Source organism: Micromonospora sp. WMMD730 (assembly GCF_049178955.1).
GTDB lineage: Bacteria > Actinomycetota > Actinomycetes > Mycobacteriales > Micromonosporaceae > Micromonospora > Micromonospora wenchangensis.
On sequence record NZ_JBMHML010000002.1, the window covers coordinates 172,755 to 228,921 of the forward strand.

Consider the following 56,167-nt stretch of genomic DNA (forward strand, 5'->3'; position numbering starts at 1 on the left):
CCAGCCGGCGGGGACCTCCTCCTTGAGCCCGCCGACCCGGTTGAACATGTAGTGGATCCGGCCGCCGGAGACCTCCTCCATGACCGCCTGGATGGTCTCCCGTTCCCGGAACGCGTAGAAGACCGGGGTGATCGCGCCGATCTCCAGCGGGTAGGAGCCGAGGAACATCAGGTGGTTGAGCACCCGGTTCAGCTCGGCCAGCGCCATCCGCAGCCAGGTGGCCCGCTCGGGCACCTCCATGCCCATCAGCCGTTCGACGGCGAGCACCACGCCCAGCTCGTTGGAGAACGCCGACAGCCAGTCGTGCCGGTTGGCCAGCACGATGATCTGCCGGTAGTCGCGGACCTCGAACAGTTTCTCCGCGCCACGGTGCATGTACCCGACGATCGGTTCGGCGGCGACCACCCGTTCCCCGTCGAGCACCAGTTTCAGCCGCAGCACGCCGTGCGTCGAGGGATGCTGCGGGCCGATGTTGAGCACCATGTCGGTGCCGAGCTGTTCCCCGCCGGCCCCGGTGCCGACGGTCAGCTCGCGCAGTTCACCGGTGTCCGTGGTCATGCCGGTCATCGTGCCATGAGCGCATCGACGGCGACGCCGACCGGCTGGAGCAGCCAGTGGTGTCCGCCGAGCCCGGCCGGGTCGGTCAGCTCGGCCACCGCCGAGGCGGCGGCGAGCGCCCGTACGTAGCCGGCCGGGTCGGTGCCGGCCAGGCTCAGCGCCGGTCGCCCACCGTCGGCCCCGAGCGCGAGCAGCGCCTCCCGCTGCGACACCAGCGTGTACGCACACCCGGCGACCTGTGCACCGGCGGCCGCGACGGAGTCCATGGCGACGTGTGCGGTGATGTCGCACGACCCGTCCGGCACCGGCGGCACCTGCCGTCCGTTCCGGTACCCGGTCAGCGTCCCGTCCACCGGCCGCCGCTCCCGCAGGTGCCCGTAGTCCACGGCCAACGCCACCCCCCGCCGCACCCGCCCGACGGCCCGCCCCCACGCCTCGTCCCGACTCCGCCCCACCTCCACCCGCCCCCCTCGCCCTCCTCGCTCCCCCCGCCCGGTGATCAAGAGGTTTGCGTCAGGTTCGGGCCCCTCCGTTGACGCAAACCTCTTGATCACTGGGGCGGTGGTGGGGGGCGGGGCCGGGGTGGGGGTTGGGGTGGGGTGCCAGGTGGTCAGCCAGGTGAGGTCTTGCGGGGTCAGTGGGGGGCCTGGGGTTTCCTCTCCGGTGCTCGGGTCCACCAGGTGGTAGCGCCAGCCGGTGTCGGTGGGGACGGCCACGTCCAGGGGGACGTTGTCCAGCCATTCGGTGGCGGTCAGCAGGCCGGTGATCCCCGCCGGGGGCTCGGTCGTCCAGACGATGGCGGGCGGCAGGTCAGCCGGGCGGGGGGCCAGTTCCACGGCCGTGAGGCGCAGGCGGTGGGCCAGCGGCGTCGCAGCCGTGTCGGGCGCCGCCGACCCGTGGGCCAGAGCGGCCAGGGCACGCAGCAGTTCACCCCGGCCGGCACCCACGTCCACAACGTCGAACGGGGTGGGGAAACCGAGGGCGGCGTCGAGGCGGGACACGAGCCGGAACACCGCCGCCGCGAACGCCGGGGAGGCGTGCACACTGGTCCGGAAGTGGTCGGCGGGGCCGGACCCGGAGACGAAGAAGCCGTGCGGCCCGTAGAGGGCGGTGCCCATGGCGTCCCGCCAGCGAATCGCGTTCATCCCGTGTTCAGGGTCCGTCACCGTGCCGACCCTACGGTCTGCGGGCATGAGACGAATCGTGATCCCCGCGCTGGCGGTCGTACCGCTGTTGGTGACGACCACCGGTGCCGCCGCCGCGCCCGCCCGGGACGGCGTGCCGCGTGCGGTCCGGGCGGTGGTCGAGACTCCCGCCCTGTTCGACGACGCCGCCGGTGGCGACGCCGACGCCGACGATCCGGCGATCTGGGTGCACCCGACCGACCGGGCCGGCAGCCTGGTGATCGTCACCGCCAAGAACGGCGGCCTGCGGGTGTACGACCTGCGGGCCCGGGAGCGGCAGGCGGTCGCCACCCCACCGGCACCCGGTCCGGACGACGAGGCGGGCCGGTTCAACAACGTCGACCTGGTCGGCGGCTTCCGGCTGGCGGGCCGGCCGGTCGACCTGGCGGTGGTCACCGACCGGGGGCGTGACCAGCTCCGGTTCTACCGGATCGACCCGGTGTCGCGGCGGCTGGTCGACGTGACCGCGCCGCAGCCGCCGTTCGCGTTCAGTCGGGACCAGGCGGAGGTGAACACCCAACGCACCGCGTACGGGTTGGGCACGTTCACCGACCGGGACGGGGCCGCGTACGCGGTGGTGAGTCGGCGCAGCACCCCGGAGGTGGGGGTGTTCCGGCTGGTGGAGCGGGCCGGGAAGGTCAGCTACCGGCCGGTGGGGCGGCTGGTGCTGCCATCGACGTTCACCCTGCCGGACGGCTCCGCCTGGTCGCCGTGCACCGACCCGGGGGACGGCCCGCAGGTGGAGGGGACGGTGGTGGACCCGGCCACCGGTGTGGTGTACCTGGCGCAGGAGAAGGTCGGCCTGTGGCGGACCCGGCTGGTCGGTGGCCGGTTCGTGGGCGTACCCCGGTCGGTGGAGCGGGTCCGCGAGTACGGCGTCCCGGCGGTCTTCGACCCGGCGGCCGACGACTGCGTCACCGACCACACCGCCGACCCGGGCTTCGGCGGGCGGATCGCCCAGGACGTGGAGGGCCTGACGATCCTGCCCACCGGCCGGTACGCGGGCACCCTCGTCGTGTCCAGCCAGGGCGACGACACGTTCTTCACCTACGACCGGGTCAGCAACCGGCCGACCGGGCGGTTCGCGGTGGTCGACGGCCGGGTCGACGGCGTGCAGGAGTGCGACGGGGCGGCGGTGACGGCGACGCCGCTGCCGGGCTTCCCCGACGGACTGCTGGTGGTGCAGGACGGCCGCAACACCCCGGCGACGCCGGACGGGGACGACGGGGTACGCCCGGACACCAACGTCAAGTTCGTCGACGCCGGGTTCCTGGCCGGTCGGCGGTGAGCTGCCGCACCCGGTGAGCTGCCGCACCTGGTGAACTGCCGCACCGGGTGGGCCGCCGCCATCTGGCCACCCGGTGCCCGGGGTCGGTGAAGGTTTTCACACATCCTTGTTCGGGTTCCCTGCCCCCGGCGCATACTTGCCATCGACCGGTACCCCCTTCGAGGACTGGATCGTCGTCATGAGCGCACCGCTGCGCCCGCGTCCGGCCGCCGTACCCGGCGTCGCCGCACCGCAGGGCCCCGTCGTACCCGATGCCCCGTTCGCCCTTCCGACCCGCCTCACCGTGGGCGTGGTCGGTGCCGGCCGGGTGGGTGCCGTGCTCGGAGCGGCGCTGGTCTACGCCGGGCACCGCGTGGTCGCCGCCTCCGGCGTCTCCGGGGCTACCCGGGCCCGGATCGCGTTGCTCCTGCCGGACGCGGTGAACCGGTCCGCCACCTCGGTCGCCCGGGACGCCGCCGACCTGCTGCTGATCGCCGTGCCCGACGACGCGTTGGCCGGTGTGGTCGCCGGGCTGGCCGACACCGGCGCGCTGCACCCGGGCCAGGTGGTCGCGCACACCTCCGGGGCCCACGGCCTGGGCGTGCTGGCCCCGGCCGCCGCCGTGGGCGCCCGGCCGCTGGCCCTGCACCCCGCGATGACCTTCACCGGTACGCCTGACGACCTGTCCCGGCTGGCCGGCATCTCCTTCGGGGTGACCGCCCTGGCGGAGCTGCGGGCGGCGGCGGCCCGGCTCGTCGCCGACCTCGGCGGGGTGCCGGAGTGGGTGGGGGAGACCGACCGGGTGCTCTACCACGCGGCGCTGGCGCACGGCGCGAACCACCTGGTGACCCTGGTCAACGAGGCGGCCGACCGGCTGCGGGACGCCGGGGTGAGCCAGCCGGAGAAGGTGCTGGCCCCGCTGCTGCGGGCGGCGTTGGAGAATGCTCTGCGCCTCGGCGACGACGCGCTCACCGGCCCGGTGTCGCGTGGCGACGCGGGCACCGTACGCCGGCATCTGGACCGGCTGGCGCAGACCGCGCCGGAATCCGTCGCCCCCTACCTGGCGTTGGCCCGACGGAGTGCCGACCGGGCGATCGCGGCGGGCCGGCTGCGTCCGGTCGACGCCGAGTCCCTGCTCGACGTGCTGGCGGGCGTCCACCGGGAAGTGGCGGCGTGAGCGGGCCCCGCAGCCGCGAGCGAAGGGTAGTCCGGTGAGCGTGAGGAGTGAGCCGGGTTTGCGGGCCCCGCAGCGGCGAGCGAAGGGTAGTCCGGTGAGCGTGAGGAGTGAGCCGGGTTTGCGGGCCCCGCAGCGGCGAGCGAAGGGGAGTCCGGTGAGCGTGAGGAGTGAGCCGGTTTTGCGAGCCCCGCAGCGCGAACGAAGGGTAGTTCAGTGACGGAACTGGTGCACACCCGGGCGGAGCTGGCGAAGGCGCGGGCCGGGCTGGCCGGCACGGTCGGCGTCGTGATGACGATGGGTGCGCTGCACCCGGGGCACGAGACGCTGATCCGGGCCGCCCGGGAGCGGGCCGACCACGTGCTGGTGACGATCTTCGTGAACCCGTTGCAGTTCGGCCCGAACGAGGACTTCGACAGGTACCCGCGCACCCTCGACACCGACCTGGAGGTGTGCCGGCGGGCCGGTGCGGACCTGGTGTTCGCCCCGGCCGCGGCGGACATGTACCCGGACGGGCAGCCCACGGTCCGGGTGAACCCGGGCCGGCTCGGTGAGGAGTTGGAGGGGCAGAGCCGGCCCGGCTTCTTCGACGGGGTGCTGACCGTGGTGTTGAAGCTGCTCCAGCTCACCCGGCCCGATCTCACCTTCTTCGGGGAGAAGGACTACCAGCAGCTCACCCTGGTCCGCCGGATGGCGCGGGACCTGGACGTGCCGGTCGAGGTGGTCGGCGTGCCGACCGTCCGGGAGCCGGACGGGCTGGCCCTGTCCAGCCGTAACCGTTACCTGTCGGCGGACGAGCGGCAGGTGGCGCTGGGCCTGTCCGCCGCCCTGCGGGCCGGTGCGGCCGCCGCCGAGCGGGGTGCGGACGCCGGTGACGTGCTGACCGCCGCCCACCGGGCGCTGGGCGCGACGCCGGGCGCGCGGCTGGACTACCTGGCGCTCACCGACCCGGAGTTGGAGCCGGGGCCGGTCGCCGGGCCGGCCCGGCTGCTGATCGCGGCCTGGGTGGGCGGCACCCGGCTGATCGACAACCTGGACATCCGGCTCGCTCCCCGCAGCTGACCTTGTACCTGACTCGGAAAGGCACCACGATGCTCCGGACCATGCTCAAGTCGAAGATCCACCGGGCGACGGTGACCCAGGCCGACCTGCACTACGTCGGTTCGGTGACGGTGGACCAGGATCTGCTCGACGCCGCCGACCTGCTCCCGGGCGAGCAGGTGGCGATCGTGGACGTGACCAACGGGGCCCGGCTGGAGACGTACGTGATCCCCGGCGAGCGGGGCAGCGGCGTGATCGGCATCAACGGCGCGGCGGCGCACCTGGTGCACCCGCAGGACCTGGTGATCCTGATCTCGTACGGTCAGATGGACGACGCGGAGGCCCGCGCGTACCGCCCCCGGGTGGTCCACGTGGACGCCGACAACAGGGTGGTTGAGCTGGGCGGTGACCCGGCAGCGGCGGCCGTCGGCACGGCCGGTGACCCGGTGCCGAGTCCGCTCGCCGTCGTCGGCTGACCAGAATTCCGGTCTGTTACCGGAAGGTCATTTTTGGTTACCCTGGGCTGACCGTCGGATTGACGGTCGTCGGCTGGGGGAGGCCGCGTTGCGCCGTGCGATGAGGGTCCGCCGAGCGGTGACGCTCGTCGTCGCCGCCGTGGCGGCGGGAGCGGTCCTGGCGGCCTGCGGTGCCCCGGGCGGCCTCGACGGCGATCTCACCGACGACTGGGCGGCCCTGCCGCCGGCCGGGCCCTTCACCCCGGCGGCGGGCGTGTGCCAGGTCGCCGACTTCACCGACACGGTCTCCCTGGCGGCGTACGCGCCGGTGGACTGCGCGGTGCCGCACCGGGTGGAGACGGTGCACGTGGGCGCGTTGCCGGGGGAACGGGCCACCGCGCCGGCCACCGGCTCGACGGAGCTGCGGGGCGCGTTCGCCGAGTGCGACACCCGGGCCACCGGATACGTGGGCGACGACTGGCGGGCGGGCCGGCTGCGACTGGCGGTGGCGCTGCCGACCGCGCCGGGTTGGGCGGCCGGGGCGCGCTGGTTCCGGTGCGACCTGAGCGAGCTGAACACCGTCGAGGCGGCGGCCACCGTGGTCACCCGCACGGGCAGCCTACGGGACGTACTGAAGGGGCCCTCTCCGCTGCGGCTGGGCTGCCAGCGGGCCAGGAGCGGTCGGGGTGCCGGGGTGCAGGTGCTGGTTCCGGTGGAGTGCCCGGCGGTGCACGAGGCGGAGTTCGTGGGCGCCTGGAAGGCCCCCGACCGGCCGTACCCGACCAAAGATGTCGACTGGCTGCCGTTGTACGCCGGCTGCCGCAGTCTGCTGGCCCGGTACGTGGGGGTGCCGGACGACACCAGGCTGCGCTTCCGCAGCGGGGTGGTGGTGCGTCCGCCCGGTCCGGGCCGGTGGCGGGTCGGTGACCGGGGGGTCCGCTGCTACCTGTGGTTGAGCGACCGGACGGTGACGGCCTCGTTGAAGGGCGGCGGTCCGGCCGCCCTGCCGGTGCGGACGAAGTAGCGGACGGGGTAGCCGAAACCACTCGTCCCGCCCCCCGCCCCCCGTCGCGAGGATCGTTCGGGTTGACTGTGGTCATGGAACTTCGTCCGACCGTCGACCTGCCGGCCCTGCCCAGCCTGCTGGCTGCTCCCGCGCCCGGCTGGGTGGAGACCACCGACGTGATCGTGGTCGGCTCCGGGGTGGCCGGGCTCACCGCCGCGCTGCACCTGCGCGAGGCGGGCCTGCACGTCACCGTGGTCACCAAGGTCAACATCGACGACGGTTCGACCCGCTGGGCGCAGGGCGGGATCGCCGCCGTACTCGACCCGGCGGACTCGCCCGCCGCGCACGCCCGGGACACCGAGATCGCCGGGGTCGGACTCTGCGACCCGGCGGCGGTCCGGCTGCTGGTGGAGGAGGGGCCGCTGCGGCTGCGGGAGCTGATGCGCATCGGCGCGGAGTTCGACCGCAACCCGGACGGTTCGCTGATGCTCACCCGGGAGGGCGGGCACCGGGCCGACCGGATCGTGCACGCCGGTGGTGACGCGACCGGGGCGGAGGTGCAGCGGGCCCTGCACGCGGCGGTCCGCCGCGACCCGTGGATCAGGCTGGTCGAGAACGCCCTGGTGCTGGACCTGCTGCGCGCCCCCGGCGACGGCCCGGACTCTCCCGGCCCGGCCTGCGGGATCACCCTGCACGTGCTCGGCGAGGGCAGCGAGGACGGCGTGGGCGCCCTGCTCGCCCGCGCGGTGGTGCTGGCCACCGGCGGGATGGGGCAGGTCTTCTCGGCCACCACCAACCCGGCGGTCTCCACCGGGGACGGCGTGGCGTTGGCGCTGCGGGCCGGCGCGGCGGTCACCGACGTCGAGTTCGTGCAGTTCCACCCGACCGCGTTGATCGTGCCCGAGCAGGCCCGGGTGCCCGGGGCCGGCCTGGCCCAGCAGCCGCTGGTCTCCGAGGCGCTGCGGGGCGAGGGCGCGTACCTGGTCGACGCCGACGGCAAGCGGTTCATGCTCGGCCAGCACGAGCTGGCCGAGCTGGCCCCCCGCGACGTGGTGGCCAAGGGCATCCACCGGGTGCTGCTGGCCACCGGCGCCGACCACGTCCATCTCGACGCCCGGCACCTCGGCGGGGACTTCCTCGCCGGCCGGTTCCCGACCATCGTCGCGTCCTGCCTGGCCATCGGGGTCGACCCGGCGACGGATCTGATCCCGGTCGCCCCGGCCGCCCACTACGCGTCCGGCGGCGTCCGCACCGACCTGCGCGGCCGGACCTCCATCCCCGGCCTGTACGCCTGCGGCGAGGTCGCCTGCACGGGCGTGCACGGCGCGAACCGGCTGGCCAGCAACTCGCTGCTGGAGGGGCTGGTCTTCTCCCGCCGGATCGCCGAGGACATCGCCACCGGCCTGCCCGAGCAGGCGCAGCCGGCGTCGACCGGCGCGTGGGTGGGCGGCGGGGGCGGGGTGCTGTCCGCCGAGGGCGTGCCGGCGCTGCAACGGTCGATGACCCGGGGTGCCGGGGTGCTGCGGTCGGCGGCCAGCCTCGCCGGGACCGCCGCCACCCTGACCGAGCTGGCCGGGGACGCCGGCCGGGCGGGCACCGCCGGTTGGGAGGCGACGAACCTGGTCACCGTGGCGGCGACCCTGGTGGCCGCCGCGTACGCCCGGCAGGAGACCCGGGGCTGCCACTGGCGGGAGGACTTCCCGACGGCCGACGAGCGGTGGCGCGGCCACCTGGTCGCGGCGATCGACGCCCGGGGCGGGCTGACCGAACGCTGGGAGCCCCTGCCCTGACCACCCGGAGCGGGCCGGGTTTGCGAGCCCCGCAGTGGCGAACGGAGGGGGGCGTGTGAGTCCGAGGAGCGGGCCGGGTTTGCGAGCCCCGCAGTGGCGAACGGAGGGGGGCGTGTGAGTCCGAGGAGTGAGCCGGGTTTGCGAGCCCCGCAGTGGCGAACGGAGGGGGCGTGTGAGTCCGAGGAGTGAGCCGGGTTTGCGAGCCCCGCAGTGGCGAACAGAGGAGACACAGTGCGGGAACCGACGCGGCAGGCGTTGACGAGCGGTGGGCTGGACCCGGAGCGGGTGCGGCGGGTGATCGTCGACGCGCTCACCGAGGACCTGGGGGCGGACTTCCGCGACGTCACCAGCGTCGCCACCATCGCGGCCGGGCAGACCGACACCGCCGACCTGGTGGCCCGGGAGGACGGGGTGGTGGCCGGGCTGGCGGTGGCCGCTGCGGTGTTCGAGCTGGTCGGGGAGGTGACCGCTGCGGAGCGTACCGTCGAGGTGGTCGTGGTGGCCCACGACGGCGCGCGGGTGGCCCGGGGTGACGTGCTGGCGACGGTGACCGGCCCGACCCGGCTGCTGCTCACCGCCGAGCGCACCGCGCTGAACCTGCTCTCCCGGATGTCCGGGGTGGCCACCCACACGCGGGCCTGGGCGGACGCCCTGGCCGGCACCAAGGCGACCGTGCTGGACACCCGCAAGACCACGCCCGGCCTGCGGATGCTGGAGAAGTACGCGGTCCGCGCCGGTGGCGGCACCAACAAGCGGATGGGCCTGTACGACGTCGCCATGATCAAGGACAACCACAAGCTGGCCGCCGGTGGTGTCGGGGCGGCCTACCGGCGGGTCCGGCAGACCTTCCCCGAGGTGCCGGTGCAGGTGGAGGTGGACACCCCGGCCGAGGCGGTGGAGGCGGTCGAGGCGGGTGCCGACTTCCTGCTGCTGGACAACATGTCCCCGGCGATGCTGCGCGAGGTGGTCGCGGCCGTCGGCGACCGGGCGGAGCTGGAGGCGACCGGCGGGCTGACCCTGGAGGTGGCCGCCGAGTACGGGGCGACCGGGGTGGACTATCTCTCGGTGGGTGCGCTGACGCACTCGTCGCCGATCCTGGACATCGCCCTGGACCTGCGTGAGCGGTGAGCCGGCACGGGCGGCCGGGCCCGGCGCACTCCTCGCGCCCGACGGCCCGGCCGGCGTCTAGGCTGCGTGCGTGCTGCTCTGCATCGACATCGGAAACACCAACACCGTGCTGGCGACCTTCGACGGCGACCGCCTGGTGCACTCGTGGCGGATCAAGACCGACGCCCGTTCGACAGCGGACGAGCTGGGGCTGATGTTCCGGGGGCTGCTGGCCGGTGACGCCGTGGAGATCACCGGGGTGGCCGCCTGCTCGACGGTGCCGGCGGCGCTGCGCTCGCTGCGGACCATGCTGGCCCGCTACTACGCCGACCTGCCGAGCGTCGTCGTCGAGCCGGGGGTACGCACCGGCGTGCAGCTCGCCATCGACAACCCGAAGGAGGTCGGCGCGGACCGGGTGGTCAACACGCTGGCCGCGTACACCCTCTACGGTGGCCCGTCGATCGTGGTGGACTTCGGTACCACCACCAACTTCGACGTGATCAGCGGTCGGGGGGAGTTCCTCGGCGGGGCGTTCGCCCCCGGCATCGAGATCTCCTTCGACGCGCTCGCCGCCCGCGCCGCCCAGCTGCGCAAGGTGGAGGCGAACAAGCCCCGCTCGGTGATCGGCAAGAACACCGTGGAGTGCCTCCAGTCCGGCCTCTACTTCGGCTTCGCCGGGCAGGTCGACCGGATCGTCGAGCGGATGGCCGAGGAGTTGGGCGAGGTCCGGGCGGTGATCGCCACCGGAGGGCTGGCCTCGGTGGTGATCGGCGAGTGCCGGACCATCACCCACCACGAGCCGATGATCACTCTGATCGGCCTGCGCATGGTCTACGAGCGCAACACCTGATCACGACGGCCGGGCCGGTCGCGGCGGTTCAGCGCCGCCGGGCCCGGAAGACCAGCGTCTGGTACGGCAGCTCGACGGTCGCCCGGCCGGCCAGGTCGGGGTGGGTGGCGAACAGCTCGCGCAGTTCCCGGTCCATCCGTTGCCGCTGCTGCGGGGCGGCGACCAACCAGTGTGAGCGGGTACGCATCAGCCCGAGGACCTCGTCTGCGGTGACTGTCGTGCGGTGGGTGAACCGGCCCAGCTCGACCGGGCCGAAGGCCGCACCGAAGGTGGTCACCTTCACGGTCAGGTCGCTGATGCTCTCGCCCATCTGGGCGATCCGCCCCAGCTCGGCCACCCAGCCGACCGTTTCATCGCGGATGTTCCAGATCGCAGCGAAGATGCCGTCCGGCCGGAGCACCCGGGCGATCTCGACGTGCGCGCGTTCCCGGTCGAACCAGTGGTACGCCTGCCCGACCAGCACCGCGTCGGCGCTCGCGTCGGGCAGCGGGACCGCCTCGGCGGAGCCGGCGAGGGCGGTGGTCCCGGGGACGGCCGTGTCGAGCCGGGCCCGCATCGCCGGGTCGGGTTCCACCGGGGTCACCTGGTGGCCGAGGGCCCGCAGGCCACGGGTGAGCAGGCCGGTGCCGGCGGCCAGGTCGACCACGTCGGCGACCGCACCCGCGCCGGCCAGCGCCCAGCGCAGCGCCTCGGCCGGATAGCCGGGTCGGAACCGGTCGTAGTCGACGGCGACCGTACCGAAGGACCGTGCCCTGGTGTCCTCGACCATGACGGGCAGGTTATCCCGTAACGGCCGCCCGGGGGCATGAGTACGCTCATGGGCTGACCCAGTCGAAACTCCCTTAGCCGAGGAAGCGTGCCGTGACCGAGCAGAACGCCGTGCCAGTGGACCCCGCCGACGACCTTCCCGAGCAGATGAAGGTCCGCCGGGAGAAGCGGGACCGGATGCTCGCCGAGGGCGTCGAGCCGTACCCCGTCGGTTTTCCCCGGACCAGCACCCTGGCCGAGGTGCGTGAGCGGTACGCCGAGCTGCCCACCGACACCGCGACCGGGGACCGGGTCGCGGTCACCGGCCGGGTGATCTTCGTACGGAACACCGGCAAGCTCTGTTTCGCGACCCTGCGCGACGGCGACGGCACCGAGTTGCAGGCGATGCTCTCCCTGGACCGGGTCGGCGCGGAGCGGCTGGAGGACTGGAAGCGCCTGGTCGACCTGGGTGACCACGTCGGTGTCACCGGCGAGGTGATCACCAGCCGGCGTGGTGAGCTGTCGGTGCTCGCCGACGAGTGGGCGGTGACCGCCAAGGCGTTGCGTCCGCTGCCGGTGGCCCACAAGCCGCTGAGCGAGGAGGCCCGGGTCCGCCAGCGTTACGTGGACCTGATCGTCCGCCCGCAGGCGCGCCAGATGGTCCGGACCCGGGCCGCGGCGGTGCGCAGCCTGCGCGACTCGTTGCACGGCCAGGGATTCATCGAGGTCGAGACGCCGATGCTCCAGTTGCTGCACGGGGGCGCGGCGGCCCGCCCATTCGTGACCCACAGCAATGCGCTCGGTACGGATCTGTATCTGCGAATCGCGCCGGAACTGTTTCTCAAGCGCGCCGTGGTCGGCGGGGTCGACCGGGTGTTCGAGATCAACCGCAACTTCCGCAATGAGGGAGTCGACTCGTCGCACTCGCCGGAGTTCGCGATGCTGGAGACCTACCAGGCGTACGGCGACTACGACACGATGGCCGAGTTGACCCGTAATCTCGTGCAGCAGGCGGCGGTGGCGGTCAGCGGCTCGACGACGGTGACCCACGCCGACGGGCGCGAGTTCGACCTCGGCGGGCAGTGGCGCTCGGTGACCCTCTTCGGGGTGCTTTCCGAGGCCCTCGGCGAGGAGGTCACGGTCCGCACCGACCGGGCCCGCCTGGTGGAGTACGCCGACAAGGTGGGGCTGGCGGTCGACCCGAAGTGGGGTCCGGGCAAGCTGGCCGAGGAGCTGTTCGAGGAACTGGTGGTGCCGAGCCTCCAGGCGCCGACCTTCGTGCGGGACTACCCGGAGGAGACCAGCCCGCTCACCCGGGCGCACCGCAGCGAGCCGGGCCTGGCCGAGAAGTGGGACCTCTACGTGCTCGGCTTCGAGCTGGGCACCGCCTACTCGGAGCTGGTCGACCCGGTGGTGCAGCGCGAACGCCTGGTCGCGCAGGCGCAGCTGGCCGCCCGGGGCGACGACGAGGCCATGCGGCTGGACGAGGACTTTCTCCGGGCCATGGAGTACGGAATGCCGCCGGCCGGGGGTATGGGAATGGGAATCGACCGGCTCTTGATGGCGCTGACCGGCCTGGGAATTCGGGAAACCATCCTCTTCCCGTTGGTCCGTGCCGAGTAGCCCCGCAGGGGGACCTTTGCCGGGTCGTTACAGCGACCTATTGACGTGGCAAGCATCGGGCGGGTTATCGTGCTCCTATTGCAGGAGCACCCTGCTCGAAAGGAATGTGGGACGTGGCCAAGCAGATCATTCACAAGCTGGTCGATGACCTGGACGGCGGGGACGCGGACGAGACCGTCAAGTTCGCCCTCGACGGCGTTCAGTACGAGATCGACCTGTCGAACTCCAACGCCGACAAATTGCGGGATGTTTTCGCGCCGTACGTGGCCGCCGGTACCCGGGTCGGTCGGGGCGGCGTGGTCGTGGGTGGCCGGGCCGCCCGGGGCCGGGGCGGGGCGACCGCCGACCGCGAGCAGAACAAGGCGATCCGGTCCTGGGCCAAGAAGAACGGCAAGGACATCTCCGACCGGGGGCGCATCCCGCAGGAGATCGTCGACGAGTACCACGCGACCCGCTGAGCGTCAGTGGCGAACCGACGCCGGGCCGGAGCACGCCTCCGGGCCGGCGTCGCCGTCTGGGGCCGGTCCGGAGGCGTCTCTGGGCGGTCCGCGGTGCCTCCGGGCGGTCGGCGGCACCCTGCCCGGGAGGGAAGTTCTCCGGCTCCGGCGGCGTTGTCCACAGCCGGTGGAGACTTCGTCCACAGCCTGTGGATGACCCACGGGGCCCCGGGAGGGCGTCGTGCACCCCGGGCGAATTTCGCTCTGCGCGTACAGGCTGGGGTGCCGGAACACCTCCTGAGCGCGGATGGTTGGTCAAAACGACGTCGGAACGGCTCGGTACGAGGAGACACGACCTCAGCGGAGTCGGTCAGCGGCGATAGAGTAAGGAGGCACGGACGCCCGTCCCGGACGTCCGAGCACCGGCCCCGCCAAGATCTCGCAGTCGAGGCGCACGGCACGTGAGGAGCACGAGGGCATGTTCGAGCGGTTCACCGACCGAGCGCGACGGGTTGTCGTCCTGGCCCAAGAAGAGGCCCGGATGCTCAACCACAACTACATCGGTACGGAGCACATCCTGCTGGGCCTGATCCACGAGGGTGAGGGTGTGGCGGCCAAGGCCCTGGAGAGCCTCGGCATCTCCCTGGAGGGCGTCCGTCAGCAGGTCGAGGAGATCATCGGCCAGGGCCAGCAGGCGCCGAGCGGGCACATCCCGTTCACGCCCCGGGCCAAGAAGGTGCTGGAGCTGTCCCTGCGCGAGGCGCTGCAGCTCGGCCACAACTACATCGGCACCGAGCACATCCTGCTCGGGCTGATCCGCGAGGGCGAGGGCGTCGCCGCCCAGGTGCTGGTGAAGCTGGGCGCCGACCTCAACCGGGTCCGCCAGCAGGTGATCCAGCTCCTCTCCGGCTACCAGGGCAAGGAGCCGGCCGCCGCCGGCACCGCGCCGGGTGAGGCCGCGCCGTCGACCAGCCTCGTGCTGGACCAGTTCGGTCGCAACCTGACTCAGGCTGCCCGCGAGGGCAAGCTCGACCCGGTGATCGGGCGCGAGAAGGAGATCGAGCGGGTCATGCAGGTGCTGTCCCGCCGCACCAAGAACAACCCGGTCCTGATCGGTGAGCCCGGCGTCGGTAAGACCGCCGTGGTGGAGGGCCTGTCCCAGAAGATCATCAAGGGCGAGGTGCCCGAGACGCTGAAGGACAAGCAGCTCTACACCCTCGATCTCGGTGCCCTGGTCGCCGGCTCCCGCTACCGGGGTGACTTCGAGGAGCGCCTCAAGAAGGTGCTCAAGGAGATCCGCACCCGGGGCGACATCATCCTGTTCATCGACGAGATCCACACCCTGGTCGGTGCGGGTGCCGCCGAGGGCGCGATCGACGCGGCGAGCATCCTCAAGCCGATGCTGGCCCGGGGCGAGCTCCAGACCATCGGCGCGACCACCCTCGACGAATACCGCAAGCACCTGGAGAAGGACGCCGCGCTGGAGCGTCGTTTCCAGCCGATCCAGGTGGGTGAGCCGTCGCTGGCCCACACCATCGAGATCCTCAAGGGCCTGCGGGACCGCTACGAGGCGCACCACCGGGTGAGCATCACCGACGCGGCCCTCGTGGCCGCCGCGACGCTTGCCGACCGGTACATCTCCGACCGCTTCCTGCCGGACAAGGCGATCGACCTGATCGACGAGGCCGGGGCCCGGATGCGCATCCGCCGGATGACCGCGCCGCCAGACCTGCGTGACTTCGACGAGCGGATCGCCCAGGTGCGCCGCGACAAGGAGTCCGCGATCGACGCGCAGGACTTCGAGCGGGCCGCCCAGCTGCGCGACAAGGAGAAGCAGCTCCTCGGGCAGAAGGCGCAGCGGGAGAAGGAGTGGAAGGCCGGTGACCTGGACGTCGTCAGCGAGGTCGACGACGAGCAGATCGCCGAGGTGCTCGGCAACTGGACCGGTATCCCCGTCTACAAGCTGACCGAGGAGGAGACCTCCCGGCTGCTGCGGATGGAGGACGAGCTGCACAAGCGCGTCATCGGCCAGGAGGACGCGGTCAAGGCGGTGTCGAAGGCGATCCGGCGTACCCGGGCCGGCCTGAAGGACCCGAAGCGGCCGTCCGGCTCGTTCATCTTCGCCGGCCCGTCCGGTGTCGGTAAGACCGAGCTGTCCAAGGCGCTCGCCGAGTTCCTGTTCGGCAGCGAGGACGCGCTGATCCAGCTGGACATGTCCGAGTTCCACGACCGCTACACGGTGTCCCGCCTGGTCGGTGCCCCTCCCGGCTACGTCGGTTACGACGAGGGCGGCCAGCTGACCGAGAAGGTGCGTCGTCGCCCGTTCTCGGTGGTGCTCTTCGACGAGATCGAAAAGGCCCACCCGGACGTGTTCAACACGCTGCTCCAGATCCTGGAGGACGGTCGGCTCACCGACGGTCAGGGCCGGATCGTGGACTTCAAGAACACGGTCATCATCCTGACCACCAACCTGGGCACCCGGGACGTCGCCAAGGCCGTCTCGCTGGGCTTCCAGCAGTCGGAGGACTCCGAGTCCACCTACGACCGGATGAAGCAGAAGGTCAACGACGAGCTCAAGCAGCACTTCCGGCCCGAGTTCCTCAACCGGATCGACGACACCATCGTCTTCCACCAGCTGCGTCAGAACGAGATCCTCTCGATCGTGGACATCATGATCCAGCGGATCGAGGGCCAGCTCCGCAACAAGGACATGGGCCTGGAACTGACCGACAGCGCCAAGAAGTACCTGTCCAAGAAGGGCTTCGACCCGGTGCTGGGTGCCCGTCCGCTGCGTCGGACGATCCAGCGCGACATCGAGGACAACCTCTCCGAGCGGATCCTGTTCAACGAGCTGACCCCCGGTCAGATCGTGGTGGTGGACTGCGAGGGAGACCCGGAGGACATCGACAAGTCGAAGCTGGTCTTCCACGGCTCCGACCGTCCGGCCGAAGTGCCGGACGCCGTCCCGGCCGACCTGGGTGGCGCCGCCACCACGGGCGAGTAGGCCCCGACGGGGTCGGTAGGACATCGAGCACGAGGGCGGCGGCCCGGTGGCGTGAGCCACCGGGCCGCCGCCCTGTCTGTCCGGTGGGTCGGGCGCGGCCGGGGCCGGCCGGATGCGGTCCCGGTCAGCCGGGAAGCGGTTGGGTGACCGGCCCGTCCCCGATGAGCCGGAAGTGCTGCTCGCCGACCGGCTCCACCATGCCGTCCCTGACCAGCGCGGCGAGTGCCCGGGCCCGCTGCACGTCGTCGTGCCACACCTGGTCGAGCCGCTGGTGCGGCACCGGGCCGGTGGCCTCCCGGAGCACCCCGAGCAGCAGCCCGCGTACCTGACGGTCGGTGCCCGCGTACCGCTGGATCTTGCGGGTCGGACCCGTGGGTGCCTCCTGGCCGGACGCCCGCCAGGCGCAGATCGACTCGACCGGACAACTCGTGCAGCGTGGCGAGCGGGCGGTGCAGACGATCGCCCCGAGTTCCATGAAGGCGGCGCTGGCGAGCGCGGCGGCGGCCGGCTCCACCGGCAGCAGCTCCGCGCAGGCGACCAGGTCGGCCGGGGTGGTGGCCGGGCCGGCATCCGGCGCACCGGCGACGGCCCGGGAGACGACCCGCCGGACGTTCGTGTCGACCACCGGGTGCCGCTGGCCGTAGGCGAACGCGGCGACCGCCCGCGCCGTGTACGTGCCGATGCCGGGCAGCGCCAACAACTGGTCCAGCTGGTCGGGCACCCGGCCGCCGTGCCGCTCCACGATCGCCACCGCGCACTCGCGCAGCCGTACCGCGCGACGGGGGTAGCCGAGCCGACCCCACATCCGAATCGCCTCGGCCGGGGTGTCGGCGGCGAGGGCGGCGGGATCGGGCCAGCGGGCGAGCCAGGCGTGCCAGGCGGGCAGGACACGTACCACCGGGGTCTGCTGGAGCATGACCTCGCTGACCAGGATCGGCCAGGCCCCGATGCCGGGCACCCGCCAGGGCAGGTCGCGGGCGTTCTGCTCGTACCACCGGCTGACCAAGGTGGTGAAGGTGGGTTCAGTCATCGCGCCGACGATGATGTCACGCGATGGCTTCCCGCTGGTTGGGCGGGCCGGGCGGGGCGTCGCCGCGCCGCCGTGCGGATCGGGCAGAATGCCCGGATGAGCGAGCTCGCGATCACCGTCATCGGTCGGGACCGGCCCGGCATCGTGGCCGACGTCGCCGAGGTGCTCGCCGGGCTCGGCGCGAACCTCACCGACTCCACGATGACCCGGCTGCGCGGTCACTTCGCCATGACCCTGATCTGCGTCGGCCCCGCCGTCGCCGAGGTCGAGGCCGCCCTGACCCCACTGGCCGCCGACGGCCAACTCCTGGCCACCGTACGCGCGGTCACCCCGGACGGTGCGGCGACGCCGGCGGGTGAGCCGTACGTGCTGTCGGTGCACGGTGCGGACCGGATGGGCATCGTGGCCGCGATGACCCGGGTGATCGCCGAGGCGGGTGGCAACGTGACGGATCTGAGCACCCGCCTGGCCGGCACGCTCTACGTGGTGGTGGCCGAGGTGGACCTGCCCACGGGCCGCGCCGACGAGTTGGCCGGCCGACTCTCCCGAACGGCCGCCGACCTGGGGGTCGGGGTCTCCCTGCGCCCCGCCGACCCGGACCTCCTGTGAGCGCGAGGAGTGAGCGGGGTGTGCGAGCCCCGCAGTCGCGAACCGAGGTGAACCCGTGAGCGCGGAACCGTACCTCGGGCTCGGTGGCTGGACCCCGGCGGACCTGGGCCTGCCGGGGGAGGTGCGTCGGGTGGTCTGCGCCCCCGAGCCGGTGCTGAGCCGGCCGGGCCCGGAGGTGGACCCGACCGCCGAGGAGACGGTCCGGCTCGCCGCCGACCTGGTGGCCACGATGCGGGTGTCGCCCGGCTGTGTGGGGTTGGCGGCGCCGCAGGTCGGGGTGGGGGCGCAGGTGTTCGCCGTGGATGTGACCGGGCATCCCAAGGCGGTGACGGTGCACGGCACCTTCGTGCTCTGCAACGCCCGGGTGGTGGAGGCGAGCCGGTGGAAGCCGGGTCGGGAGGGCTGCATGTCGGTGCCCGACCTGACCGGCGACGTGAAACGGGCCAGCCGGCTGGTGGTCGAGGGGGCGCTGCCCGGCAGCGGCACGGCGGTCCGGCTGGTAACCGACGGGTTCGAGGCGCGTGCCCTGCAACACGAGATCGACCACTGTGCCGGGCTGCTCTTCCTCGACCGGGTGGCGGGCGCGCACGCGGTCTACCAACGCAAGGTCTACCTGTGACCCGGCCGGTCACCACGGTGGCGACGCGGGTTCCCGGCGGGGCGGGCCGGCCGACTGTCGTCAGTGGAACGTCGTTCGTCGACCGGTGGCTGATGCCCGGCGAGTCGTGGCCGGTCCACGTGCGCAGCGCCGCTACGGTGGGGGCATCATGCGTCTGACGGTCGGTCCCCTGCCTTCCGCCGTGTACTGGCGGCGTCGCGCCGTCGTACTCGGAGCGGGGCTTCTGCTCCTGGTTGTTCTGCTCTACTCGTGTGCTCGATCGGGGGACACCGGCACCAAACCCGGTGCCGGGGCCTCGTCGTCGGCTCCCGCCGCGGGTGCGGCCACACCGACGGCCGCCTCGCCGCCTGCCGGTTCCGCGTCCCCGTCGGGTGGCTCCGACGCGGCGGGCCCGCCCGCCGGGCCGACCGCCGATCCGGACACGAGCAGCGCCCCGGCCGCCGATCCGCCCGCCCCGCCGGTCAACCCGGCCCGGGCCGACGAGGGCACCTGCACCGACAGCGAGATCGCGGTGACCCCGGTGGCGCTCCCCGCCGAGGTGCGTCGGGGTGCCCCGGTCGACCTCAGCCTCAAGGTCAGGAACAAGTCTCAGCGGACCTGTAACCGGGACGTCGGCGCGGACGCCCAGGAGCTGTTCATCAAGTCCGGGGCGGAGAAGGTCTGGTCGTCGGACACCTGCGGCACCGGCCGGGGCTCCGACCCACAGACGTTCACCCCCGGCTTCGAGCGTTCCTACCAGCTCACCTGGAACGGCATGGACGCGAGCCGGTGCAGCCAGGGGGTGGCCGCGGGCCCCAACCCGCCGGCCGGCAACTACCAGGTCTTCGCCCGGGTGGGCACCAAGCTGAGCGAGCCGGTCAAGCTGGTCGTCACCGGCTGACCGGCCCGGTCAGACGTACCGTTCCAGGATGGACGCCTCGGCCAGCCGGGACAGCCCCTCCCGGACGCCCCGGGCCCGTGCGTCGCCGACGCCCTCGACGGCCTGGAGGTCCTCCACGGTCGCGCCGAGCAGCCGCTGGAGGCTGCCGAAGTGCAGCACCAGCCGGTCGACGATGGCCACCGGCAGCCGGGGCACCTTGGCCAGCAGCCGGAACCCGCGGGGGCTGACCGCCGCGTCGAGCGCGTCGGAGGCGGCCGGGTAGCCGATCGCCTTGGCGACCGCGACCAGGTCGATCAGCTCGGTCGCGCCGAGCAGGTCCAACTCGACCAGGGCCTCGTCGAGGGTGCGTGACTTGCGGCCGGCGGGCAGGTAGTCGCGGATGACCAGGGTACGGTCGGCGTCGACCCCGGCCATCAGCTCGTCGAGTTGCAGGGCGAGCAGGCGGCCGTCGGTGCCCAGTTCGACCACGTAGCCGGCGATTTCGTCGGCGATCCGGCGGACCATCTCCAGCCGCTGCACCACGGCGACCGCGTCGCGGACGGTGACCAGATCCTCGATCTCCAGCGCGGACAGGGTGCCGGAGACCTCGTCGAGGCGGAGCTTGTACCGCTCCAGGGTGGCCAGGGCCTGGTTGGCCCGGGAGAGGATCGCCGCCGAGTCGTCGAGCACGTGCCGCTGCCCGTTGACGTAGAGGCTGATGATTCGCATCGACTGGCTGACCGAGATGACCGGGTAGCCGGTCTGCCGGGCCACCCGCTCGGCGGTGCGGTGCCGGGTGCCGGACTCCTCGGTCGGGATGGACGGGTCGGGCATCAGGTGCACCCCGGCCTGCACGATCCGGGTGCCGTCGCTGGAGAGCACCACCGCGCCGTCCATCTTGCACAGCTCACGGACCCGGGTGGCGGAGAACTCGACGTCCATCGGGAAGCCACCGGTGCAGATTCCGTCGACGACCTTGTCGTAGCCGAGGACGATCAGTGCGCCCGTGCGACCGCGCAGGATGCGTTCGAGCCCGTCGCGCAACGCGGTGCCGGGTGCCATCAGGGCGAGGTTGGCCCGTAGCGGATCACCGGCGCTGCCGGTGGCTCCGGCCACGCTCACGCTGATCGGACGGGTGGGCGAGCCCACGGCGGCGGCGCGGGTGTGGGGCGTCGCGCCGGCAGGCTTGGCGGCGTCGCGGTCGGTCGGCACGCGCACAGTCTACGGACTGCCCTGCGGTGGGTGCTCTCGTGGTTACTGTGATGTGTCACGGCGTCGGATGCCTCCCCCCGGTCGGGCCTGCCGGACGTCGACCGGTATGGCCCGACCGGTCCCCCGCCGTCGCCACCCTCGGTCACTCCGCGGATGCGCGGGCGACCGCCTGGAGCGCCGACCGGACGTCCGTGACCTCGGTCACCCGCATGGTGTCCGGGCCGGCGCCGGTGCTCTCGGGGCCGCACCCGGGCGGCACCAGGGCCATCCGGAAGCCGAGCCGGGCCGCCTCGGCGAGCCGGCGGGGGACCGCGCCGACCCGGCGCACCTCGCCGGTCAGCCCGACCTCGCCGATCGCCACCAGGTGCGGCGCGATGGCCAGGTTGAGCCCGCCGGAGGCGACCGCCAGCGCGACCGCGAGATCGGCGGCCGGCTCGACGACCCGGATGCCGCCGACGGTGGCCGCGAAGACCTCCCGGTCGTGCAGGGTCAGCCGTTCGGTACGGCGTTGCAGCACTGCCAGCACCATGGCCAGCCGGGCCCCGTCGAGCCCCGAGACGGTTCGCCGGGGCGAGCCGGCCACCGTCGCGCCGATCAGGGCCTGCACCTCGGTCAGCAGCGCCCGCCGCCCCTCCATCGCCACCGTGACGCAGGTGCCCGGGACCGGCTCGGAGTAGCGGGTGAGGAAGAGCCCGGACGGGTCGGCCAGGCTGCTGATGCCCCCCTCGTGCATTTCGAAGCAGCCGACCTCGTCGGCCGCGCCGAACCGGTTCTTGACCCCCCGGACCATCCGCAGCGAGGAGTGCTTGTCCCCCTCGAAGTGCAGCACGACGTCGACCAGGTGTTCCAGCACGCGGGGGCCGGCGACCTGACCGTCCTTGGTGACGTGACCGACCAGCACGGTGGCGATGCCGCGTTCCTTGGCGACCGCGACCAGGGCGGCGGTGACGGCCCGGACCTGGGTGACCCCGCCCTGCACCCCTTCGCTGCCGGTGGTGGAGATGGTCTGCACCGAGTCGAGGACGAGCAGGCCCGGCTTGACCGCGTCGAGGTGCCCCAGGACGGCGCCCAGGTCGCTCTCGGCGGCCAGCCAGAGCTGTTCGTGCAGGGCACCCATCCGCTCGGCGCGCAACCGGACCTGGCTGACCGACTCCTCGCCGCTGACCACCAGCGACGGGCTGCCGGCGGTGGCCGCCCACTGCTGCGCCACGTCGAGCAGGAGGGTGGACTTGCCGACCCCCGGCTCACCGGCGAGCAGGACCACCGCGCCGGGGACCAGGCCGCCGCCGAGGACCCGGTCGAGTTCGCTGACCCCGGTGGGGCGGGCGCGGGCCGGCGCGGCGCTGATCGTGGCGATCGGCCGGGCCGGCTCGGCCGGCATCCGGGAGCTGACCACCCGGCCGGAGACGACCGGCCCGGTGACGGTGGACTCGACCACCGAACCCCACTCGCCGCACTCCGGGCACCGCCCGACCCACTTGGGCGGCTGGTGGCCGCAGGCGTCGCACGCGTAGGCGGGGCGGGGCTCGCGGGCGGCCCGGCCCCGGGACGCGCCGGACGCGCCACGGGCGGGAGTCGATCGGGGGGTGGTCACCCCAGGACGCTAACCCTCACCGGTGACGAAAACACCGCCGGCGTGGTCGTCGCCACGCCGGCGGTGTAGGTGTCTCGCTCGCGGGGTCAGCCGCCGTGGCCGGAGCTGCCCTCCTGGCCGCTCTCCTCGCCACCCTCGCGGTGCACGATCGGGGAGGACTGGGGCGCCGGGCTCAGCGGCACCCCGACCGGGACCGGGGTGCTGACGGTACGGCCGTCGCCGAAGTCGAAGGTCAGGTTGACCTGCTGACCGGTGCGCAGCGCCTCGTTCAGCCCGACGAGCTGGAGGTGCTGGCCGTTCTGCACGTTGAGCTGCACGTACCCGAGAGCCGGGATCTCGATCCGGGCCGGCTGACCGGCCGGCGCCGACGGGGAGGCGCCCTCGGAGGGGGAAGCGCCCTCGGACGGCGAGGCGCTGCCCGACGGCGAGGTGCCCTCGGACGGGGAAGCGCCCTCGGCCGGCGAGGCGCTGCCCGACGGCGAGGCGCCCTCGGACGGCGACGCGCTCCCGGACGGCGAGCCGCTCTCCGAGGGGGAGGCGGAGCCGGAGGGGCTGGCCGAGCCGGCGGCCCCGGTGAGCACGATCTGCCGGGCGCTGTCGGTGGTGACGGTGACGGTGACCGGGTCCCGGGTGTCGTTGTAGATCACGGCGTTGAGCGCGGCGTTCGCCCCGGCGGTGAGACCGTCCTCGCCCGGGTAGTCGACGTAGAGGCCACGCACCTTGTACGCGTTGTCCGACGTCTGGACGTTGACCCCCTGGACCGACGGCTGCTTGTTGGCGGTCTCGGACACCTGGCCCGCCCCGCAGCCCGTCGCCAGCAGGGCGGTCGCCCCCGCCAGGCCGGACAGCAGCAGGGTGGCCCGCCGGGAACCCCTGATCGAGCGCGTCACGTCGGTCCTCCTCGTCACGATCCCCACCCGGTGCGTGCCCCGGGCGCGGGGTGGTCATACCCGCGCAGACCGCGCTCCAGGGTAGTTGGGGCTGATCGAGGGCCGCACACGGACCCGGTGCCGCCACCCGGGCGGGTGCCGGTCAGACCACCCGACCGCTCGCCACCAGCAGCAGCACATCGATCAGGGCCACCACCAGCACCGCCCGGAAGGCGGCCACCGAGCGGCCGTCGCGCCGGGTGGCGGCCCTGCCCGCGTACCAGCCGACGGCCGGCACCGCGACGGCCGCCGCGACCGCCGACCAGCCGACCCACGACGGCGGCCCGGGTGGCCCGAGGACCAGGGCGACGGTGGCGGCGAGCAGCAACCCGGCGGCGGCCAGCCGGCTGCCGGTGGCACCGAGGCGGTGCGGCAGCCCGCGTACCCCGGTCCGGGCGTCGTCGGCCAGGTCGGGCAGCACGTTGGCGAAGTGCGCCCCCGCGCCCAGGCAGGCCGCCGCGACGACCAGCCAGAGCGGCGGCGTGGGCGCCCCCGGCAGGGCGAGCACCACGAACGCGGGCAGCGAGCCGAAGGAGACCGCGTACGGCAGGACCGAGACCGGGGTGGACTTCAGCGGCCAGTCGTAGAGCAGCGCCGAGACCAGGCCCACGGTGTAGCAGAGCGCGGCGACCGGGGTGGTGGTCAGCGCCAGCAACGGGGTGGCGAGCGCGGCCAGCACGGCGGCCACCAGCACGGTGCGGCGGCTCACCGCCCCCGCGGCGACCGGCTTGTCGGTACGCCCCACCGTGGCGTCCCGCCCGGCGTCCACCGCGTCGTTGGCCCAGCCGACGGCGAGCTGGCTGGACAGCACGGTGAGCACCACGGCGACCGTCCCGGCCGGACGGTGACCGACCGCGACGGCGAGCAGTCCGGCCACCGTGGTCACGGCCAGGCCCGGTTCCGGATGACTCGCTTTGACCAGCCCTAACACCGTCCGCCACATAAGGGAAGTCTGGTCGTTACCGGCCGGTCGTGCCACGCTCGATGCCATGGGTCACGGTCCGGTGTCCGACGGTGTACGCGTGCTGCCCCCCAACGATCCCCGCCAGTACGACGACCTGGCCGGCGAGTGGTGGCGGCCCGACGGCGCGTTCGCGATGCTGCACTGGCTGGCCCGGGCCCGTGCCGCCCTGGTACCGCCGGCGTCCCGGCCCGACGCGGTCCTGGTCGACCTGGGCTGCGGCGCCGGGCTGATGGCGCCCCACCTGGCCGGCAAGGGTTACCGGCACGTCGGGGTGGACCTCACCCGGTCGGCCCTGGAACAGGCGGCGGCGCACGGCGTCACCGCGCTGGCCGGTGACGTCACGGCGGTGCCGCTCGCCGACGGGTGCGCCGACGTGGTGGCGGCCGGCGAGGTGCTGGAGCACGTGCCCGACTGGCGGGCGGCGGTCGCCGAGGCGTGCCGGCTGCTGCGCCCCGGCGGGCTGCTCGTGCTGGACACTCTCAACGACACGCTGCTGGCCCGGCTGGTCGCGGTGGAGCTGGGTGAACGCCTGCCCACCGTGCCCCGGGGCATCCACGACCCACGGTTGTTCGTGGACGACCGGGCGCTGGTCGTCGAGTGCGCCAGGCACGGCGTCACCCTGCGGGTGCGGGGGGTCCGGCCGGGGCTGCGGGCGACGCTGGGCTGGCTGGTGCGGCGTTCCCGTGGGGGTGCCGCCCGTGACGTCTCCCACGACGGGCCCGTGATCCGCCCGACCTGGTCGACGGCGGTGCTCTACCAGGGCCGGGGGGTCCGGCACGGCTAACCGCCCCGGTCAGGGGTACCAGGAACACCCAGGAAGGGGTCGGTATGACTGTGGACGCACCGGCGGTGGCCCGTCGGTTGGCACCGAGGTTCGCCGCCCGCGCCGCCGGGCACGACCGGGACGGCACGTTCCCGGTCGACGACTTCGCCGACCTGCGGGGGTCCGGGCTGTTCGGGCTGATGGTCCCGGCCGAGCTGGGCGGCGCGGGAGCCTCCTTCGCCCGGTACGCGACGGTCGCCACCGAACTGGCCCGGGGCAACGGCGCGACCGCGCTGGTGTTCAACATGCACGCCTCGGTCACCGGCGCGCTCGGCGCGGTGACCGAGGAACTGGCCGAGGCGCTGGGCGTACCGGACGAGGCGCTGGCCGCCCGGGACCGGCTGCTGCGCGCGGCGGCCGAGGGCGCCTGGTACGCGGTGGCGATGAGCGAACGTGGCGCGGGGGCCCGGCTGTCCCGGCTCAGCACGGTCTACGAAGCGGTCGACGGCGGCTGGCGGATCAAGGGGAGCAAGACCTTCTGCTCCGGGGCCGGGCATGCCGACGGCTACCTGGTGGCCGCCCGCAGCGCCGCCGACCCCTCGCTGGTCTCCCAGTTCCTGGTGCCCGCCGGCACGGGGGTGACGGTGGAGCCGACCTGGGACGCCCTGGGCATGCGGGCCACCTCGTCGCACGACCTGCACCTGGACGTGACGGTGCCGGCGGACCGGCTGCTCGGTGGCGTGGAGGGGCTGGCCCTGGTGGTCGCCCAGCTCATGCCGCACTGGCTGGTGGCGAGCTACGCCGCCGTCTACGTGGGGGTCGCCCGGGCGGCGGTGGACGCCGCCGCCGAGCACCTCACCGCGCGGGACCTCGGCGGTCTGCCGGCGGTCCGGGCCCGGCTCGGCCGGGCGGACGCGGCGGTGGCGGCGGCGGAGCTGGTGGTGGCCGAGGCGGCCCGCCGGGTCGACGACGCGCCCGGCGACGCCGAGACGAACCGGTGGGTGTGGCGGGCGAAGCTGCTCGCCGGCACCACGGCGGCGGAGGTGGCGGCGTCCATGCTGGAGGCGGCCGGGACGTCGGCCACCCGCCGGGGGCATCCACTGGAACGGCTCTACCGGGACGCCCGCTGCGGCTCGCTGCATCCGGCGACCTCGGACGTGTGCGCCGACTGGCTCGGGGTGGCGGTGCTCGGGGGTGACCCGGACCGCGACGGAACGGCCCCTCGTTGGTGAGGGTGACGGGGGTCGGGGCGACCACCGGACGGGCAGTGCGGACGAGAGGCGGGGACAGATGGCTGTGCCGTTGATCGCGGGGCTGGGGGCGGCACACCCGCCCGGCGCCGCCCAGGACGAACTCTGGACGGGCTACTTCGCGAAGCACTTCTCGGGTCCCACCCGGGCACTGGCCGAGCGGATCTTCGCCAACTCGGGGGTGTCCCACCGGCAGGCGGCGGTCAACCCGCTGCTGGAGGACGTCTCCGACTGGCCGACCGACCGACGGATGCGGCGTTACCAGGTGGAGGCGCTGCCGCTGGGCAAGGAGGCGATCGGCCGGGCGTTGACCGCCGCCGGCCTCGCCGCCGGTGACCTCGGGCTGTTCGTGGTCTGCTCCTGCACCGGTTACGCCACCCCCGGGCTGGACATCCTCCTCGCCCGGGACCTGGGCATGGCCCCGGACTGCCAGCGGATGTTCGTCGGGCACATGGGCTGTTACGCGGCCCTGCCGGGGTTGGGCGCGGCGGGTGACTTCGTGACCGCGCGGGGCCGGCCGGCGCTGCTGCTCTGCGCCGAGTTGACCAGCCTGCACATCCAGCCGTCCTCGGCCCGGATGGACACCCAGCAGATCGTCTCGCACGCCCTCTTCTCCGACGCCGCGGTCGCCACCGTGCTGGTCCCCGGCACCGACACCACCGGCCGGGGGTACGCGCTGCGTGAGGTCGCCTCGGTGACCGACACGTCCACCGCCGACCACATGACCTGGGACGTCACCGACACCGGCTTCCGGATGGGCCTGTCGCCGAAGGTCCCGCAGGTGCTCTCGGCGCACGTCCGGGGTCTGGTGGACGGCCTGCTGGCCCGGCACGGCACGACGGTCGCCGAGGTGGACGGCTGGGCGGTGCACCCGGGCGGCCCGCGCATCCTCAACGTGGTGGAGCGGGAGCTGGCCCTGCCCGACGACGCGTTGGCGGCCTCCCGGGCGGTGCTGGACGCGCACGGCAACTGTTCGTCGCCCACGGTGCTGCTGATCCTGGAGCGGCTGCTGGGGGCGGCGGCTCCGCCCCGGTGGATCGTGCTGCTCGCCTTCGGTCCGGGACTGACCCTCTACGCCGCCCTGCTCGAACGCCGCTCCTGAGCCTCGTCCACCCGCCACCGCAGTCCGGCCTGAACCACTCCCGGCCGGCGGCGGTCCGGGCCGGCCGGGAGCGCTCGCAGTGAGGTGGACGACCTGGTCAGGGCGGGTGCGGTCGGCGCTGCGCCGAGCGCCGCCGTCGGCTGCTGGTTACCCTCGCCGGGTGGGGGTCGAGAGGGTCGGCGGTGACCGGCTGCGTGGTGCGGTGCTGGCCGGCGTGGCCCTGCTCGCCCTGGTCGGGGGCGGCTGGTGGTGGTCGGCCACCGCCCCGGCGGTCGACCCGGTGGGCTCGGCGGCGACGGGGTCACCGCAGCCGTCGGCCGGCGCGGAGGCCACCCGGCGGGTGGTGGTGATCGACGTTCGCACCGGGCGGGTGCTGGGCGCGACCGAGCTGCCCGGGACCTCAGGCGACCCGGACGTGGGGCTGCCGACGTTCACCGACACCACCTGGCGGGAGCGGATGACCCTGGTGTCCGGCCGGGCGCCGGTACGCCGGGAGTCGGCCCCGGACGGCGCACGGCACCTCTTCCAGTACCGCTGCTCGGGCGACGGGACGCTGCTGGTCTCGGTGCTGCACGACGACCCGCCGCAGCACCGGCGGACGGCCTGCGACGGTGAACTGGTCGCCTGGGAGCTGCGCGGCCCGGACGGCGGCACCCGGTTGGAGTTCTCGGTGGTCGGGCCGGGCTCGGTCGAGCTGGAGGCGCAGGTCGTCGCGGTGCCCTGAGCGGCCCGGTTCAGCCGCCGAGCCGGATCAGGTCGCCCCGGTAGTCGGCGGCGGCACCCAGCTCGGGCAGCACCCGGACGACCGTGCCGGCCCGGTCCACCAGCAGCGCCGGGGCGGCACCGGCCTGGGCGGGCAGGTGCAACGCGGCGCGTAGCTCGCCGGCGGGGTCGGCGAGGGCGCGGACCGGTCCGCCGACCGGTGGCGCGGGGGTGACCTTCCGTCCGGCGGCGACGCTCACCACCTGCACCCCGTCCGGGGCGGCGCTGGCGGCGGCGGCCACCTGTTCGGCGCAGGCACAGCCGTCGACCAGGATGATCATCGCGGGCAGCAGGCCGCGTAGCGGGACCGGCCGCTGGTCGACGTCGACCAGGTCCAGTGCGGGCAGCGACCGCCCGACCAGTGGCACCGACGTGCCCGTCTGCGGCAGGACGGTGGGTCGTTCGGTCCCCCGGGACGACCGGGGCCAGGTGACGGTGACCAGACCGACGGTGGTGGTGAGCACGGCCACCAGGAGTATCAGCAGGGGTAGCCCGAGCGGTGGCCGCCCGTCGGGGCGCGCGGTCAACCCCAGCCGGCGTCGCCACCGGCCGGACCGGGCCTGCCGGCGCAGCTCGCGGCGGAGCTGGGCGGCCTCCTCGGCGAGCGCCGACGCGTCGTCCGGCACCACCACCCGCCCCCACTCCGGTGGCAGGTCGGGCAGTCCGTGTCCCTCGGCGTCGGGCATGCCCATCGGACCCCCCGGGTCAGCGGTGCGGCGAGCGGGTGCGGTACCCCTCCAGCGTCCCGCACGGACCCTCCTGCCGCCAGACCTGGGCGGCCGGAGCGCCGCCGGGCTACCATGGGAGAAGCGCACAGCTGGAGAAATCCGCGCTCCGATCACCCGTACCGGGTTGTCATCCGCTGCTCACGGAGCGTGTTTGAACCACTGGTTTGGCCGCCTGTCAAGCCGAAGCAACGCCTCTCACAGGGCCCCTGAGCTGCGCCAACGGTCAGGACGGCAGCGGGACATTGGTGCCTGAGCGTGTTACCCTAGACACAGCGAAAGGGGTTTCGAACCTATGGTTTTCAGCGTCGGCGAGACCGTTGTTTACCCCCACCACGGGGCCGCACTCATCGAGGCAATCGAGACTCGGGTCATCAAGGGCGAACCCAAGCAGTACCTCGTCCTGAGGGTCGCGCAGGGTGACCTGACGGTCCGGGTGCCGGCCGAGAACGCCGAGATCGTGGGTGTGCGTGAGGTGGTCGGCGAAGAGGGCCTGGGAAAGGTCTTCGACGTGCTCCGTGCACCGCACACCGAGGAGCCGACCAACTGGTCGCGGCGTTACAAGGCGAATCTGGAAAAGCTGGCCTCCGGCAACCCGCTGAAGGTCGCCGAGGTCGTCCGCGACCTGTGGCGTCGGGAGCGGGAGCGGGGCCTGTCGGCGGGTGAGAAGCGCATGCTCGCCAAGGCCCGCGACATTCTCGTCGGCGAGGTCGCGCTGGCTGAGAAGAGCACCAAGGACGAGGCGGAGACGCTGCTCGACAAGGTCCTCACCGAGGCCTGATCCCACCGCATCGTCGTACCCACCCCGCAGCGAAGAATTCCCGAGGACCGCGACGTGACCGCGCAGCTCAATCCGCGCGGTGACGTCGCGGTCCTCGTTCCTGCGGCCGGTGCCGGCGTACGGCTCGGGCCGGGCGGTCCCAAGGCGCTCCGGCTCCTCGGCGGTGAACCCCTGCTGGTGCACGTGGTACGCCGGGTCGCCGCCGCCCCGTCGGTGCACACCGTCGTCGTCGCCGCGCCGGCCACCGAGGTCGACGCCGTCCGGCAGTTGCTGACCCCGGTCGCCCCGGTCCTGGTGGTGGCGGGCGGTGCCGAACGCCAGGCGTCGGTGGCGAACGCGCTGGCAGCGGTGCCGTCCGGCCCGGACATCGTGCTGGTGCACGACGCGGCGCGGGCGCTCACCCCGCCCGCGCTCGTCGAGGCGGTGGCGGCAGCCGTCCGGGCCGGGCACGACGCGGTGATCCCGGTGCTCCCCGTCAGCGACACGATCAAGCGGGTGGACGCTGCCGGCGTCGTCCTCACCACCGTCGACAGGTCGGCCCTGCGGGCCGTGCAGACCCCGCAGGGTTTCCGCCGGGGGGTGCTCGCCGCCGCGCACGCCGCCGCCGGTGACCCGCTCACCGACGACGCCGGCCTGGTCGAGCAGCAGGGCGTGCCGGTGTTCTGCGTCCCCGGCTCCGAGTACGCGCTGAAGGTCACCCGCCCGTTCGACCTGACCCTGGCCGAGCACCTGCTGGCCGCCGGGCACTGACGCGTACCCTCGATCCATGATCGTTCCCAGGGTCGCCGTCGGCACCGACATCCACGCCTTCGCCGCCGGCCGGCCGTGCTGGCTGGCCGGCCTGCACTGGCCGGGCGAGGACGGCCTGGCCGGGCACTCCGACGCCGACGTGGTCGCCCACGCCGCCTGCAACGCGCTGCTCTCCGCCGCCGGGCTCGGTGATCTCGGGGCGAACTTCGGGGTGGACCAGCCGGAGTGGGCCGCCGCCTCCGGGGTCACGCTGCTCACCGAGTCCGCCCGCCGGGTCCGCGCCGCCGGGTACGCGATCGGCAACGTCTCGGTGCAGGTCGTCGGCAACCGGCCCCGGATCGGGCCACGGCGCGACGAGGCGCAGCAGGTGCTCTCCGCGGCGGTCGGCGCACCGGTCACCGTCACCGCCGCCACCAGCGACGGCCTCGGCTTCACCGGGCGGGGCGAGGGCCTCGCCGGCATCGCGGTGGCCCTGGTCTACGACGCGTCGGCCGGGTAGGGCCGCGATGACCGACGACGAGTCGCCCCTCGACGGTTACCGGCAGCGGGCCCAGCTCCTGGCAGAGTTGGGCCGCCACGACGAGGCCACCGAGGAACTGGGCTTCGCGCTCGCCCTGGCCCCCGCCGACCCGGCCGCGCTGACGCTGCTGGCCCGGCTGCACCTCGCCGCCGGCCGCCCCGGTGAGGCGCTCGCCGCCGCCGACGCGGCGATCGCCCCACCCCGCCCCGACACCCCGCCGCTCCCCGGACCGCCGCACCCGCCTGTGCCGCCAGGGCCGCCTGGGCTCCCAGAGCCGCCTGTGCCGCCGGGGCCGCCTGTGCCGCCTCCGGCGCCGACTGTTCCCTCGGGCCCGGCTGACCGGTCAGGTGGGCCGGCACCGGCCGGCCCTACCGGATCATGGGCGGCGCCGGGGCAGGCGGGCCCTCCGACCCTGCCCGACCCGTCCGGATCGTCGCCGGACCGGCCCGCACCGCCTCTCGGCTCCGACCAGCCGGGGACGCCCTCCTTTCCCGGCCCAGGCGGTGCACCCGCCCCGGCCGGCGAATCCGGCCCGTCGGGGCAGGCGAGGGTGCCGACCGCCGCGCTGGTCGTCCGGGCTATCGCCCTCGCCGACCTGGGGGAGTACGCCGAGTCGGCGCGTACCGCCGATCGGATCCTGGCGGCCGGGCCGGGTGACGCGTACGCCCAGCGGAGCGCGGCGGCGATCCTGGCCGAGGCGCGCAACGGCCAGCCGGCGCTGAACGCGGCCTGGCGTGGGGTGGAGTTGGCCCCCGACGAGCCGCAGGCGCATCTGGTGCTGGCCCTGGTCGCCGGCCGGCTGGAGTTGTTCGACCTGGCCGAGCGGGCCTACCGGGAGGCGCTGCGGCTCGATCCGGAGCTGGCCGAGGCGCGGCACGACCCGGGGGTGCTGCGGTTGGAGCGGCGGCGCTGGGTGCTGGCGCTGGAACAGGTGGCCGCGTTGGCGCCGGTGCAGCCGGCGCGGGCCGAGAAGCTGCCGCTCTGGGCCGGGCTGCGTCGGCTCGTCCTGATCGGCAGCGGCTGGTCGCTGGTCGCCAGCCTGCTGCTCGCGTTCCTGGCCGCCGGCGGGGCGGGGGCGAGCCGGGTGGTGGCGGTGCTGGCGGCGGCCGGTGGCGCGCTGCTGGCCTGGCGGCTGTCCCGGCGGGTGCCCGAGCTGGGCCGGGTGGTCCTGCCGGCGCTGCGCCGCGAGGACCGCGCGTTGGTGTTCGCCGTGTACGCCGTCCCGGCCGGGCCGGCCCTGCTCCTGCTGTTCGCCCTGGTGGGCAGCCCGTGGCCGCTGGTGCTCGCGATCGCCCTCGCGGTGCCGGCGACCCTGATCGCCGCCACCCGTGCGGGCGTCTCCTAGCCTCGCGCCCCACCTCCGACCAACGACTGCTGGGCGAGCCGATGTGCCCGGGAAACCGCCGCCGAGCGTCGACCGATCGAGGCACCCGGAGGGTCAGGGCTGGCGGTTCCAGGTCCAGGCATAGCCCGGGTCCTCGCACTCGACGGCGGCGTCGCAGAGGTCGAGGGGGCGGAAGGTGTCGACCATGACGGCCAGTTCGTCGAAGAAGTCGACGCCGATCGAGCGTTCCGCCGCGCCGGGCTGCGGGCCGTGGGTGAAGCCGGACGGGTGCAGCGAGATCGAGCCCTGCCCGATGCCGGAGCCGCGCCGGGCCTCGTAGTTGCCGCCGGTGTAGAAGAGCATCTCGTCGGAGTCGACGTTGTGGTGGTGGTACGGCACCGGGATCGCGTCCGGGTGGTAGTCGACCTTGCGGGGCACGAACGAGCAGATCACGAAGTTGGGGCCCTGGAAGGTCTGGTGCACCGGTGGCGGCTGGTGCAGGCGGCCGGTGATCGGCTCGAAGTCGTGGATGGAGAACGCCCACGGGTACTGGTGGCCGTCCCAGCCGACCACGTCGAACGGGTGGTGGGCGTAGACGTGCCGGGTCCAAACGGTGCCGGTGGCGGTCCGGGCGCGGTGCCGGACCAGCACCTCCACGTCGGTGCCGTCGACCAGCAGGGGCGCGTCCGGCCCCCGGACGTCCCGCTCGCAGTAGGGGGAGTGTTCCAGGAACTGGCCGCGTACGGACAGGTAGCGCTTGGGTGGGCCGATGTGCCCGGTGGCCTCGATGGTGAGCAGCCGGACCGGGGCGTCGCCGGTGGGCACCAGCCGGTGGACCGTCGAGGTGGGGATCACCGCGTAGTCGCCGGCGACCAGGTCGAGCGCGCCGAAGGTGGACTCCAGCCGCAGCGTGCCCGCCTCGACGTAGAGGCACTCGTCGCCGGTGGCGTTGCGGTAGAGCGGGGACGGCCGGTCGGCCAGCACGTACCCGATCCGGACGTCGTCGTTGGCGAGCAGGTGACGCCGGCCGAGCACCGGGTCGGCCCCCGCGCCGTCGAGCTTGTGGGTCTGCAGGTGGCGTGGCTTGAGCGGGTGGTTGGGCAGCCGGGTGTACCCGGGCGGGGTGAACTCCTCGGCGGCGACGATCGCGGTCGGCGGGTGCCGGTGGTAGAGCAGGGACGAGTCGGCGGAGAAGCCCTCCTGGCCCATCAGCTCCTCGGTGTAGAGGCTGCCGTCGGGCTGGCGGAACTGGGTGTGCCGCTTGCGGGGAACCTCGCCGACGCTGCGGTAGTACGGCATGTCGCCTCCCGTATTGTCCCGATATCCGGCCGGTGGCGTCCGATAACCGGACGTCGCTGTCCGTTCCTTGACAGCGTCCCGTAGATTCTTGTCTCGTGTCAACGCAGGTCCCCCGCCTCCTCGCCGGACTCGTCGACGACGCCGCCGTCTTCCCGCCCGGCAGCGCGTCGCTGCCCGACGCCATCGCGGCGCACCGCGGACACCGCACCTCCTGGTACGCCGACCTGGTCGGTCCGCTGCTGGTGCCCGCCTCCGCCGTCGGCGGGCCGGACGGCCTGCCCGAGGGCACGGTGACCGGGCTGATCGGCGACACCGGCGTCGCCGGGGTGCCCGCCGCGCTGGCCGGGCTCGCCGCCGCCGGCATCGCCGTCCGGCAGGTCGAGGTGGCCGTCGCCCGCCGCGGCGAGGACCCCCAGCCGGGCCTGGCCGCGCTGCGCGGCGTGCTCGCCGGGCACGGTGACCTCGACTGGTACGCCGAACTGCCGCTGACCTTCGGGCTCACCGCCGCGCTGGACACCCTCGCCGAGGCCCGCGCGGCCGGCGAACCGGTCGCCGCGAAGTTCCGCACCGGCGGGCTGGCCGCCGAACTCTTCCCCACCCCCGTCGAGCTGGCCGCGGTGATCTGCGCCTGCCGGGACCGGGCGCTGCCGTTCAAGCTGACCGCCGGGCTGCACCACGCGCTGCGCCAGATCGACCCGGAGACCGGCTTCACCCACCACGGCTTCGGCAACGTGCTGGCCGCCACCCTCGCCGCCGCAGGCGACGCCGAGGTGGACGCGGTCGCCGCGCTGCTCGCCGACACCGACCCGCTGCGGGTGGTCGAACCGGTCCGGGCGGCCCGGGACGACGACCGTCCGCTGTGGATCGGGTTCGGCTCGTGCAGCGTGCGGGAACCACTGACCGATCTGATCCGGCTGGGGCTGGTGAACGGGGGATTCGACCGATGAGCTGGGTGACGGGCGCGGACGGCTCGGCGTACGGGGTGACCAACCTGCCGTACGGGGTGTTCCGGCACGACGGGCGGCCACCCCGGATCGGCGTACGCGTCGCCGACCTGGTGTTCGACCTGGCGGCAGCCGAGGAGGCCGGGCTGGTCCTCGCCGCCGGGGCGTTGCGCCGGCCCACCCTCAACGACTTCATGGCGCTCGGCCGCCCGCAGTGGACCTCGGTCCGGCAGCGCCTCGTCGAACTGCTCACCGACCCGACGCACCGGGGTGCCGTCGAGCCGCTGCTGGTGCCGCTGGCCGCCGTCGAGCTGCTGCTGCCGTTCGAGGTGGCCGACTACGTCGACTTCTACTCCTCCGAGCACCACGCCGGCAACGTCGGGCAGATCTTCCGCCCCGGCCAGCCGCCGCTGCTGCCGAACTGGAAGCACCTGCCGATCGGCTACCACGGCCGGGCCGGCACGGTGGTGGTCTCCGGCACCCCGGTCGTCCGCCCGAGCGGGCAGCGCGCCACCGGCGAGGGCCCCACCGTCGGCCCGTCCGTACGCCTCGACATCGAGGCCGAGGTGGGCTTCGTGGTCGGCGTGCCGAGCGCGCTCGGCGACCGGGTGCCCACCGGCGACTTCGCCGACCACGTCTTCGGGGTGGTGCTGGTCAACGACTGGTCGGCCCGGGACATCCAGGCGTGGGAATACCAGCCGCTCGGGCCGTTCCTCGGCAAGTCCTTCGCCACCTCCGTCTCCGCCTGGGTGACCCCGCTGGACGCCCTCGCCGACGCGTTCGTGCCGGCCCCCGAGCAGGACCCGCCGGTGCAGGACTACCTGCGCCAGACCCCGCATCTGGGCCTCGACCTGCGGCTTGCGGTCGAGTGGAACGGCGAGCGGGTCACCGAGCCGCCGTTCGCCGGCATGTACTGGACCCCCGCCCAGCAGCTGGCCCACCTCACCGTCAACGGCGCGTCCCTGCGGACCGGAGACCTGTACGCCTCGGGCACCGTCTCCGGCCCCGAGCGTGGCCAGGTGGGCTCGTTCCTGGAACTGACCTGGGGCGGGGCCGAACCGGTCACCGTCGGCGGGGACACCCGCACCTTCCTCGCCGACGGCGACACCGTCACGCTGCGGGCCACCGCGCCCGGCCCGGACGGCTCCACCATCGCCCTCGGCGAGGTCACCGGGCGCATCCTGCCCGCCCGCTGAGCCGACGCCGGGCGATCGCACCCGCTGTCCGACCGTTCGACGCTCCTGCCGCGTTTCTCCCACCGGATTCCGCCGTACGCCCCGCGCCGCCGTCTCCCGTCGGCGGCGCGGGGCGCGTCGGCGTGGCACGTCCCAGTGGAGAGGAGGTACGAGCATGAACGATCTCGTCGGCGCGGTGTGGCGCACCAGTAGCCGCTCGAACGACCAGGGGCTCTGTGTGGAGGTGGCGGACAACCTCGTCCGCACCCGGGCCGTGGTCGGGGTACGCGACTCCAAGGACCCGTCGGGCCCGGCCCTGGTCATCGGCCCACCGGGTTGGACGGCGTTCGTCGACGCCGTCCGGCAGGGGACCTTCCGTCCCTGACCGCCCCCGTCGCCGGCGTCCCCACCCGGGACGCCGGCGACGGAAATTTCACCGTACGGCCCCCCGCCGGTCGCTCACCCGCCGTACGGTGGACGACACGGGAGGTGCCATGTCGACGGTTGCGGTCACCGATGTCATCGAGGCGTCAGCCGTCGACGTGTGGGAACTCCTGACCGACCTGCCCGTCCGGGTCGACTGGCTCTGCACGGTCAGCTCCGTCGAGCTGCTCACCCCCGGGCCGTTCGGGCCGGGCACCGCCTGGCGGGAGACCCGTACCCGCCCGGACGGCGGCGACCAGCCGGAGGAGTTCCTGGTCCTGACCGCCGAGCCGGCACACCGGCTGGTGCTCGCCTCCCCGGGCATCGGGGTGGACTACCGGATCACCTGGACCCTGCGCGCCGTCCGCCGTCGTCGCCGGGTCGGCACCGCCGTCACGGTCGAACACCGGGCGCTGCCGACCGCCCCGTACGGGCGGGTGATGGCGCTGCTCTTCGGCGGCCTGGCCGCCCGGACGGTGGAGGGCGCGATCCGGCACGACCTGACCGCGCTGGCCGCCACCGTGCGCAGCACCGGCCGGGCCACCGCCGCCTGATCCGCGTCCGGGCACCGGCGGTCCGCCGGCCCGACTTCGTTCGCGCGACGCGACGCGACCTGACCGGTCCCCAGGGGGGACGTCTGGGTAGGGTGCCGGGCGGAGGTGGGCATGGGATTCCCGAAGGGACGGCGGCGACTCGTGGTCGCGGTCACCACGCTGCTCACCCTCGTGGCGGTCGCCGGCATCGGCTACCGGGTGCTCGCCCCCGCCGAGGTCGTCACGCCCGCCCGGGGCGCACCGCCGCCCGCCGGCACCCCGGCCGTCGGCGTGGTGGGTCGGCTGCCGGTCGCGCCGCTGGTGGTGGCGGGCCGGCTGCGGGTCTACGCCGCCGAGCGCCAGCTCTATGCCGACCAGCCCGCCGACAGCCGCAACCGGGTCACCCCGTTCTGGTCGTACCGGCGCTGGCCGGCCACCCTCGACGGGGTGCTGGCGGCCGGCACGATGGTGCTCAGCCGCTGGTCGGACGGGAAGCTGGTGGCCCTGGACGGGCTCACCGGCACGGTCGCCTGGCGGGCCGACGGGCCGACGCCGTACGCCGTGGCCCCCGCCCGGCGTACCGGGGCGGCCACCGTCTGGGACCCGCACGGCATCTCCGTCGCCCCCGCCCCCGGAAGCCGGACGGTGCTCGTCATCTCGGGCCGGGACGGTCTGCGCGGTTACGACCTCGCCGACGGGCGGGAGCTGTGGCGGGTCGACGGTGGCCGGGACTGCCGTACCGACCTGGGCACCACCGCCGCCGGGCAGGTCTTCTCCGTCGACTCCTGCGCCGGCCCGACGGCTGTCGAGTTCCGCGCCGTCGCCACCGGCGCGGTGGGCACCCGCTGGCGGCCCCCGGACGCACCCGAGCGGTTCACCGTCACCCCGGTCGGCTGCCTCACCCCCCGCTCGCAGTGCCGGGGGCTGCGCACCGACGGCGGCTCCGGCGGCCGGGGCTGGCAGGTCGGCCCGGGTGCGCCGATGGCCGCCCCCGCCCTGGACGCCGCCGGCACCACCCTGGTCGGCGAGCTGGCCGTCGGCGACGACGGCGGGGTGCTCAAGGGCTGGGAGGCGCGCACCGGCAAGGGCCGCTGGCAGCGCGGTGACCTGGGCCCGGTGACGATCCTCGCCACCGAGGCCGGTCGGCTCTACGTGCTGACCGAACGCCGGGAACTGGTCACCCTCGACCCGGTCACCGGCGCGCAGCGGTCCCGGTTCCCGATGACCCCCGGCCGGGACGGCATCGGCTGGAAGCCCGGCCGGGCGTACGCGGCCGGCGGCTACGTCGCGGTGGAACGGCTGCGGGAGCGCGCCGACCCGGACGACGACGACCAGGCGTACTTCCTGATGGCCGAGCCGGTGGTGCTCGCCGCGACCTGACCCGGCCCGACCCGGCCGGTGGGCCGGGGCGTGCCGGCGGGTGGTTCAGGACAGGGCGGCCTCCGCCACGGCCAGGAAGGCGTCGTTCTCGGCCGGGGTGCCGATGGTGACCCGGACGCCGTCGCCGGGGAACGGCCGGACGATCACGCCGCGCGCCTCGCAGGCCCGGCCGAACTCCACGGCCTTCTCGCCCAGCGGCAGCCAGACGAAGTTGGCCTGGCTGGACGGCACGTCGGGGACGACCTTGCGCAGCGCCGCGGTGACCCGGTCCCGTTCCGCCACGACCAGCGCGCAGCGGCGTTCGACCTCGTCGGCCTGGGCGAGCGCGGCCAGCGCCCCCGCCTGCGCCGCCGTGCTGGTGGAGAACGGGGTGACCACCTTGCGGACCGCGGCGGCGACCTCCGGGGTGCCGACCAGCCAGCCGATCCGCAGCCCGGCCAGGCCCCACGCCTTGGACAGGGTGCGCAGCACCACCACGTTGGGCCGGTCGAGGTAGGTCAGCCCGTCGGGCACCTGCGGGTCGGTGACGAACTCCCGGTACGCCTCGTCGATGACGACGAGCACGTCGTCGCCGACGGCGTCGAGGAAGCGGTCCAGCTCCGGCCCGCGTACGGCCGTGCCGGTGGGGTTGTTGGGGTTGCAGACCAGCACCATCCGGGTCCGGTCGGTCACCGCCGCGGCCATCGCCGCCAGGTCGTGCCCGTGCCCGGCGTCGTTGGGCACCCGCACGCTGCTCGCGCCGCTGGTCGCCGCGATGATCGGGTACGCCTCGAACGAGCGCCACGAGTAGAGCAGCTCGTCGCCGGGCAGGCAGGTGGCCCGGACCAGGTGCTCGGCCAGCGCCACCGACCCGCAGCCGGTGGCGATCCGGTCCGGGTCCACGCCGTACCGCTCGGCGAGCGCGGTGCGCAGCGCCACCACGCCCATGTCGGGGTAGCGGTGCGACCCGGTGACCGCCTCGGTGACCGCCTCGACCACCCCGGGCAGCGGCCCGTACGGCACCTCGTTGCTGGCCAGCTTGATCGCCTCGGCCAGGCCCAGCTCGCGGGCCAGGTCGGCCGGGCTGCGGCCGGGCACGTAGTTCGGCAGGGCGTCCAGGTCGGCGCGGGTCAGTCGCAGTGGGGGCTGGTGGCGTCCGGTGTCGGTCATGGGGTGTCTCCCGGGGGCTCGGGGTCGGTGCGGTCGGTGGCACGGTCGTCGGTGGGGGCGTCCGGGTGGTCGGCGCGCGGCACCCGCACCACGACCGTCTGGGCCCGCTTGTCGTGCAGGGCCTGGCGCAGCGGGTGGTCGAAGAGCGCGGAGACCGCGTCGACGAACTGGAGCAGCAGCCCGAAGCCGCAGCAGAACCAGAGCAGGGTTGGCATGCCCATGGTGCTCCACCGCCGGGTGGCCCGACCGAAGCCGAGCGGCTGGTCGGCGTCGACGGGCACCGCCCGGATGCGCAGCAGCCGCTTGCCCAGGGTCTGCCCGCCGGACGCCATCGTCGGCACCTCGTAGGCGAACCAGAGCGCGGTCGCGATGACCAGGATGGCGATCTGGAGGCCGCCGGCCTGCTCACCGATGGCGGGCAGACCCTCCCGCGAGGAGTCGCCGGCCATCGCCCGCCGGACCGCCTCGCGCAGGTAGGGCGCGGTCTCCTCGAAGTACCGCCAGACGAACCAGCCGTTGACCACCGCGTTGAGCCCGAGGACGACCCCGAAGTCGACCAGCCGGGCGAGCAGCCGGGCACCGTAGCCGGCCAGCGGCACCCCGTGCGGCCGGGGTTCCGGCGGACGCCCCGGCCAGGTCGGGTACGGCCACCCGGGCGGCGGCCCGCCGGGCTGCCCCGCTCCCGGCTGCCCGGCCCAGGGCTGCCCCGGCGTCCCGGGCTGTCCCGCCCCGGGCTGCCCCGGACCTGGTTGTCCTGCTTCCGGCTGTCCGGCCCAGGGCTGTCCTGCCGCCCCGGGTTGCCCGGTCCAGGGCTGGCCCGCCCAGGGTGGGCCCGGCGCGGCCGGCGTGCCGGGCCCGGCCGACGGGTGCTGGCCGGAGGCCGGGGTGGTTCCGGCGGGGGAGGTCGGGGCGGGCGGCTCGGCGGCGGGCTCCGGCTCGGGCGGGGGCGGGCCGTCGGGTGGGGTGGCGTCGACCGGGATCGGGGCACCGATCCAGCCCTCGCCGTCCCACCACCGTCGGGTGGTCGGCTCGGCCGGGTCGACGTACCAACCTGGTTGCACGCTCACGGTCTCGCCCTGCGCTGTCCGGTGCGGTCGCTCTGCTGGCTCACCCGGCAACCTTAACGACGATGGTGCCGGCGAACTTGTCGTGGAGGCACTGCTGCCACGGCTTGTCCCAGAGCTGCCACAGCCCGTCGAGGTAGCTGAAGAAGGGAATGATCGCCCCGCCGATCTGGTAGGCGGCCCACCGCTTGGCCGCGGCCGTACGGGTCAGCGTGGCGGCCGGGTCGAGCGGCACCACCTGGATCTTCATCACCCGCTTGCCGATGGTCTGCCCGGTCTTGAACATCATCTCGACCTGGTAGACGTAGCTCATGGCGAACGCCACCACGAAGATCACGCCCTGCAACACCAGCATCGGAATCAGGAAGTTGGTGAACGGGTCGGAGGTGGGCGTGCCGTCTGCCGTGGTGGTCAGGTCGGGCAGGACCATCTGGAAGAAGACGATGAAGGCCGGCACGATGAAGACCATGCTGGCCGCGGCGAGCACCGCCCCGTCGATGAGCAGGGCGAGCAGCCGGTCACCGAAGCTGGCCAGCGGCAGCCCACGCGGCGACATCCCGGGGAAACCGGGCGGCGGCATGCCGGGTGCCGGCGGTGGGTACCCGGGCATCCCGGCGTACGGGCCGGGTCGCGGGTAGCCGCCGGGCGGCGCGGCGTAGGGGCCGGGTTGCGGCGGCACGGCGTACCCCTGGGGGTGTGGGCCGGCGGGCGGGGCGAAGCCGCCGGCGGCGGGCCCAGGCCCACCGGCCGGCGGTGTCGGGTAGCTCGGAGGTTGCGTCACGCGAGACAGTGTTACAAATTGCCGCGCGCTTCCTGCTCACGCTCGATGGCTTCGAACAGCGCCTTGAAGTTGCCCTTGCCGAAACCGAGCGAGCCGTGCCGTTCGATCAGCTCGAAGAAGACCGTCGGCCGGTCCTGCACCGGCTTGGTGAAGATCTGGAGCAGGTAGCCGTCCTCGTCCCGGTCGACCAGGATCTTGCGGGACTTCAGCTCCTCGATCGGCACCCGTACGTTGCCGATCCGGGCCCGCAGCTCGGGATCGTCGTAGTACGAGTCCGGGGTGTCGAGGAACTCGACGCCGGCCGCCCGCATCGCGTCGACGCTGGCCAGGATGTCGTTGGTGGCGACCGCGATGTGCTGCGCGCCGGGGCCCTGGTAGAACTCCAGGTACTCGTCGATCTGCGACTTCTTGCGGGCCACCGCCGGCTCGTTGAGCGGGAACTTGACCTTCCGGGTGCCGCTGGCGACGACCTTGCTCATCAGCGCCGAGTAGTCGGTGGCGATGTCGTCGCCGATGAACTCCGCCATGTTGGAGAAGCCCATCACCCGCTTGTAGAACTCCACCCACTCGTCCATCCGGCCCAGCTCCACGTTGCCGACCACGTGGTCGACGGCCTGGAAGAAGCGCTTCGGCTGGAGGCCGGCGGCGATCATCGGCTGCCGGTCGACGATCGGGCCCCGGGCCACGAAGCCGGGCAGGAACGGGCCGGTGTAGCGGGACCTGTCGACCAGACTGTGCCGGGTGTCGCCGTACGCGGCGATGGCGGCCAGCCGGACGGTGCCGTACGCGTCGGTGACGTCGTGCGGCTCGATGAGGCCGGTAGCGCCCTGGGCCAGCGCGTGCGCGTACGCGGCGTCGACGTCCGGCACCTCAAGCGCGATGTCGTCGACCCCGTCGGAGTGCTTCGCGACGTGGTCGGCGCCAGCCGCGTCGGGGCGGACCGCGCCGGTCAGCACGAACCGGGCCGAGCCGCTGGTCAGCACGTACTCGGCGTGGTCGCGGTAGCCCTGCTCCGGCCCCCGGTAGGCCACGCAGGTCATGCCGAACGCGGTGGAGTAGTAGTGCGCGGCCTGCTTGGCGTTGCCGACCAGGAAGTGCACGTGGTCGAGGCCCTTGACCGGGAACGGGTCACGGGTGATGTCGTGGTCGACTGCGCCGACGAGCGTGTCGACGTCGATGTCCTCGGTCGACTGGGGTCGGTCGATCGCCTGGGTCACGGTGGCCTCCCTCGGTTGCGGCCGGCGTCGTGGGCCGGTGGTCCGTCAGCTCTTGCAGGCAGCATCGCGGTGGGCCCGTCCACTGGGCAACACTCACGTTTTCCCCTGGTCAGGTTGCGCAATCGGTAGGGTGTGCAGCCATGAACGCTGGACAGGGTGTACAGCTCGACGAGTTGGACGGCAGGCTGGTCCAACTCCTCGCCGACGAACCCCGGATCGGGGTGCTGGAATGCTCCCGCCGGCTCGGGGTGGCCCGGGGCACCGTGCAGGCCCGGCTGGACAAGCTGGTCGACCGGGGGGTGATCGGCGGGTTCGGGCCGGAGATCCGCCCGGCGGCGATCGGGTTCGCGGTGACCAGCTTCGTCACCCTGGAGATCAGCCAGCGGCACGGCCACGACACGGTCACCGCGCATCTGGCGGCGATCCCCGAGGTGTTGGAGGCGCACACCATCACCGGGGCGAGCGACCTGCTCTGCCGGATCGTGGCCCGCTCCAACACCGACCTGCAACGGGTGATCGACCAGATCGTCTCGTCCGACGCGATCCGCCGGGCCTCCACGATCATCGCGCTCGCCGAGCAGATCCCGTACCGCACGCTGCCGTTGCTGCGGTCGGCCGCCGGGTCGTGATCAACGCAATTGGGCTGATATAGCGGCATCCGAAGGCTCTGTTGGCGCTATATCGGCGATGTCGCGGCGCGTCCGATCTGCCCGACGGGTAGGCCGCCCGCCAGGGAGAAAGGAGGGCGACACTCCGGCGCGGGGGCGGGGCGGGGAGGTGATCGTCGCTACGGTGTCCGGTGTGAAGGGCCTTGGCGGGGTGCGGGGAGGGCTGCTGCTCGGGCTCGTCATCGTGATCGCGCTCGCCGTCACCGGCGTGTGGAACCCCTTCCCCGGGGTGTGGGACTGGGTCGACCGCAGCGAGCCGATCTCCGAACCGGACGTGCTGTGGCAGCAGCGGGTCGGCGGTACCCCGAAGAGCGTCACCATCGTCGGCGACACCGTCGTGGTCGAGCAACGTACCCGCACGGAGGTGCGCAGCCTCGCCACCGGCGCGCCGCTGTGGGAACGCAAGGCGGACTGGTCGGCGGTGGCCGGCGGCGACCGCGACGCCGTCGTCGCCGTGGGCAAGCTCCTGGTCAAGGGGTACGAGCTGCTCGACCCCACCACCGGGGCGGTACGGCGACGTGACGGCGACGCGGTGGCCGTCTGGACGTACCGGAACATGCTGCTGGACGCCCGGTGCGTGGCCGCCACCGACTGCACGCTGAGCGCCTGGGACCCGCGCGGCACCAGCCCACTGTGGACGGCCTTCCTGCCCGGCGTCAGCAGCGGGCTGTTCGCCGACAACCCGGGCCTGCTCGGCACCCGGCGGCTCACCGCGCAGCGGATCGACGAGGGGGTGGCCGGGCCGGAGGCGGCCCCGCCGCTGCTCGGCTTCCCGGTCGACGGCCGGGTGCACGTGGTGGACACCGCCACCGGCCGGGTGGTGCAGGACGTCGAACCGGGCCAGGACGAGCGGTTGTCGGTGGTCGGCGGCCGGATGCTCAAGATCCGCGCGGTGTCGGTCGACGGCAGTTGCCAGTACGCCGTCTCGGCGCGCGACCCGGCCACCGGGCAGGAGGTGTGGCGGCGCAGCGGGTTCAACCTGCGCACCGCCGACAGTGCCGGATGCGCCCAGCGGGAGGACCCGCAGGGGGCGCGCAGCGTGCTGATCGGGGTGGCCCCCGACGGGCGGGAGGCCGTCCTCGACGGCTACGACGGCCGGCTGCTGCTGGTGGACGCCGAGGGCGAGAAGCTGCTCGCCGTCGACGACAGGTACGCCCTGGTCCGCAGCGCCGACAAGGACTCGGTGATCGCCCGGGAGCTGGGCACCGGCAAGGCCCGCTGGACCCGGCCGGCCGGCGCGAAGGCGGGCGCGGCGCTCACCCCGTACGCGGCGGTGCTGACCGGGGACAAGCCGAGCCGGCTGGTCGCCGTGGACCCGCGTACCGGTAGGGAACTGGTGGTGTTGCGGACCAGCGCCAACGCGCTCGCGGTCGGCCCCAACGGCATGGTCGTCGGTGAGGGGCGGGAGATCGGGTACGTCCGGTTCGGGGCGGGTGCCGGTGCGCCCCCGCCCGCCGCGCCCCCGGCCGGCTCGAACGGCGGTACCGGGCCCGGCCCGGGGCGGACCGGCGGCGCGCCGGACCCCGAGGACAGTTGCGGGCCGAAACGGGAACTCTGCGCCAACGGCAACGGGTGAGAGCGGCGTCCCACGACCCACCCGGCGGGTGTCACCGATCGCCCGGTCTGCCCTAGGCTTTTCCGTCATGAGCAGTGCCGCCGCGTTCTCGTACGCCCCCTTGCTGCCGACCGGTCCGGATCAGACCGAATACCGCCTGGTCACCGACGAGGGCGTCGACGTCGTCCACGGTCCGGGCGGTCGCCGTTTCCTGACCGTGGAGCCGGCCGCGCTGACCGCGCTGACCGCCGAGGCGATGCACGACATCGCCCACTACCTGCGGCCGGCCCACCTGGCTCAGCTCCGGTCGATCATCGACGATCCGGCGGCCTCGCCGAACGACCGGTTCGTCGCGCTGGACCTGCTGCGCAACGCCAACATCGCCGCCGGTGGCGTGCTGCCGATGTGCCAGGACACCGGCACCGCCATCGTGATGGGCAAGCGCGGCCGGCACGTGCTCACCGACGGCTCCGACGCCGAGGCGATCTCGCACGGCGTCTACCAGGCGTACACGCGGCTGAACCTGCGGTACTCGCAGCTCGCCCCGCTGACCATGTGGGACGAGCGGAACACCGGCAGTAACCTGCCCGCCCAGGTGGAGCTGTACGCCGAGGACCCGGACGGGCACCCCGACGCGTACAAGTTCCTGTTCATGGCCAAGGGCGGCGGCTCGGCCAACAAGTCGTACCTCTACCAGGAGACCAAGGCGCTGCTCAACCCGACGCGGATGATGCAGTTCCTGGAGGAGAAGCTGCGGCTGATCGGCACCTCGGCCTGCCCGCCGTACCACCTGGCGATCGTCATCGGCGGCACCTCCGCCGAGTACGCCCTCAAGACCGCCAAGTACGCCTCGGCGAAGTACCTCGACGCGCTGCCCACCTCCGGCTCGATGACCGCGCACGGCTTCCGGGACCTGGAGCTGGAGGCCGAGGTGCTGGAGCTGACCCGCAACTTCGGCATCGGCGCGCAGTTCGGCGGCCGGTACTTCTGCCACGACGTGCGGGTGGTCCGGCTGCCCCGGCACGGGGCGTCCTGCCCGGTGGCGATCGCGGTGTCCTGCTCGGCCGACCGGCAGGCGGTTGCCAAGATCACCCCGTCCGGGGTGTGGCTGGAGCGCCTGGAGACCGACCCGGCGCGCTACCTGCCGGACGTCACCGACGAGACCCTCGACGCCTCCGAGGTGGTACGCGTCGACCTCAACCGGCCGATGGCCGAGATCCGGGCCGAGTTGTCGAAGTACCCGGTGAAGACCCGGCTGTCGCTGACCGGCCCGCTGGTCGTCGCCCGGGACATCGCCCACGCCAAGATCGCCGAGCGGCTCGACGCCGGTGAGCCCATGCCGCAGTACCTGCGCGACCACGCCGTCTACTACGCCGGCCCGGCCAAGACCCCCGAGGGGTACGCCTCCGGCTCGTTCGGCCCGACCACCGCCGGCCGGATGGACGCGTACGTGGCGAAGTTCCAGGCGGCCGGCGGCTCCCAGGTGATGCTGGCCAAGGGCAACCGCTCCGCCCAGGTGACCCGCTCCTGCCAGCAGCACGGCGGGTTCTACCTCGGCTCGATCGGCGGCCCGGCGGCCCGGCTCGCCCAGGACTGCATCAAGCACGTCGAGGTGCTCGAATACGCCGAGCTGGGCATGGAGGCGGTCTGGAAGATCGAGGTGGAGGACTTCCCGGCCTTCATCGTGGTCGACGACAAGGGCAACGACTTCTTCGCCGAGGTCACCAAGCCGGTCCTGACCGTGGGCCGCCGCTGATTCGCGGGAGCTGAACGGCGATCATCTGCGGTCCGACCCAGGGCGGGGCAGGATGGGACGGGTGACGACTCCAGAGGCAGCGGGCTACCGGATCGAACGCGACTCGATGGGCGAGGTGGAGGTGCCCGCCGAGGCGTTGTGGCGGGCGCAGACCCAGCGCGCGGTGCAGAACTTCCCGATCTCCGGCCGGGGCATCGAACCGGCCCAGATCAAGGCGCTGGCCCAGATCAAGGGGGCCGCCGCCCTGGTCAACGGCGAGCTGGGGGTGATCGGCGCGGACGTCGCCGAGGCGATCGCCACCGCCGCCGCGCACGTGGCCGACGGCGGGTACGACGACCAGTTCCCGATCGACGTGTTCCAGACCGGCTCGGGCACCTCGTCGAACATGAACACCAACGAGGTGATCGCCACCCTGGCCACCCGGGAACTGGGCCGGGACGTGCACCCGAACGACGACGTGAACGCCTCGCAGTCCAGCAACGACGTCTTCCCGTCCTCGATCCACCTGGCCGCCACCCAGTTCGTGGTGGAGGACCTGCTGCCGTCGCTGCGCCACCTGGCAGAGGCGCTGGAGGCGAAGGCGGCCGAGTTCGAGACGGTGGTCAAGGCGGGGCGTACCCACCTGATGGACGCCACCCCGGTCACCCTCGGGCAGGAGTTCGGCGGCTACGCCGCGCAGGTCCGCTACGGCGTCGAGCGGCTGGAGTCGGCGCTGCCCCGGCTGGCCGAGCTGCCGCTGGGCGGCACCGCCGTGGGCACCGGCATCAACACCCCGCTGGGGTTCGCCGGCAGGGTGATCGACAAGTTGCGCGCCTCGACCGGGCTGCCGTTGACCGAGGCCCGTAACCACTTCGAGGCGCAGGGGGCGCGGGACGCGTTGGTCGAGACGTCCGGCCAGCTGCGTACCGTCGCGGTCGGGCTCTACAAGATCGCCAACGACGTACGCTGGATGGGGTCCGGCCCCCGGGCGGGCCTGCGGGAGCTGCGCATCCCCGACCTCCAGCCCGGCTCGTCGATCATGCCGGGCAAGGTCAACCCGGTGGTCGCCGAGGCGGTGCGGCAGGTCTGCGCGCAGGTGATCGGCAACGACGCGGCTGTCGCGTTCGCCGGCAGCCAGGGTGACTTCGAGCTGAACGTGATGCTCCCGGTGATGGGCCGCAACCTGCTCGAATCGATCAAGCTGCTCTCCGCGTCCAGCCGGCTCTTCGCCGACCGGCTGGTGGCCGGTCTGGTCGCGGACGCCGAGGTCTGCCTGGCGTACGCGGAGGGGTCGCCGTCGATCGTCACCCCGCTCAACCGCCACCTCGGGTACGACGAGGCCGCCTCGATCGCCAAGGAGGCGTTGGCGAAGCAGGTCAGCATCCGCGAGGTGGTGATCTCCCGGGGGCACGTCGACTCCGGGAAACTCACCGAGACCCAGCTTGATGAGGCCCTCGACCTGCTCCGGATGACCCACCCCTGACCGGCGCCTGTTTGATCGACTCCTGTGGGCCGATGTAGCGGTGTCAGGCGGATTTGATAGCGCTACATCGGCCCCCGTGAGTGGATCATGGCTCGGTCGGTGGGCGGGTGCGGGGGACCCAGGCGAGGAACCGGGCGAAGAGGGCCGCCGGGTCGGGGCCGGTGTCGGGATAGAGGCGGTACAGGTCGGCGGCGGCGTCGTGCAACACCGTGCAGAGGTAGATGTTGAGCGCGACCCGATCGTGGGCGTACTCCGAGACGAGGGTGAGTCGGGCGGCCCCGCAGGGCCACGGCGCGGCGCACACCCGGCACAGCCAGAGCGGGCGCAGCGGCAGGTGGGGGCGCGGATTCGCCGGCCCCGGCCCGCTGCGGCCGACCGGGTCGGGTGGTCCACCGGTGCGGTGCGGCCCGTCCGGTCCGGCCGCCGCGTTCACCGCCGTCCCCGGTTGGCGCGCCACTCCTGGGCCAGCGTGAGCCAACCGACCCGCCCCACCCGGGGAAACGAGATGGTGGTGTCCTCCCACCCGGGCGGGCCCGACCCGGTACCCGGGGGTACCTCCGCTCCCGTGGCCGCAGACGTGGCCGGATGGGCGTCCGGCCCGATGGCCGGGTAGGAGGCCGGATGGGCGTCCGGCCCGATGGCCGGGTAGGAGGCCGGGTGGGCGTCCGGCCCGATGGCCGGGTAGGGGGCCGGGTGGGCGGTCGGTCCGGTGGTCGGGGACGTGGCCGGATAAGCACCCGGTCCGTTGGTCGGGGACGGGGTCGGGTGGGTGGCTGGACCGGCGGACGGGGGAGCGGGCCGGCGGAGTGGGGCCGCTTCCGGGAGTCGGCCGGATCGGAATCTGCGGGCAAGCCGGTGTCGCCAGGTGAGCCGGGGCATCGCGTCGCCTCCATGGTGGGTCGGCTGGTCGTCTCCCCCGGCGGTGGGACCGCCGGCCGGGGAGCGGGCCGTCCCACCGCGACACCGGTCCGCCCGGAGGGAGAGCGGTCGATGTCGCACTTCACAGTCTGCTGATGAAACCACTACCGTGTGAAGGGTTGTTGTCGGCTTCCGGTCTTGTCCTGTGTTAGCGGCGTCCCTGGTCGGCGTGGTGTCGGAGTCGATCGTCGGCGCGGTGGAGGGCGGCTGGAGATGACGGACGGGCGGATGACGGCGGCGGCCTTCCTCGTCGCCGAGCTGCGGCGGGCCCGGACCCGTCGGGGCTGGAGCCAGGACGACCTCGCCAAGGCGGTCAACTACTCGGCGTCGATGGTCAGCGCGATCGAACTGGGCCAGCAGCCGCCCACCGCCAAGTACCTCGAACTGGCCGACAAAGCCCTCGACACCGGCGGCATCTTCAGCCGGATGCTCAGCCAGTTGGTCGCGCTCGACCGGGCACAGGTGTGGCTCCGGGGTTGGCGTGCGATTCTCGCGGACGCGTGGGCATTGCGGTGGTTCGACCCGCTCCACGTCCCGGGGCTGCTGCAGACCGAGGCATACGCGAGAGCGGTCTTCGAGTCCGATCCGATGCTCGATCCGGAGGAGGTCGAACGCCGGCTGGCCGACAGGATGGACAGTCAACGAACGCTCTACACCGAACGACCCCCACGTCTCGTGGCGGTGCTCGACGAGGCGGTCATGCATCGGCGGGTTGGTGGCCGCAAGGTCATGTCTGACCAGGCCCTGCACCTTGCGCGGATCGCCACGGAACACCCGCAGATCCGACTACACGTCGTCCCCTCGTCGGCCGAGGAGTATCCGGGCCTGAATGGGCCGTTCATCCTGGCGAGCCTGCCGGGCGACGTGGAGTTGGCGTTTCTCGGTGGTCAGATCGGTGGTCAGGAGTTGGATGACCCGGCTGACCTGAGGCGTCTTCAACGCACCTGGGAAGCTACCCTCGGCGTGGCCTTGCCACCGCAGGAGTCGATCGAGCGGCTGAGGGAATTGTCGGAGTCATGGAGTTGACCGGGGCTTGTTGGCGCAGGAGCCGCCGGAGCGGTTCTAACGATCAATGTGTCGAGGTGGCGACGAATCTGGTCGGGGTGGTCGGGGTGCGGGACAGCAAGGACCCGGCGGGCCCGGTGCTCACCTTCCCGGCGTACTCCTGGCGGATCTTCGTGGCCGCGCCGCCGCGCTGACGGGACCGGCTCGCGGCGGACGGTCGCCGCAGGTCCGGTCGCCGGGATAACCGGTCGACCGGGTGGCTCGCGGGCGGCAGGATCCGGGTCGTGACGGGCACAGACGGGGTGTTGTTGACGACGGCACGGCTGCGGTTGCGCCGTTTCACCACCGACGACGTGGCGCATCTGGTCGAACTGGACAGCGACCCGGAGGTGATGCGGTTCCTCACCGGCGGTCGACCCACCCCGCCCGCCACCGTGCGGGACGAGCAGCTGCCCCGGATTGTCGCCGGCTACGACCGCTACCCGGGGCTGGGCCGGTGGGCGGCCGAGGACACCGCCGATGGTGCCTTTCTCGGCTGGTTCGCGCTCGACCCGTCCGACGACGGCACCGGGCCGGAGCTGGGGTACCGGTTGCGCCGCGCGGCCTGGGGGCGGGGCCTGGCCACCGAGGGCTCCCGCGCGCTCGTCGACCACGCCTTCGCCCTTGCCGGGGTACGCCGGGTGTGGGCGCAGACGATGGCGGTCAACGTGCGGTCCCGGACGGTGCTGGCGAAGACCGGCCTGCGGTACGTCCGCACCTTCCACGCCGACTGGCCCGACCCAATCGCCGGAACGGAGCACGGCGAGGTGGAGTACGAGCTGCTCAGGGGCGACTACCAGCCGCCTTCCGGGCCCGGTAGGCGCTGACCGCGACCCGGTTGCCGCAACCGGCGTCGCAGAACCGCCGGGACCGGTTCCTGGACAGGTCGACCAGCACGTTGGCGCACTCGGGGTGGGCGCAGTGCCGTAGCCGGCCCAGCTCGTCACCCCGGACCAGGTCGGCGACGGCCATCGCCGCCTCGACGGCCATCCGGGTGGCCAGCGGGGCGTCCCGGGGCACCGCGTGCACGTGGTACGGCTCGTCGTCGTGCTTGATGAGCTGCGGCAGCGCCCGGGACTCGCGGAGCAGGTCGTTGACCACGGTGACGACGGTGTCCGGGTCGTCGTCCCAGAGCCGGCGCAGCCGGGGGCGCAGCGCGCGGACGGCGCGCAGCTCGGCTTCGGTGTGCTCGTGCCGGCCGGTCCACTGGTTGGCGGTGACGAAACGGTCCAGTGCGGCGATGTCGGGCAGCCCCTCGCCGTCCCGGTTGTCGGTGTTGACCAGGGCTGCGGCGGCGGTCAGCCCGCACTCGGTGTCATGGGCGAAAAGCAACTTGACCCCTGTCGTCGTCGACGGCTAGCGTCATCGGCGTAATCCTACTTTGCTGATGTCACCTCGCCTGAGGAGTCCCGATGCCGCACCGATCTTCCGCCGGCACCGGGCTGGCACTCGCCCTGCTCTCCGCCGTCACGTTCGCCACCTCCGGCACCTTCGCCCGGTCACTCATCGAGGCCGGCTGGTCGGCCGAGGCCGTCGTGGTCGCCCGGGTCGGCCTGGCCGCCCTGGTGCTGGCCGTCCCCGCCGTGCTCGCGCTGCGCGGCCGGACCGGGGTGCTGCGCCGCAACCTCGGCCCGGTCACCGTCTTCGGCCTGCTCGGCGTCGCCACCGCCCAGGCGTGCTTCTTCAACGCCGTCCGCTACCTGCCGGTCGGGGTGGCCCTGCTGCTGGAATACCTCGGCATCATCCTCGTGGTCGGCTGGCTGTGGCTGGTGCACGGGCAGCGCCCCCGCCGGCTCACCGTCGCCGGTTCGCTGGCCGCCCTGGCCGGGCTCGTCCTGGTGCTCGACCTGACCGGCACCGGTCGGCTCGACCCGGTCGGGGTGCTCTGGGGCCTCGGCGCGGCCGTCGGGCTGGCCGGCTACTTCGTCCTCGCCGCCCGGGTCGACGCCGACCTGCCCTCGGTCACCATGGCCAGTGGCGGGATGGCCGTCGGCGCGGCCGTGCTCGCCCTGCTCGGCCTGGTCGGGGTGCTGCCGCTGCGGGCCACCTTCGGCGCGGTCGACTTCGCCGGCCAGCGCACCAGCTGGCTCGTCCCGATCGTCGGGCTGTCGCTGGTCGCCGCCGTGGTGGCGTACCTGACCGGGATCGCCGCGACGCGTCTGCTCGGTGCCCGCCTGTCGTCGTTCGTCGGGCTGACCGAGGTGATGTTCGCGGTGCTCATCGCCTGGCTGGTGCTCGGCGAGCTACCGGTGCCGGTGCAGCTCGCCGGGGGCGCGCTGATCGTCGCCGGGGTGGCGCTGGTCCGCCTCGACGAGCTACGCGCGGGCCGCACCGAACAGGCGGCGACCCGGACGGACGAGCCGGCACTGACCTGAGCCGTCCCACGGATCGCCGCCGGGCGTGACCGGGTGGTTCCCCGCCGGGTGCTGTCATGGCGGTGCGCTGCCCGGTGCTGCTGAGGGTGGGCCTGTCCGGTGCTGCCGTGGCCGGGGCGGCCTGCTCGGCGTGGCCCGGGTGCGCCGACGTGAGAGGGTGTCGGACATGCTCAGCGTGGTGGTGTTCGACGCCGACGAGACCCTGATCGACCTGCGCCCGGCGGTCACCGGGGCCCTGGCGGCCGTACTGGAGGAGATGCGTCGCCGGACGCCGGTGGCGGCCGGGGTGACCCTCGCCGAGGTGGAGTCCGACTGGCAGGCGGTGTTCGGGTCGATGACCGCCGCGCCGGTGATGGAGATCCGCCGGGCCGCGCTGGCCCGGTCCCTCGACCGGGCCGGGCTGGTCGGTCAGCTCGACGAGTTCGCCGAACTCTTCTTCACCAGGCGCTACGCGCTCAGCCACCCGTACCCCGACGCCCTGCCGGCGCTGGCCGCGCTGCGCGCCGACTTCACCCTCGGTTACGCCACCAACGGCAACAGCCGCGCCGAACGCTGCGGCCTGCCCGGGGAGTTCGCCTTCGAGTTGTACGCCCACGAGGGCGGCCTGCCCAAGAAGCCCGACCCGGCGTTCTACGCCGCGATCGTCGCCGCCGCCGGGGTGCCGGCGGAACGGATCGCGTACGTCGGCGACTCGATCTCCCACGACGTGCTCGGCCCCCAGCAGGCCGGAATGCGCGGCGTCTGGCTCAACCGGCTCGGACTTCCCCTCCCCGAAGGGGTACGCCCCGACGCCGAGGTGCGCACGCTCACCGATCTGCCGGCGGCGCTACGCAGCCTGCAACCGACGAATGCCTGATGCGGGACCAATTCGGATTTGTATCTGGCGGAATCGTCGCCGGTGCTATGGGATGGCTGCCACGTCCCTCAACGAGAGGATCTGATGTGGTGAGCAAGCGCTTCACCGCCGGAGCCGTCGCGACCGCGGCGGCCCTGGCACTTACGGTGACCGGCCTGACCGTCCCGGCGAACGCCGGGCCGACCACCAGCCGGACGTTCACCGTGGTGGCCGAGGACGGCGTTTCGGCGGACGCGGCGATCGCCGCGATCCGTGCCGCCGGTGGCACCGTCGTGTCCCGTACGGACGACGTCGGTCTCTACCAGGTCACCAGCGACCGGGCCGACTTCGCCGGCCGGGTCACCGCCGCTTCCGCGCTGGTCGGCGCGGCCGAGCAGCGGGCCATCGGCCGCAAGCCCAAGCTGGACCGGGTCGCGCAGGAGAACCTGCTGACCGAGACCAGGAAGGCGGCCAAGGCGGCGGCCAACGCCAAGGGCAAGAAGCTGGACCCGCTCGACGACAAGCTCTGGGGCCTCACGATGATCGGGGCCGACAAGGCCCGCAAGGTCATGCCGGGCGACAAGCGGGTCACCGTCGGCATCCTGGACACCGGCGTCGACGCCAGCCAGCCCGACCTCGCGCCCAACTTCAACTGGGCGCTGTCGCGCAACTTCGCCCCGGACATCGCCGAGGTCGACGGCCCGTGCGAGGTGCCGAGCTGCCTCGACCCGGTCGGCACCGACGACGGCGGGCACGGCACCCACGTCGCCGGCACCATCGGCGCCGCCGCCAACGGCTTCGGCCTGTCCGGCGTGGCCCCGAACGTCTCGCTGGTGGAGCTCAAGGGCGGCCAGGACTCCGGGTACTTCTTCCTCAACCCGGTCGTCAACGCCCTGGTGCACGCCGGCAAGTCCGGCCTCGACGTGGTGAACATGTCGTTCTACGTCGACCCGTGGCTCTACAACTGCACCGCCAACCCGGCTGACTCGCCCGAGTCGCAGGCCGAGCAGCGGGCCGTCATCAAGGCGATGAAGCGGGCCCTGAACTTCGCCCACAACAAGGGCGTCACCCTGGTCGGCTCGCTCGGCAACAACCACGAGGACCTCGGCGCGCCCCGCACCGACGTGTCCAGCCCGGACTACGGTGCCGACCCGTACCCGCGCCCGATCGACAACGAGAGCTGCTGGGACTTCCCGGTGGAGGGCCCGCACGTGATCGGCGTGTCCGCCATCGGCCCGTCCGGCAAGAAGGCCGACTACTCCAACTACGGCACCGAGCAGATCTCGGTCGCCGCACCGGGTGGCTGGTTCCGCGACGGCTTCGGCACCGACACCTACCGGACCGACGCCAACATGATCCTCTCGACGTACCCGAAGAAGGTGCTCCAGGAGGAGGGGTCGGTCGACGAGAACGGCAACGTCGTGCCGGGCTTCGAGAACTCGGTGTTCAAGCAGTGCACCACCGCCGGTGAGTGTGGCTACTACACCTACCTCCAGGGCACGTCGATGGCGTCGCCGCACGTCAGCGGGGTCGCCGCGCTGATCGTCAGCAAGTGGGGCAAGAAGGAGGGTAAGGACGGCTACGGCCTGGCACCGGCCAAGGTGGAGCAGCACCTCTACCGGACCGCCACCGAGCACGCCTGCCCGGAGCCGCGTCTGCAGAGCTACGCCAACGAGGGCCGGTCGACCGAGTTCGACGCGTACTGCGCCGGGTCGCTGAACTTCAACGGCTTCTACGGGTACGGCATCGTGGACGCCAACACGGCGGTCCGCAGCCCGCTCAAGCCGAACGTCAACCCCTGACGCCACGGCCCTGGGAGAGGCCCGGACGACCCCGGTCGTCCGGGCCTCTCCGTGTCCGGACCCTTCTGCTTCTGCGGCGACGGGACCGACTCTGCGCGACGGGGCCGATGTTGCGGTGTCGGGGTGAGGGGACAGCGCAACACCGGCCCAAGGGGGCGGATCATCGGCGCCAGCCGCGTTGGGTGAGGACCATGCGTACCTCGCCGGCCACGGCGGGGAAGTCGTCCCTCAGCCGGCGACTGGTCACGTGCAGAACGGTCCAGCCGGCGGCGACCAGGTGGTTGAGCCGGCGACGGTCCCGGTGCAGTTGCTCGGGATCGCTGTGCCAGCGCCCGTCGTACTCCACCGCGACCCGGAACTGCGGCCAGGCGAGATCGGGGTGCAGGACCAGCCCCGACGGCAGCCGTACGGGATGCTGCGCGACCGGCCGGGGCAGGCCGGCCAGCACGAGTCGTACCCGCAGGTGCGACTCGGGCGGTGACTGCGCGGCCGGATCGGCCAGCTCGAAGACCCGGCGGGCCCGTACCCCACCCCGTCGGTCGGCGAAGCGCGTGGCGATCTCGGCGAGGGCGGCCGGGCTGGTCAGCCCCCTGCCGAGCAGCGAGTCGACGATGCCGACCGCCCGGACCGGGTCCAGCCAGGCCGCCGTCTCCCAGGCGGCGAGCGCGGGGGACGACCGGGGCAGGACGGGCGGTGCCGGGTACGGGCCGGTCGTCCGGGGGCGGACGTCCGTCAGCGTCGCCGTGGTGGGCGGGACGGTCCCGGCCGCCCCGAGGCCCGGCCCGTTCCGGGTCGCCGGCCTATCCCTGCCGGTGGCCCCGCCCGCAGGCACCGCCGGTGCGGTGGGCGGAGGCGGCTCGGGGTGCAGGGCCGGTGGGGCGGGTATGCCGGGCAGGAGCCGGGCTGGCGTGGTGATGCCGGTCGATGTGGCGCGGTGTGTTCGACCGACGAGGCGCTGACCACAGGCGTGGGCTTCGCGCTGCTCGCCGGTCGCCGGTGTGGCCTCCTCGGGGAGCTGGCCGGACGCATACGGTTGGGGATGAGCGGCCGACCCGCCGGGGGTGGCGACGCTGTGCACCCGGATTCCGCCCGGGGCACCGGACCACCCATCGCCCGCACCCGACCACCCGCGAGCCGCACCCGACCACCCGCCAGCCGCGTCGGGCCATCCGCCAGCCGCGTCGCGTCGAGCCCCGCCCGCGTCGAGCCGGATCCCGCTGGTGACGGTGCGGCGGGCGGACCGGCGGGAGGCGGACGTGGCCGCCCCCTGGGAGCCGACCCGGGTCGCCCGGGGGACGAGCACGTGCACCTCGTCACCGAAGTCGGCGGCGTGCTCGATCCCGTGCAGATACGCCGCCGACGGACCGGCGACGAGCGTGCCGGCGGGCATCCGGAGGAGGGCGGCGCGGCAGGTCAGGGCGTGGTCGCGGGCGAGTCGGGCATCGGCGTACACGTCGTGGCCGAGCCGGAGCCAGGATGCCCCGCGCAGCTGGTGGCGGGTGAGCAGGCCCTGGCGGATCGCGTCAGAGCCCCGGAACACCTGCCCGACGAGGGCCGCCGGGCGATGAGGTCGAGGTGGCATGACCCCAGCGTCGGACCTCCCGGCCGCTCGCCGAAACCCCTGTGGACAACCGCCCCCGCCCGTGGAACCACCCCCTGTGGACAAACCCCCACCGCACGACACAGCGTGGTAATACCCGGTCCCCGCACCGCCGATGCGCCCCGACCCTCTCCCGCCTGCTTCCGCCCCC

53 protein-coding genes and 2 pseudogenes (1 of these 55 running past the window's edge) are annotated in these 56,167 nt (G+C 73.5%); 38 read left to right on the top strand and 17 right to left on the bottom strand.

Annotation, left to right across the window (positions count from 1 at the left end; genetic code table 11):
* Together ACN265_RS00805 and ACN265_RS00810 are read right to left on the bottom strand one after the other, a co-directional pair.
* Nucleotides 1-567, bottom strand: partial view of an NADH-quinone oxidoreductase subunit D gene (locus tag ACN265_RS00805; RefSeq protein WP_421405733.1) — the beginning only. The gene continues 603 nt to the left of window position 1, outside the view; only the first 567 of its 1,170 coding nucleotides appear in the window; its start codon is at nt 565-567; the stop codon falls past the left edge of the window.
* The gene (locus ACN265_RS00810) at nt 564-1,703 is read right to left on the bottom strand and encodes an SAM-dependent methyltransferase (protein ID WP_421411297.1); all 1,140 of its coding nucleotides are present in this window, start codon (nt 1,701-1,703) and stop codon (nt 564-566) included. Before ACN265_RS00810 ends, ACN265_RS00805 begins: the two co-directional genes overlap by 4 nt.
* Before the next feature lie 46 nt (nt 1,704-1,749).
* Between ACN265_RS00810 and ACN265_RS00815 the strand changes: the two genes are divergently transcribed.
* The 8 genes from ACN265_RS00815 (at nt 1,750) to ACN265_RS00850 (ending at nt 10,432) form a co-directional block, all read left to right on the top strand.
* The gene (locus ACN265_RS00815) at nt 1,750-3,030 is read left to right on the top strand and encodes a phytase (protein ID WP_421405734.1); all 1,281 of its coding nucleotides are present in this window, start codon (nt 1,750-1,752) and stop codon (nt 3,028-3,030) included.
* 178 nt (nt 3,031-3,208) lie between these two features.
* Complete coding sequence (locus tag ACN265_RS00820; RefSeq protein WP_421405735.1) at nt 3,209-4,186, top strand: Rossmann-like and DUF2520 domain-containing protein; 978 nt, start codon at nt 3,209-3,211, stop codon at nt 4,184-4,186.
* A gap of 213 nt (nt 4,187-4,399) precedes the next feature.
* Nucleotides 4,400-5,245, top strand: coding sequence for a pantoate--beta-alanine ligase (gene panC, locus ACN265_RS00825; RefSeq protein ID WP_421405736.1), 846 nt, complete (start codon nt 4,400-4,402; stop codon nt 5,243-5,245).
* Between the two features lie 29 nt (nt 5,246-5,274).
* Nucleotides 5,275-5,700: an aspartate 1-decarboxylase gene (gene panD, locus ACN265_RS00830; RefSeq protein ID WP_420115863.1), complete on the top strand. Its 426-nt coding sequence runs from the start codon at nt 5,275-5,277 to the stop codon at nt 5,698-5,700.
* Nucleotides 5,701-5,800: 100 nt separating this feature from the next.
* Nucleotides 5,801-6,703: a septum formation family protein gene (locus ACN265_RS00835; RefSeq protein ID WP_421405737.1), complete on the top strand. Its 903-nt coding sequence runs from the start codon at nt 5,801-5,803 to the stop codon at nt 6,701-6,703.
* Nucleotides 6,704-6,777: 74 nt separating this feature from the next.
* Nucleotides 6,778-8,475, top strand: a complete 1,698-nt coding sequence (locus ACN265_RS00840) for an L-aspartate oxidase (protein WP_420115865.1) — start codon at nt 6,778-6,780, stop codon at nt 8,473-8,475.
* 231 nt (nt 8,476-8,706) lie between these two features.
* Nucleotides 8,707-9,603 carry a carboxylating nicotinate-nucleotide diphosphorylase gene (gene nadC / locus ACN265_RS00845; protein WP_421405739.1) on the top strand — a complete coding sequence of 299 codons (897 nt, stop codon included), beginning with the start codon at nt 8,707-8,709 and terminating at the stop codon, nt 9,601-9,603.
* 70 nt (nt 9,604-9,673) lie between these two features.
* The gene (locus ACN265_RS00850) at nt 9,674-10,432 is read left to right on the top strand and encodes a type III pantothenate kinase (RefSeq protein WP_204927102.1); all 759 of its coding nucleotides are present in this window, start codon (nt 9,674-9,676) and stop codon (nt 10,430-10,432) included.
* Between the two features lie 28 nt (nt 10,433-10,460).
* On the opposite strand, the gene ACN265_RS00855 is transcribed toward ACN265_RS00850, so the two are convergent.
* A complete protein-coding gene (locus tag ACN265_RS00855; RefSeq protein ID WP_421405740.1) occupies nt 10,461-11,201 on the bottom strand; it encodes a class I SAM-dependent methyltransferase in 741 nt (246 codons plus the stop codon).
* 92 nt (nt 11,202-11,293) lie between these two features.
* On the opposite strand from ACN265_RS00855, the gene lysS reads away from it, so the two are divergent.
* The 3 genes from lysS (at nt 11,294) to ACN265_RS00870 (ending at nt 16,243) form a co-directional block, all read left to right on the top strand.
* Complete coding sequence (gene lysS / locus ACN265_RS00860; protein ID WP_204927104.1) at nt 11,294-12,802, top strand: lysine--tRNA ligase; 1,509 nt, start codon at nt 11,294-11,296, stop codon at nt 12,800-12,802.
* Nucleotides 12,803-12,915: 113 nt separating this feature from the next.
* A complete protein-coding gene (locus ACN265_RS00865) occupies nt 12,916-13,260 on the top strand; it encodes a histone-like nucleoid-structuring protein Lsr2 (protein ID WP_168222573.1) in 345 nt (114 codons plus the stop codon).
* A gap of 457 nt (nt 13,261-13,717) precedes the next feature.
* Nucleotides 13,718-16,243 (top strand): ATP-dependent Clp protease ATP-binding subunit, encoded by a 2,526-nt coding sequence (locus tag ACN265_RS00870; protein ID WP_421405741.1) that lies wholly within the window; start codon nt 13,718-13,720, stop codon nt 16,241-16,243.
* A 124-nt stretch (nt 16,244-16,367) separates the two neighbouring features.
* Here the strand turns inward: ACN265_RS00870 and ACN265_RS00875 are convergent, their stop codons facing one another.
* The gene (locus ACN265_RS00875; RefSeq protein ID WP_420118097.1) at nt 16,368-17,273 is read right to left on the bottom strand and encodes an A/G-specific adenine glycosylase; all 906 of its coding nucleotides are present in this window, start codon (nt 17,271-17,273) and stop codon (nt 16,368-16,370) included.
* Between the two features lie 96 nt (nt 17,274-17,369).
* Here ACN265_RS00875 and ACN265_RS00880 point away from each other — a divergent pair, with 96 nt between their 5' ends.
* The 3 genes from ACN265_RS00880 to ACN265_RS00890 all read left to right on the top strand — a co-directional run bounded on the left by ACN265_RS00880 (nt 17,370) and on the right by ACN265_RS00890 (nt 19,381).
* Nucleotides 17,370-17,882 carry a glycine cleavage system protein R gene (locus ACN265_RS00880; protein WP_421405742.1) on the top strand — a complete coding sequence of 171 codons (513 nt, stop codon included), beginning with the start codon at nt 17,370-17,372 and terminating at the stop codon, nt 17,880-17,882.
* Between the two features lie 55 nt (nt 17,883-17,937).
* Nucleotides 17,938-18,501, top strand: coding sequence for a peptide deformylase (locus tag ACN265_RS00885; protein ID WP_357925867.1), 564 nt, complete (start codon nt 17,938-17,940; stop codon nt 18,499-18,501).
* 148 nt (nt 18,502-18,649) lie between these two features.
* Nucleotides 18,650-19,381, top strand: coding sequence for a hypothetical protein (locus ACN265_RS00890; RefSeq protein ID WP_204927109.1), 732 nt, complete (start codon nt 18,650-18,652; stop codon nt 19,379-19,381).
* Nucleotides 19,382-19,390: 9 nt separating this feature from the next.
* On the opposite strand, the gene disA is transcribed toward ACN265_RS00890, so the two are convergent.
* The 4 genes from disA to ACN265_RS00910 form a co-directional block, all read right to left on the bottom strand.
* On the bottom strand, nt 19,391-20,572 hold the full coding sequence (gene disA / locus ACN265_RS00895; protein WP_088643288.1) for a DNA integrity scanning diadenylate cyclase DisA: 1,182 nt from the start codon (nt 20,570-20,572) through the stop codon (nt 19,391-19,393).
* Nucleotides 20,573-20,714: 142 nt separating this feature from the next.
* Nucleotides 20,715-22,166 (bottom strand): DNA repair protein RadA, encoded by a 1,452-nt coding sequence (gene radA / locus ACN265_RS00900; protein ID WP_420118100.1) that lies wholly within the window; start codon nt 22,164-22,166, stop codon nt 20,715-20,717.
* A gap of 86 nt (nt 22,167-22,252) precedes the next feature.
* Nucleotides 22,253-23,056, bottom strand: coding sequence for a hypothetical protein (locus ACN265_RS00905; RefSeq protein WP_421405743.1), 804 nt, complete (start codon nt 23,054-23,056; stop codon nt 22,253-22,255).
* Nucleotides 23,057-23,198: 142 nt separating this feature from the next.
* Entirely contained in the window at nt 23,199-24,086 is an 888-nt protein-coding gene (locus ACN265_RS00910; RefSeq protein ID WP_377684775.1) for a UbiA family prenyltransferase, read from the bottom strand.
* Between ACN265_RS00910 and ACN265_RS00915 the strand changes: the two genes are divergently transcribed.
* The 4 genes from ACN265_RS00915 (at nt 24,085) to ACN265_RS00930 (ending at nt 27,898) form a co-directional block, all read left to right on the top strand.
* On the top strand, nt 24,085-24,843 hold the full coding sequence (locus ACN265_RS00915) for a methyltransferase domain-containing protein (RefSeq protein WP_204927113.1): 759 nt from the start codon (nt 24,085-24,087) through the stop codon (nt 24,841-24,843). The genes ACN265_RS00910 and ACN265_RS00915 overlap by 2 nt on opposite strands.
* Nucleotides 24,844-24,887: 44 nt before the next feature.
* Entirely contained in the window at nt 24,888-26,054 is a 1,167-nt protein-coding gene (locus ACN265_RS00920; RefSeq protein ID WP_421405744.1) for an acyl-CoA dehydrogenase family protein, read from the top strand.
* Between the two features lie 58 nt (nt 26,055-26,112).
* Nucleotides 26,113-27,174: a type III polyketide synthase gene (locus tag ACN265_RS00925; protein ID WP_204927115.1), complete on the top strand. Its 1,062-nt coding sequence runs from the start codon at nt 26,113-26,115 to the stop codon at nt 27,172-27,174.
* Nucleotides 27,175-27,334: 160 nt separating this feature from the next.
* On the top strand, nt 27,335-27,898 hold the full coding sequence (locus tag ACN265_RS00930) for a hypothetical protein (RefSeq protein WP_204927116.1): 564 nt from the start codon (nt 27,335-27,337) through the stop codon (nt 27,896-27,898).
* 10 nt (nt 27,899-27,908) lie between these two features.
* Here the strand turns inward: ACN265_RS00930 and ACN265_RS00935 are convergent, their stop codons facing one another.
* Complete coding sequence (locus ACN265_RS00935; RefSeq protein WP_421405745.1) at nt 27,909-28,628, bottom strand: hypothetical protein; 720 nt, start codon at nt 28,626-28,628, stop codon at nt 27,909-27,911.
* A gap of 328 nt (nt 28,629-28,956) precedes the next feature.
* On the opposite strand from ACN265_RS00935, the gene ACN265_RS00940 reads away from it, so the two are divergent.
* The 5 genes and pseudogenes from ACN265_RS00940 to ACN265_RS00960 all read left to right on the top strand — a co-directional run.
* Nucleotides 28,957-29,442: a CarD family transcriptional regulator gene (locus ACN265_RS00940; protein ID WP_007073334.1), complete on the top strand. Its 486-nt coding sequence runs from the start codon at nt 28,957-28,959 to the stop codon at nt 29,440-29,442.
* A 54-nt stretch (nt 29,443-29,496) separates the two neighbouring features.
* A complete protein-coding gene (gene ispD, locus ACN265_RS00945) occupies nt 29,497-30,192 on the top strand; it encodes a 2-C-methyl-D-erythritol 4-phosphate cytidylyltransferase (protein ID WP_204927118.1) in 696 nt (231 codons plus the stop codon).
* Nucleotides 30,193-30,208: 16 nt separating this feature from the next.
* On the top strand, nt 30,209-30,691 hold the full coding sequence (gene ispF, locus ACN265_RS00950; RefSeq protein ID WP_088643252.1) for a 2-C-methyl-D-erythritol 2,4-cyclodiphosphate synthase: 483 nt from the start codon (nt 30,209-30,211) through the stop codon (nt 30,689-30,691).
* A gap of 7 nt (nt 30,692-30,698) precedes the next feature.
* Nucleotides 30,699-30,896: pseudogene (locus tag ACN265_RS00955) on the top strand (tetratricopeptide repeat protein); the annotation flags it as partial.
* 318 nt (nt 30,897-31,214) lie between these two features.
* Nucleotides 31,215-32,057 (top strand): annotated as a pseudogene (locus tag ACN265_RS00960) (hypothetical protein); the annotation flags it as partial.
* Between the two features lie 93 nt (nt 32,058-32,150).
* Here the strand turns inward: ACN265_RS00960 and ACN265_RS00965 are convergent.
* On the bottom strand, nt 32,151-33,335 hold the full coding sequence (locus ACN265_RS00965; protein WP_421405746.1) for a homogentisate 1,2-dioxygenase: 1,185 nt from the start codon (nt 33,333-33,335) through the stop codon (nt 32,151-32,153).
* A 95-nt stretch (nt 33,336-33,430) separates the two neighbouring features.
* Between ACN265_RS00965 and ACN265_RS00970 the strand changes: the two genes are divergently transcribed.
* From ACN265_RS00970 to ACN265_RS00990, 5 genes are all read left to right on the top strand, one after another.
* The gene (locus ACN265_RS00970; RefSeq protein WP_420118085.1) at nt 33,431-34,282 is read left to right on the top strand and encodes a hypothetical protein; all 852 of its coding nucleotides are present in this window, start codon (nt 33,431-33,433) and stop codon (nt 34,280-34,282) included.
* A complete protein-coding gene (gene fahA / locus ACN265_RS00975; RefSeq protein ID WP_421405747.1) occupies nt 34,279-35,475 on the top strand; it encodes a fumarylacetoacetase in 1,197 nt (398 codons plus the stop codon). The genes ACN265_RS00970 and fahA overlap by 4 nt, the downstream gene beginning before the upstream one ends.
* Nucleotides 35,476-35,629: 154 nt before the next feature.
* Nucleotides 35,630-35,839: a DUF397 domain-containing protein gene (locus tag ACN265_RS00980; protein ID WP_088643247.1), complete on the top strand. Its 210-nt coding sequence runs from the start codon at nt 35,630-35,632 to the stop codon at nt 35,837-35,839.
* 109 nt (nt 35,840-35,948) lie between these two features.
* Nucleotides 35,949-36,431 carry an SRPBCC family protein gene (locus ACN265_RS00985; RefSeq protein WP_357925902.1) on the top strand — a complete coding sequence of 161 codons (483 nt, stop codon included), beginning with the start codon at nt 35,949-35,951 and terminating at the stop codon, nt 36,429-36,431.
* 111 nt (nt 36,432-36,542) lie between these two features.
* Nucleotides 36,543-37,790 (top strand): pyrrolo-quinoline quinone, encoded by a 1,248-nt coding sequence (locus ACN265_RS00990; protein WP_421405748.1) that lies wholly within the window; start codon nt 36,543-36,545, stop codon nt 37,788-37,790.
* 45 nt (nt 37,791-37,835) lie between these two features.
* Here ACN265_RS00990 and hisC read toward each other — a convergent pair whose 3' ends face one another.
* The 4 genes from hisC to hppD are packed head-to-tail and all read right to left on the bottom strand — an operon-like array spanning nt 37,836 to nt 42,001.
* Nucleotides 37,836-38,939, bottom strand: coding sequence for a histidinol-phosphate transaminase (gene hisC, locus ACN265_RS00995; protein ID WP_421405749.1), 1,104 nt, complete (start codon nt 38,937-38,939; stop codon nt 37,836-37,838).
* On the bottom strand, nt 38,936-40,006 hold the full coding sequence (locus ACN265_RS01000) for an RDD family protein (RefSeq protein ID WP_421405750.1): 1,071 nt from the start codon (nt 40,004-40,006) through the stop codon (nt 38,936-38,938). Before ACN265_RS01000 ends, hisC begins: the two co-directional genes overlap by 4 nt.
* 40 nt (nt 40,007-40,046) lie before the next feature.
* The gene (locus ACN265_RS01005) at nt 40,047-40,784 is read right to left on the bottom strand and encodes an RDD family protein (protein WP_420116434.1); all 738 of its coding nucleotides are present in this window, start codon (nt 40,782-40,784) and stop codon (nt 40,047-40,049) included.
* An 11-nt stretch (nt 40,785-40,795) separates the two neighbouring features.
* Nucleotides 40,796-42,001, bottom strand: a complete 1,206-nt coding sequence (gene hppD, locus ACN265_RS01010; RefSeq protein ID WP_420116433.1) for a 4-hydroxyphenylpyruvate dioxygenase — start codon at nt 41,999-42,001, stop codon at nt 40,796-40,798.
* Between the two features lie 140 nt (nt 42,002-42,141).
* On the opposite strand from hppD, the gene ACN265_RS01015 reads away from it, so the two are divergent.
* The 4 genes from ACN265_RS01015 to ACN265_RS01030 all read left to right on the top strand — a co-directional run bounded on the left by ACN265_RS01015 (nt 42,142) and on the right by ACN265_RS01030 (nt 47,442).
* Nucleotides 42,142-42,630, top strand: a complete 489-nt coding sequence (locus ACN265_RS01015) for an Lrp/AsnC family transcriptional regulator (protein ID WP_357925920.1) — start codon at nt 42,142-42,144, stop codon at nt 42,628-42,630.
* A 163-nt stretch (nt 42,631-42,793) separates the two neighbouring features.
* Complete coding sequence (locus ACN265_RS01020; protein ID WP_372444626.1) at nt 42,794-44,245, top strand: PQQ-binding-like beta-propeller repeat protein; 1,452 nt, start codon at nt 42,794-42,796, stop codon at nt 44,243-44,245.
* A 67-nt stretch (nt 44,246-44,312) separates the two neighbouring features.
* Nucleotides 44,313-45,980, top strand: coding sequence for a fumarate hydratase (locus tag ACN265_RS01025; protein ID WP_420116112.1), 1,668 nt, complete (start codon nt 44,313-44,315; stop codon nt 45,978-45,980).
* A gap of 61 nt (nt 45,981-46,041) precedes the next feature.
* Complete coding sequence (locus ACN265_RS01030) at nt 46,042-47,442, top strand: class II fumarate hydratase (protein WP_420116111.1); 1,401 nt, start codon at nt 46,042-46,044, stop codon at nt 47,440-47,442.
* Nucleotides 47,443-47,527: 85 nt separating this feature from the next.
* On the opposite strand, the gene ACN265_RS01035 is transcribed toward ACN265_RS01030, so the two are convergent.
* Complete coding sequence (locus ACN265_RS01035; RefSeq protein ID WP_421411300.1) at nt 47,528-47,776, bottom strand: hypothetical protein; 249 nt, start codon at nt 47,774-47,776, stop codon at nt 47,528-47,530.
* Nucleotides 47,777-48,573: 797 nt separating this feature from the next.
* Here ACN265_RS01035 and ACN265_RS01040 point away from each other — a divergent pair.
* The 3 genes from ACN265_RS01040 to ACN265_RS01050 all read left to right on the top strand — a co-directional run bounded on the left by ACN265_RS01040 (nt 48,574) and on the right by ACN265_RS01050 (nt 50,231).
* A complete protein-coding gene (locus ACN265_RS01040; protein ID WP_204927135.1) occupies nt 48,574-49,386 on the top strand; it encodes a helix-turn-helix domain-containing protein in 813 nt (270 codons plus the stop codon).
* Nucleotides 49,377-49,559: a DUF397 domain-containing protein gene (locus ACN265_RS01045; protein ID WP_377683765.1), complete on the top strand. Its 183-nt coding sequence runs from the start codon at nt 49,377-49,379 to the stop codon at nt 49,557-49,559. Before ACN265_RS01040 ends, ACN265_RS01045 begins: the two co-directional genes overlap by 10 nt.
* Nucleotides 49,560-49,649: 90 nt before the next feature.
* Nucleotides 49,650-50,231, top strand: coding sequence for a GNAT family N-acetyltransferase (locus ACN265_RS01050; protein ID WP_421405751.1), 582 nt, complete (start codon nt 49,650-49,652; stop codon nt 50,229-50,231).
* On the opposite strand, the gene ACN265_RS01055 is transcribed toward ACN265_RS01050, so the two are convergent.
* Entirely contained in the window at nt 50,188-50,736 is a 549-nt protein-coding gene (locus ACN265_RS01055; RefSeq protein ID WP_204927138.1) for a CGNR zinc finger domain-containing protein, read from the bottom strand. The genes ACN265_RS01050 and ACN265_RS01055 overlap by 44 nt on opposite strands.
* 80 nt (nt 50,737-50,816) lie before the next feature.
* On the opposite strand from ACN265_RS01055, the gene ACN265_RS01060 reads away from it, so the two are divergent.
* The 3 genes from ACN265_RS01060 (at nt 50,817) to ACN265_RS01070 (ending at nt 54,416) form a co-directional block, all read left to right on the top strand.
* Complete coding sequence (locus ACN265_RS01060) at nt 50,817-51,779, top strand: EamA family transporter (RefSeq protein WP_420116108.1); 963 nt, start codon at nt 50,817-50,819, stop codon at nt 51,777-51,779.
* Nucleotides 51,780-51,945: 166 nt separating this feature from the next.
* Nucleotides 51,946-52,635 (top strand): HAD family hydrolase, encoded by a 690-nt coding sequence (locus ACN265_RS01065; RefSeq protein WP_421405752.1) that lies wholly within the window; start codon nt 51,946-51,948, stop codon nt 52,633-52,635.
* A gap of 89 nt (nt 52,636-52,724) precedes the next feature.
* Complete coding sequence (locus ACN265_RS01070) at nt 52,725-54,416, top strand: S8 family serine peptidase (RefSeq protein WP_421405753.1); 1,692 nt, start codon at nt 52,725-52,727, stop codon at nt 54,414-54,416.
* Between the two features lie 160 nt (nt 54,417-54,576).
* Here the strand turns inward: ACN265_RS01070 and ACN265_RS01075 are convergent, their stop codons facing one another.
* Nucleotides 54,577-55,956, bottom strand: coding sequence for an endonuclease domain-containing protein (locus tag ACN265_RS01075; protein ID WP_421405754.1), 1,380 nt, complete (start codon nt 55,954-55,956; stop codon nt 54,577-54,579).
* Nucleotides 55,957-56,167 lie beyond the last annotated feature (211 nt).

What these genes read in the sequence shown, in the direction of transcription:
- ACN265_RS00810 (WP_421411297.1), bottom strand. Translation starts at nt 1,703, where the DNA reads ATGAACGCGATTCGCTGGCGGGACGCCATGGGCACCGCCCTCTACGGG.
- ACN265_RS00815 (WP_421405734.1), top strand. Translation starts at nt 1,750, where the DNA reads ATGAGACGAATCGTGATCCCCGCGCTGGCGGTCGTACCGCTGTTGGTG.
- ACN265_RS00820 (WP_421405735.1), top strand. Translation starts at nt 3,209, where the DNA reads ATGAGCGCACCGCTGCGCCCGCGTCCGGCCGCCGTACCCGGCGTCGCC.
- panD (WP_420115863.1), top strand. Translation starts at nt 5,275, where the DNA reads ATGCTCCGGACCATGCTCAAGTCGAAGATCCACCGGGCGACGGTGACC.
- ACN265_RS00835 (WP_421405737.1), top strand. Translation starts at nt 5,801, where the DNA reads ATGAGGGTCCGCCGAGCGGTGACGCTCGTCGTCGCCGCCGTGGCGGCG.
- ACN265_RS00840 (WP_420115865.1), top strand. Translation starts at nt 6,778, where the DNA reads ATGGAACTTCGTCCGACCGTCGACCTGCCGGCCCTGCCCAGCCTGCTG.
- ACN265_RS00855 (WP_421405740.1), bottom strand. Translation starts at nt 11,201, where the DNA reads ATGGTCGAGGACACCAGGGCACGGTCCTTCGGTACGGTCGCCGTCGAC.
- ACN265_RS00870 (WP_421405741.1), top strand. Translation starts at nt 13,718, where the DNA reads ATGTTCGAGCGGTTCACCGACCGAGCGCGACGGGTTGTCGTCCTGGCC.
- ACN265_RS00875 (WP_420118097.1), bottom strand. Translation starts at nt 17,273, where the DNA reads ATGACTGAACCCACCTTCACCACCTTGGTCAGCCGGTGGTACGAGCAG.
- ACN265_RS00880 (WP_421405742.1), top strand. Translation starts at nt 17,370, where the DNA reads ATGAGCGAGCTCGCGATCACCGTCATCGGTCGGGACCGGCCCGGCATC.
- ACN265_RS00890 (WP_204927109.1), top strand. Translation starts at nt 18,650, where the DNA reads ATGCGTCTGACGGTCGGTCCCCTGCCTTCCGCCGTGTACTGGCGGCGT.
- ACN265_RS00915 (WP_204927113.1), top strand. Translation starts at nt 24,085, where the DNA reads ATGGGTCACGGTCCGGTGTCCGACGGTGTACGCGTGCTGCCCCCCAAC.
- ACN265_RS00910 (WP_377684775.1), bottom strand. Translation starts at nt 24,086, where the DNA reads ATGGCATCGAGCGTGGCACGACCGGCCGGTAACGACCAGACTTCCCTT.
- ACN265_RS00920 (WP_421405744.1), top strand. Translation starts at nt 24,888, where the DNA reads ATGACTGTGGACGCACCGGCGGTGGCCCGTCGGTTGGCACCGAGGTTC.
- ACN265_RS00925 (WP_204927115.1), top strand. Translation starts at nt 26,113, where the DNA reads ATGGCTGTGCCGTTGATCGCGGGGCTGGGGGCGGCACACCCGCCCGGC.
- ACN265_RS00935 (WP_421405745.1), bottom strand. Translation starts at nt 28,628, where the DNA reads ATGGGCATGCCCGACGCCGAGGGACACGGACTGCCCGACCTGCCACCG.
- ACN265_RS00940 (WP_007073334.1), top strand. Translation starts at nt 28,957, where the DNA reads ATGGTTTTCAGCGTCGGCGAGACCGTTGTTTACCCCCACCACGGGGCC.
- ispF (WP_088643252.1), top strand. Translation starts at nt 30,209, where the DNA reads ATGATCGTTCCCAGGGTCGCCGTCGGCACCGACATCCACGCCTTCGCC.
- ACN265_RS00965 (WP_421405746.1), bottom strand. Translation starts at nt 33,335, where the DNA reads ATGCCGTACTACCGCAGCGTCGGCGAGGTTCCCCGCAAGCGGCACACC.
- fahA (WP_421405747.1), top strand. Translation starts at nt 34,279, where the DNA reads ATGAGCTGGGTGACGGGCGCGGACGGCTCGGCGTACGGGGTGACCAAC.
- ACN265_RS00980 (WP_088643247.1), top strand. Translation starts at nt 35,630, where the DNA reads ATGAACGATCTCGTCGGCGCGGTGTGGCGCACCAGTAGCCGCTCGAAC.
- ACN265_RS00985 (WP_357925902.1), top strand. Translation starts at nt 35,949, where the DNA reads ATGTCGACGGTTGCGGTCACCGATGTCATCGAGGCGTCAGCCGTCGAC.
- ACN265_RS00990 (WP_421405748.1), top strand. Translation starts at nt 36,543, where the DNA reads ATGGGATTCCCGAAGGGACGGCGGCGACTCGTGGTCGCGGTCACCACG.
- hisC (WP_421405749.1), bottom strand. Translation starts at nt 38,939, where the DNA reads ATGACCGACACCGGACGCCACCAGCCCCCACTGCGACTGACCCGCGCC.
- ACN265_RS01015 (WP_357925920.1), top strand. Translation starts at nt 42,142, where the DNA reads ATGAACGCTGGACAGGGTGTACAGCTCGACGAGTTGGACGGCAGGCTG.
- ACN265_RS01025 (WP_420116112.1), top strand. Translation starts at nt 44,313, where the DNA reads ATGAGCAGTGCCGCCGCGTTCTCGTACGCCCCCTTGCTGCCGACCGGT.
- ACN265_RS01040 (WP_204927135.1), top strand. Translation starts at nt 48,574, where the DNA reads ATGACGGACGGGCGGATGACGGCGGCGGCCTTCCTCGTCGCCGAGCTG.
- ACN265_RS01045 (WP_377683765.1), top strand. Translation starts at nt 49,377, where the DNA reads ATGGAGTTGACCGGGGCTTGTTGGCGCAGGAGCCGCCGGAGCGGTTCT.
- ACN265_RS01060 (WP_420116108.1), top strand. Translation starts at nt 50,817, where the DNA reads ATGCCGCACCGATCTTCCGCCGGCACCGGGCTGGCACTCGCCCTGCTC.
- ACN265_RS01065 (WP_421405752.1), top strand. Translation starts at nt 51,946, where the DNA reads ATGCTCAGCGTGGTGGTGTTCGACGCCGACGAGACCCTGATCGACCTG.